The sequence below is a fragment of the Nisaea sp. genome, assembly GCF_034670185.1.
Classification (GTDB): domain Bacteria; phylum Pseudomonadota; class Alphaproteobacteria; order Thalassobaculales; family Thalassobaculaceae; genus Nisaea.
On sequence record NZ_JAXMNY010000002.1, the window covers coordinates 55,744 to 113,126 of the forward strand.

50 protein-coding genes (1 of these 50 running past the window's edge) are annotated in these 57,383 nt (G+C 62.2%); 26 read left to right on the plus strand and 24 right to left on the minus strand.

Features of this window, described 5'->3' with window-relative positions; translation table 11 throughout:
- Positions 1–453 carry the 5' portion of a ferredoxin gene (locus tag VOI22_RS09840; protein ID WP_323796348.1) on the minus strand. 243 nt of this gene lie to the left of the window's left edge, so the window shows 453 of its 696 coding nt (coding positions 1–453); the start codon lies at positions 451–453; its stop codon lies off the left edge, out of view.
- Positions 454–670: 217 nt separating this feature from the next.
- On the opposite strand from VOI22_RS09840, the gene VOI22_RS09845 reads away from it, so the two are divergent.
- From VOI22_RS09845 to VOI22_RS09870, 6 genes are all read left to right on the plus strand, one after another.
- A complete protein-coding gene (locus tag VOI22_RS09845; RefSeq protein ID WP_323796349.1) occupies positions 671–1,672 on the plus strand; it encodes a GlxA family transcriptional regulator in 1,002 nt (333 codons plus the stop codon).
- A gap of 99 nt (positions 1,673–1,771) precedes the next feature.
- Complete coding sequence (locus tag VOI22_RS09850; protein WP_323796350.1) at positions 1,772–2,452, plus strand: AzlC family ABC transporter permease; 681 nt, start codon at positions 1,772–1,774, stop codon at positions 2,450–2,452.
- Positions 2,442–2,771, plus strand: a complete 330-nt coding sequence (locus tag VOI22_RS09855) for an AzlD domain-containing protein (RefSeq protein WP_323796351.1) — start codon at positions 2,442–2,444, stop codon at positions 2,769–2,771. The genes VOI22_RS09850 and VOI22_RS09855 overlap by 11 nt, the downstream gene beginning before the upstream one ends.
- Positions 2,772–2,861: 90 nt before the next feature.
- Positions 2,862–4,028, plus strand: a complete 1,167-nt coding sequence (locus VOI22_RS09860; RefSeq protein WP_323796352.1) for a hypothetical protein — start codon at positions 2,862–2,864, stop codon at positions 4,026–4,028.
- 234 nt (positions 4,029–4,262) lie between these two features.
- Positions 4,263–5,489, plus strand: coding sequence for a hypothetical protein (locus VOI22_RS09865; RefSeq protein WP_323796353.1), 1,227 nt, complete (start codon positions 4,263–4,265; stop codon positions 5,487–5,489).
- Between the two features lie 119 nt (positions 5,490–5,608).
- Positions 5,609–7,501, plus strand: a complete 1,893-nt coding sequence (locus VOI22_RS09870; protein WP_323796354.1) for a propionyl-CoA synthetase — start codon at positions 5,609–5,611, stop codon at positions 7,499–7,501.
- Positions 7,502–7,633: 132 nt separating this feature from the next.
- On the opposite strand, the gene VOI22_RS09875 is transcribed toward VOI22_RS09870, so the two are convergent.
- The 5 genes from VOI22_RS09875 to VOI22_RS09895 all read right to left on the minus strand — a co-directional run bounded on the left by VOI22_RS09875 (position 7,634) and on the right by VOI22_RS09895 (position 13,332).
- Positions 7,634–8,713 (minus strand): ABC transporter ATP-binding protein, encoded by a 1,080-nt coding sequence (locus VOI22_RS09875; protein ID WP_416366247.1) that lies wholly within the window; start codon positions 8,711–8,713, stop codon positions 7,634–7,636.
- A gap of 19 nt (positions 8,714–8,732) precedes the next feature.
- Complete coding sequence (locus VOI22_RS09880; protein ID WP_323796356.1) at positions 8,733–9,713, minus strand: ABC transporter ATP-binding protein; 981 nt, start codon at positions 9,711–9,713, stop codon at positions 8,733–8,735.
- Positions 9,713–10,663 carry an ABC transporter permease gene (locus VOI22_RS09885; RefSeq protein WP_323796357.1) on the minus strand — a complete coding sequence of 317 codons (951 nt, stop codon included), beginning with the start codon at positions 10,661–10,663 and terminating at the stop codon, positions 9,713–9,715. Before VOI22_RS09885 ends, VOI22_RS09880 begins: the two co-directional genes overlap by 1 nt.
- Before the next feature lie 10 nt (positions 10,664–10,673).
- Complete coding sequence (locus VOI22_RS09890; protein ID WP_323796358.1) at positions 10,674–11,660, minus strand: ABC transporter permease; 987 nt, start codon at positions 11,658–11,660, stop codon at positions 10,674–10,676.
- An 88-nt stretch (positions 11,661–11,748) separates the two neighbouring features.
- Positions 11,749–13,332, minus strand: a complete 1,584-nt coding sequence (locus VOI22_RS09895) for an ABC transporter substrate-binding protein (RefSeq protein ID WP_028466857.1) — start codon at positions 13,330–13,332, stop codon at positions 11,749–11,751.
- Between the two features lie 367 nt (positions 13,333–13,699).
- Here VOI22_RS09895 and VOI22_RS09900 point away from each other — a divergent pair, with 367 nt between their 5' ends.
- From VOI22_RS09900 to VOI22_RS09930, 7 genes are all read left to right on the plus strand, one after another.
- On the plus strand, positions 13,700–15,088 hold the full coding sequence (locus tag VOI22_RS09900; protein ID WP_323796359.1) for an aspartate aminotransferase family protein: 1,389 nt from the start codon (positions 13,700–13,702) through the stop codon (positions 15,086–15,088).
- A 269-nt stretch (positions 15,089–15,357) separates the two neighbouring features.
- Positions 15,358–17,298: a hypothetical protein gene (locus VOI22_RS09905; protein WP_323796360.1), complete on the plus strand. Its 1,941-nt coding sequence runs from the start codon at positions 15,358–15,360 to the stop codon at positions 17,296–17,298.
- Positions 17,299–17,312: 14 nt separating this feature from the next.
- Positions 17,313–17,861, plus strand: a complete 549-nt coding sequence (locus tag VOI22_RS09910; RefSeq protein ID WP_323796361.1) for a hypothetical protein — start codon at positions 17,313–17,315, stop codon at positions 17,859–17,861.
- A 163-nt stretch (positions 17,862–18,024) separates the two neighbouring features.
- Entirely contained in the window at positions 18,025–19,296 is a 1,272-nt protein-coding gene (locus VOI22_RS09915) for a sarcosine oxidase subunit beta family protein (RefSeq protein WP_323797016.1), read from the plus strand.
- Positions 19,297–19,307: 11 nt separating this feature from the next.
- Entirely contained in the window at positions 19,308–19,664 is a 357-nt protein-coding gene (locus tag VOI22_RS09920) for a sarcosine oxidase subunit delta (RefSeq protein WP_323796362.1), read from the plus strand.
- Positions 19,661–22,672, plus strand: coding sequence for a sarcosine oxidase subunit alpha (locus tag VOI22_RS09925; RefSeq protein ID WP_323796363.1), 3,012 nt, complete (start codon positions 19,661–19,663; stop codon positions 22,670–22,672). The genes VOI22_RS09920 and VOI22_RS09925 overlap by 4 nt, the downstream gene beginning before the upstream one ends.
- Positions 22,665–23,267, plus strand: a complete 603-nt coding sequence (locus VOI22_RS09930; RefSeq protein WP_323796364.1) for a sarcosine oxidase subunit gamma — start codon at positions 22,665–22,667, stop codon at positions 23,265–23,267. Before VOI22_RS09925 ends, VOI22_RS09930 begins: the two co-directional genes overlap by 8 nt.
- Before the next feature lie 45 nt (positions 23,268–23,312).
- Here the strand turns inward: VOI22_RS09930 and VOI22_RS09935 are convergent, their stop codons facing one another.
- Positions 23,313–24,077, minus strand: a complete 765-nt coding sequence (locus VOI22_RS09935; protein ID WP_323796365.1) for an SDR family NAD(P)-dependent oxidoreductase — start codon at positions 24,075–24,077, stop codon at positions 23,313–23,315.
- A gap of 149 nt (positions 24,078–24,226) precedes the next feature.
- On the opposite strand from VOI22_RS09935, the gene VOI22_RS09940 reads away from it, so the two are divergent.
- Positions 24,227–25,150 (plus strand): AraC family transcriptional regulator, encoded by a 924-nt coding sequence (locus VOI22_RS09940; RefSeq protein ID WP_323796366.1) that lies wholly within the window; start codon positions 24,227–24,229, stop codon positions 25,148–25,150.
- Positions 25,151–25,169: 19 nt separating this feature from the next.
- Positions 25,170–25,940, plus strand: coding sequence for a metallophosphoesterase family protein (locus VOI22_RS09945; protein ID WP_323796367.1), 771 nt, complete (start codon positions 25,170–25,172; stop codon positions 25,938–25,940).
- Here the strand turns inward: VOI22_RS09945 and gstA are convergent, their stop codons facing one another.
- The gene (gstA, locus tag VOI22_RS09950; RefSeq protein WP_323796368.1) at positions 25,941–26,561 is read right to left on the minus strand and encodes a glutathione transferase GstA; all 621 of its coding nucleotides are present in this window, start codon (positions 26,559–26,561) and stop codon (positions 25,941–25,943) included.
- A gap of 93 nt (positions 26,562–26,654) precedes the next feature.
- Positions 26,655–27,731: a nitronate monooxygenase gene (locus tag VOI22_RS09955; RefSeq protein ID WP_323796369.1), complete on the minus strand. Its 1,077-nt coding sequence runs from the start codon at positions 27,729–27,731 to the stop codon at positions 26,655–26,657.
- A 131-nt stretch (positions 27,732–27,862) separates the two neighbouring features.
- On the opposite strand from VOI22_RS09955, the gene VOI22_RS09960 reads away from it, so the two are divergent.
- On the plus strand, positions 27,863–28,222 hold the full coding sequence (locus tag VOI22_RS09960; protein WP_323796370.1) for a helix-turn-helix domain-containing protein: 360 nt from the start codon (positions 27,863–27,865) through the stop codon (positions 28,220–28,222).
- A gap of 55 nt (positions 28,223–28,277) precedes the next feature.
- Here the strand turns inward: VOI22_RS09960 and VOI22_RS09965 are convergent, their stop codons facing one another.
- Positions 28,278–29,057 carry a potassium channel family protein gene (locus VOI22_RS09965; protein ID WP_323796371.1) on the minus strand — a complete coding sequence of 260 codons (780 nt, stop codon included), beginning with the start codon at positions 29,055–29,057 and terminating at the stop codon, positions 28,278–28,280.
- A 214-nt stretch (positions 29,058–29,271) separates the two neighbouring features.
- Here VOI22_RS09965 and VOI22_RS09970 point away from each other — a divergent pair, with 214 nt between their 5' ends.
- Positions 29,272–30,417 carry an alanine racemase gene (locus VOI22_RS09970; protein WP_323796372.1) on the plus strand — a complete coding sequence of 382 codons (1,146 nt, stop codon included), beginning with the start codon at positions 29,272–29,274 and terminating at the stop codon, positions 30,415–30,417.
- A gap of 24 nt (positions 30,418–30,441) precedes the next feature.
- On the opposite strand, the gene VOI22_RS09975 is transcribed toward VOI22_RS09970, so the two are convergent.
- On the minus strand, positions 30,442–32,037 hold the full coding sequence (locus VOI22_RS09975; RefSeq protein WP_323796373.1) for a trimethylamine methyltransferase family protein: 1,596 nt from the start codon (positions 32,035–32,037) through the stop codon (positions 30,442–30,444).
- Positions 32,038–32,335: 298 nt separating this feature from the next.
- Here VOI22_RS09975 and VOI22_RS09980 point away from each other — a divergent pair, with 298 nt between their 5' ends.
- On the plus strand, positions 32,336–33,160 hold the full coding sequence (locus tag VOI22_RS09980; protein WP_323796374.1) for a hypothetical protein: 825 nt from the start codon (positions 32,336–32,338) through the stop codon (positions 33,158–33,160).
- A 74-nt stretch (positions 33,161–33,234) separates the two neighbouring features.
- On the opposite strand, the gene VOI22_RS09985 is transcribed toward VOI22_RS09980, so the two are convergent.
- The 4 genes from VOI22_RS09985 to VOI22_RS10000 form a co-directional block, all read right to left on the minus strand.
- The gene (locus VOI22_RS09985; protein ID WP_323796375.1) at positions 33,235–33,660 is read right to left on the minus strand and encodes a hypothetical protein; all 426 of its coding nucleotides are present in this window, start codon (positions 33,658–33,660) and stop codon (positions 33,235–33,237) included.
- A gap of 166 nt (positions 33,661–33,826) precedes the next feature.
- Positions 33,827–34,333 (minus strand): isoprenylcysteine carboxyl methyltransferase family protein, encoded by a 507-nt coding sequence (locus VOI22_RS09990; RefSeq protein ID WP_323796376.1) that lies wholly within the window; start codon positions 34,331–34,333, stop codon positions 33,827–33,829.
- A gap of 5 nt (positions 34,334–34,338) precedes the next feature.
- Positions 34,339–35,388 (minus strand): type III polyketide synthase, encoded by a 1,050-nt coding sequence (locus VOI22_RS09995; protein WP_323796377.1) that lies wholly within the window; start codon positions 35,386–35,388, stop codon positions 34,339–34,341.
- Between the two features lie 105 nt (positions 35,389–35,493).
- Entirely contained in the window at positions 35,494–36,348 is an 855-nt protein-coding gene (locus tag VOI22_RS10000; RefSeq protein WP_323796378.1) for an NAD(P)H-binding protein, read from the minus strand.
- Between the two features lie 125 nt (positions 36,349–36,473).
- On the opposite strand from VOI22_RS10000, the gene VOI22_RS10005 reads away from it, so the two are divergent.
- Both VOI22_RS10005 and VOI22_RS10010 read left to right on the plus strand, forming a co-directional pair.
- A complete protein-coding gene (locus VOI22_RS10005; protein ID WP_323796379.1) occupies positions 36,474–37,130 on the plus strand; it encodes a TetR/AcrR family transcriptional regulator in 657 nt (218 codons plus the stop codon).
- Positions 37,131–37,805: 675 nt separating this feature from the next.
- A complete protein-coding gene (locus tag VOI22_RS10010) occupies positions 37,806–40,397 on the plus strand; it encodes an SBBP repeat-containing protein (RefSeq protein ID WP_323796380.1) in 2,592 nt (863 codons plus the stop codon).
- A 195-nt stretch (positions 40,398–40,592) separates the two neighbouring features.
- Here VOI22_RS10010 and VOI22_RS10015 read toward each other — a convergent pair whose 3' ends face one another.
- The 4 genes from VOI22_RS10015 to VOI22_RS10030 all read right to left on the minus strand — a co-directional run bounded on the left by VOI22_RS10015 (position 40,593) and on the right by VOI22_RS10030 (position 43,679).
- Positions 40,593–41,396 carry an SDR family NAD(P)-dependent oxidoreductase gene (locus tag VOI22_RS10015; RefSeq protein WP_323796381.1) on the minus strand — a complete coding sequence of 268 codons (804 nt, stop codon included), beginning with the start codon at positions 41,394–41,396 and terminating at the stop codon, positions 40,593–40,595.
- A 102-nt stretch (positions 41,397–41,498) separates the two neighbouring features.
- Positions 41,499–42,152: an RraA family protein gene (locus tag VOI22_RS10020; RefSeq protein WP_323796382.1), complete on the minus strand. Its 654-nt coding sequence runs from the start codon at positions 42,150–42,152 to the stop codon at positions 41,499–41,501.
- Between the two features lie 31 nt (positions 42,153–42,183).
- On the minus strand, positions 42,184–43,386 hold the full coding sequence (locus VOI22_RS10025) for a UxaA family hydrolase (protein WP_323796383.1): 1,203 nt from the start codon (positions 43,384–43,386) through the stop codon (positions 42,184–42,186).
- The gene (locus VOI22_RS10030) at positions 43,383–43,679 is read right to left on the minus strand and encodes a UxaA family hydrolase (protein WP_323796384.1); all 297 of its coding nucleotides are present in this window, start codon (positions 43,677–43,679) and stop codon (positions 43,383–43,385) included. Before VOI22_RS10030 ends, VOI22_RS10025 begins: the two co-directional genes overlap by 4 nt.
- 354 nt (positions 43,680–44,033) lie before the next feature.
- Between VOI22_RS10030 and VOI22_RS10035 the strand changes: the two genes are divergently transcribed.
- Complete coding sequence (locus tag VOI22_RS10035) at positions 44,034–46,721, plus strand: DUF4347 domain-containing protein (protein ID WP_323796385.1); 2,688 nt, start codon at positions 44,034–44,036, stop codon at positions 46,719–46,721.
- 12 nt (positions 46,722–46,733) lie between these two features.
- Here the strand turns inward: VOI22_RS10035 and VOI22_RS10040 are convergent, their stop codons facing one another.
- Positions 46,734–49,148 (minus strand): FAD-dependent oxidoreductase, encoded by a 2,415-nt coding sequence (locus tag VOI22_RS10040; protein WP_323796386.1) that lies wholly within the window; start codon positions 49,146–49,148, stop codon positions 46,734–46,736.
- 292 nt (positions 49,149–49,440) lie between these two features.
- Here VOI22_RS10040 and VOI22_RS10045 point away from each other — a divergent pair, with 292 nt between their 5' ends.
- From VOI22_RS10045 to VOI22_RS10065, 5 genes are all read left to right on the plus strand, one after another.
- A complete protein-coding gene (locus VOI22_RS10045) occupies positions 49,441–50,487 on the plus strand; it encodes an iron-siderophore ABC transporter substrate-binding protein (protein ID WP_323796387.1) in 1,047 nt (348 codons plus the stop codon).
- On the plus strand, positions 50,484–51,467 hold the full coding sequence (locus VOI22_RS10050) for an iron ABC transporter permease (protein ID WP_323796388.1): 984 nt from the start codon (positions 50,484–50,486) through the stop codon (positions 51,465–51,467). The genes VOI22_RS10045 and VOI22_RS10050 overlap by 4 nt, the downstream gene beginning before the upstream one ends.
- The gene (locus tag VOI22_RS10055; protein ID WP_323796389.1) at positions 51,464–52,441 is read left to right on the plus strand and encodes an iron ABC transporter permease; all 978 of its coding nucleotides are present in this window, start codon (positions 51,464–51,466) and stop codon (positions 52,439–52,441) included. Before VOI22_RS10050 ends, VOI22_RS10055 begins: the two co-directional genes overlap by 4 nt.
- Positions 52,438–53,217, plus strand: a complete 780-nt coding sequence (locus VOI22_RS10060) for an ABC transporter ATP-binding protein (protein ID WP_323796390.1) — start codon at positions 52,438–52,440, stop codon at positions 53,215–53,217. The genes VOI22_RS10055 and VOI22_RS10060 overlap by 4 nt, the downstream gene beginning before the upstream one ends.
- A gap of 82 nt (positions 53,218–53,299) precedes the next feature.
- A complete protein-coding gene (locus tag VOI22_RS10065) occupies positions 53,300–53,716 on the plus strand; it encodes an SRPBCC family protein (RefSeq protein WP_323796391.1) in 417 nt (138 codons plus the stop codon).
- Here VOI22_RS10065 and VOI22_RS10070 read toward each other — a convergent pair.
- The 4 genes from VOI22_RS10070 to ispH are packed head-to-tail and all read right to left on the minus strand — an operon-like array spanning position 53,713 to position 57,283.
- Entirely contained in the window at positions 53,713–54,933 is a 1,221-nt protein-coding gene (locus VOI22_RS10070) for an MFS transporter (protein WP_323796392.1), read from the minus strand. The genes VOI22_RS10065 and VOI22_RS10070 overlap by 4 nt on opposite strands.
- Before the next feature lie 10 nt (positions 54,934–54,943).
- Positions 54,944–55,375: a ribonuclease HI gene (gene rnhA, locus VOI22_RS10075; protein ID WP_028466830.1), complete on the minus strand. Its 432-nt coding sequence runs from the start codon at positions 55,373–55,375 to the stop codon at positions 54,944–54,946.
- The gene (locus tag VOI22_RS10080; protein ID WP_323796393.1) at positions 55,375–56,334 is read right to left on the minus strand and encodes a homoserine kinase; all 960 of its coding nucleotides are present in this window, start codon (positions 56,332–56,334) and stop codon (positions 55,375–55,377) included. The genes rnhA and VOI22_RS10080 overlap by 1 nt, the downstream gene beginning before the upstream one ends.
- 4 nt (positions 56,335–56,338) lie before the next feature.
- Positions 56,339–57,283, minus strand: coding sequence for a 4-hydroxy-3-methylbut-2-enyl diphosphate reductase (gene ispH, locus VOI22_RS10085; RefSeq protein WP_323796394.1), 945 nt, complete (start codon positions 57,281–57,283; stop codon positions 56,339–56,341).
- Positions 57,284–57,383: the final 100 nt, after the last annotated feature.

Genomic DNA, 57,383 nt, shown 5'->3' on the forward strand with positions numbered 1-57,383 from the left:
GCATGGGTGACAGTCGTCCGCGCCGGGGTCTGCGCTCGCCGGCAACTCCAGAACCGCCGCGAACAACAATGCTCCCCGATATCCGTGCCAGAGACCGTAGACAGGATGGATCAGGATACCGATCGGGGACGGAAAAACCGGCTCGGCCCGCATCGCCCATTGCTGAAACGGCCGGTAGGGCGGGCCGTCGGACGGCAGCGCCACCTCAGCACCGAACTGTCGAGCCACGGCCCCCAGCACATCTCCGCTCCAGCGATCCAGCGGGTCCGCACCCGCAGGCTTTTGTGCAGAAAAAGCCTCCCACATTCCCGGCCCCGCATTTCCGACGAGCAGAACGGTCCCGGCTGATTCGCCCCCCGCGAGCACTGTTTCCCTCGCATCTGGATGAAATCCGCCGCGCAACAACAGTCCATGGTGCGCAAGGGCGGCCGCGATCCTGTCACAGTCGGTCATCGGATCCTCCTTCGCCCCCTCAAAGCCCCGCTGGAAATCGCCTATTCCCGACCCAGTGTCCCGCTGCCGACATAGCTAGAGCCAGAGCCACTCGAAAACATATACCTACACCTTATTTTCGTTGCTCCGGGGCACCGACTTGGCTTTATCCTTTTCACGACAGAATCACGGGACTGGAAAAAAACCAAAACCCGTTCGGTGGAGAGTATGGCCAAATATGTTCGACGACCCAAATGACGTCCCGCTCACTGTCGACTTCTTTCTTACGCCGAACTTTTCGCTGCTTCCCTTTACTGCGGCCGTAGAGCCCCTGCGCTCGGCCAACCGCATGGCGGGAAAGACGCTGTATCACTGGCGCGTACTGAGCGAGGACGGCAAGCCCGTGCAGGCCAGCAACGGTGTCGAGGTGAATACCGTCGGAACCCTCTATGACCTGACCAGTTCGGACGCCGTCATCGTCGCCGCCGGCATCGATGCCCAGCACTACAAGAACGACCGGGTGTTCGGCGCCCTGCGCCGGCTGTCCCGTCAGGGCGCGGCTATCGGTTCGGTCTGCACTGGTGCCCATGTTCTGGCCCGGGCCGGCCTGCTGGAAGACCGGCGCTGTACCATTCACTGGGAAAATCTCGGCGGCTTCACAGAAGAATTCCCCGAGATCGAGGTCACATCGGACCTGTTCGAAATCGACAGGGATCGTTTCACCTGCTCCGGCGGAACCGCCGCCCTCGACATGATGCTGCATCTGATTGCCAAGCAGCACGGCTTCAAGCTGGCAAACGAGGTCTCTGAGCAATTCATCCACGACCGCATCCGCGAGCCGCATGATCATCAACGGATGGAGCTGCGTGCCCGCCTTGGTGTCAGCCATCCAAAACTGATCAACGTGATCGCCGAGATGGAAGCCAATCTCGAAGAGCCGCTGAGCCAGACCGCGCTGGCGGACAAGGCTGGGCTCTCAACCCGGCAGCTCGAACGGCTGTTCCGGAAATACCTATCGAGCACGCCGACACGCTATTACCTCAATCTCCGCCTGCAGCGCGCCCGCCAGCTGCTGGCCCAGACCAGCATGTCGATCCTGTCGGTCGCCCTCGCCTGCGGTTTCGTCTCCGCCAGCCACTTCTCGAAATGCTATCGGGAGTGTTTCGGACGGACACCCCGTGCGGAACGCGCGGTCCGGCATGATGCGCCGACACTGGTGATGCAGAAGCTCGCAGGCTGACCTCCACACGTTACCGCGCCTAATTGCATCGCAACAAAATCTCGTTTGACCTCGTCCGCTGCCGGACGCACATCTAGCCGGCACCTGACGGGATTTACGATGACGACGTTTACTTCGACCGGCATGCGCAAGGGCGCATTTATGATCTGGCCTATTGCTGTCAGCGGCTTCTTCTTTGCCGTCGCGGTCGGCGTGATCAGCCGCAATGTGGGAATGAGCTGGCTGGAAGCCGTCACCATGAGCGGCTTCGTGTTCGCCGGTGCATCCCAGGTTGCTATCGTCAACCTCTGGCAGGACCCACTGCCGCTTCTGATCATCGCCATCACCACACTCGGCATCAATTCCCGCATGCTGCTGATGGGTGCCTCGATCAGGGAATGGTTCGAGCCGCTCCCCCGGCACCTCACCTGGATCAGCCTCTTCTTCCTGACCGATGCGAACTGGGCCGTCGCCATCTCAGAGCGCCGAAAAGGCGCGACCGATGCCGGAATTCTGCTCGGCTCCGGCATCGTGCTCTGGTTCAGCTGGGTGTTCGGCACCGGGCTCGGCCATGCTCTCGGCGCCGCGCTGGACCCGAAGGCCCTCGCCTTTGACGTGCTGCTACCAGCCTTTTTCGTCATCATGATCAAGCCCATCTGGACCGGTCGAAAACAGATCCTTCCCTGGGCCGTGGCCGCCGCCGGCGCCATTCTCGCCAATGAGTACGTCCCGGGCGAAGCCCATGTGGTGATCGGCGGTATTGCCGGATCTCTGGTTGGAGGACTGCTCCGTGAACGCTGAGTTCCTCGCCCCCTATCTTGCGTTCGACTGGACCGCGATGCTCGCCATCCTGCTGATGGGCCTGGTGACCTATTTCACCCGGATCGGCGGCTTCCTGATGATGCGCTGGGTTCCGGAAGGCGGGTTCGTATCCCGCTGGCTTGCCGCCATACCCGGCGCCGTTCTGGTGGCAATCCTGGCGCCGACGATCTGGCATACAGGCTGGCTCGAGCGCGCAGCGCTCGTCATCGTCGCCGCCCTCTCGCTCCTCGGCGCCAACCCGCTCGTCGCCGTTGTCGTCGGCACTGCGAGCGTCGCCGCGGGCCGCGCCCTGTTCTGAGCACTCGCTTTCCAATTGGCACAACGTTTTCAGGATGATTTACTGACTGCAATCAAAAGATAAAAAAATGAGCATCAACACATGTGGAAAATGAACAAAAGTTTCCTGCGTGCCGTCGGCTTGGCCCTGTTTCTAATTGCCACTTCCTGCCCGACAGGGGCCCAAACATACCTGCTCTTCGCGCCCAAAAACCTTGCGCAGGCAAAGCTGTTGGACCAGCTGACCTACTATTATACCGTCCCCAAACAGCCTTCAATATCCGCACTTCTAGCGAACATAGAAGACTCGCAGATCCTGGAGACGGATTGGGAGAACGCCCAGTATCCAGTCGTCGGCTTTCTAAGCCAGGTCCTTGCGGCGAAACCTGAGCTCCTCGCAAAGGAAATCAGCTCTCGATACAGCCCAAGACTGAAAAAAGTTATCCTCTTGGCGCTAATGACAGAGTTCCTCGACATCTATGCTCCGCCCGCCTACCAGCGGATCATCAACAAGATGCCGCTCGGCAAACGACCGCCACCTATCACCGCCATGGCCGTCAAGCACCCCAAACAGCTAGACATGCTTTGGGGCGCCCTGTTCGCAACCGGCGATCCGAAATTTTTCGGCGCTATATTTAAGGTTTATGAAGCCCCGAACGGGCCAACTGGCAATTCCAAGCTGAATGCAGCCCTCAAGAGAGTCATCGAATGGGCGACGTGGAGCAACATGCAGCAACACACCATGGTCGAACGTCTGATTCGGGAGCGTATGGCTTCCGCAGCGCCCAATGTCGCCAAACGTTTACAGACCATAGTCTCCCGTTTCGAAACCAGCCTGGAATCGCTAAATCTCGGCACGCGGGATGGTTTTTTCTCGGCGTCGGTCGCGCTAACGGATGCGTCGATTATCGACGAACTGAAGAAGCCGTCCAGCAGCGGTATCCGCGTCGTGAGAAAGAGCCGATTCTCGCGCCGTGAAAGCATCTTCGTCCACATCGCCTTCAACGGCATGGAGGTCTCCGAGGATTATAAAGCAAACGTGACGTTCTCCGCCATCCTCCGACAGCCGGACGGACATGAGCAGACGCTTTACGAGAACCGCACGGCGATCATCGGACCGGCGCCGGCGCGCTACAGCATCCTCTCGGCCCGAGACCTGAACCAATTCCGCCTCCCGGAAGATGCGCCGACTGGCGATTACCTGCTACGAGTCAGTCTGAGCGATAATCTCTCCGGTAAAGACCTCGAACTTACGGCGAACTTCAAGCTCGTCGAATGACTCGTATATGAAGAGCGGATCGGACCAATGCACTGGTTGCCCCAGGCGGCTTCGTGTCGCCCTGGTCATCGTCACCGCCCTCTCGCTCCTCGGCGCCAACCCGCTCGTCGCCGTTGTCGTCGGCACTGCGAGCGTCGCCGCGGGCCGCGCCCTGTTCTAAGCGAACAGCCAAGATTGCCTTGCACCACATTGATCGGGCAAACTCCCGGTAACACGAATTGGATGGACGCCCGCATGCAGACCGAAGAAGCGGAGCTGCTGGCTCTGACAGAAGACGCCACGGCCGGTGACACTGATCGCACGGCGATTCTGATCGACCTGTCCTCAATCCCCCATATCAACGATCCGATTTTCTTCCGGACGCTGATTGCCCGCATCGATGTTGTGCCGAAGGACGGGAAATCCCAAATGTTCCGGCTCGCGCATCATATCGTCGCCATCGTCACCCCGAGTGACCAGACGCATCTGGCGGTCTACGCAGTCGACCGGCTCGACGCCTTTCTGAAACGCAGCGGACGCGGCGCCGCGCGACATCAGGAACTCAGCCTCAAGACGGAAGCAGGCAAGCTTGCAAAGATCTGCCGCAAGCTCATGGCTGAAGTCGACAACACACGGCAACCCAACCGCGATAGTGGCGAGCTGCAGAGTTTCATGCGGCTGTTCGAATCGCTCAGGAATGCCGATATTTCCAATCTGGTGCGCGAGCAAACCATCTGGGATCTTACCGACCTGCATCAGCCAACTTCCCTTGCAAGTGCGCTCACCGTCTCCATCGACGCACTCGACGACATGTTCGGGCAGGACATCCGCGCCAACCCCTGGCTTTTCGAAAAAGTGATCGAAGTCGTCGATATCCGCATGCTCGACCATCTGGTGGAAGATCGACTGAAAGCGGGCAAAACCTACACAGTGAACGTTAACAGCACAGTGGTTATCGAGAGGGAACTGGACGAGGCCTTCGCCGCCATTCCGATAAGCACCCGCAAGCGCATCATTCTTGAAGTACCCTATGTCGAGGCCCTGCATGAGCGGACCGAGTTCGACCGCATGGTGAGCGATCTAGAACACGAGAAATTCCCCATCGCACTGGATGGTGTCCGCTGGACGTCCTTGCCGAAACTCGAAGTGCCGCCGGAGCGTTTTACCTATTTGAAAATCATGTGGGACCGGCACCTGACGCCCGGCAGTGAAGCCGAATGGACTGCGTTCTCGGAGTGCGTTGCCAGGCTCGGGCCCGAACGCTTTATCCTCTATAATTGCGTCGACGAAACGGCCATCCCGGATCTCGCTGCACTTGGCATAACCCTGTTCCAGGGCCGCGGTGTCGAGAGCTTCATCCGCCACGACCGGGTCGAGCTCCTGCATCCTCGTGATGATGACGAGCAGGAAGAACGGCTCGCCGACGAAACCAGCCGGACCGGCAGCAAAAAAGGGATTCTCGGGAAAATCCTCGGCGGCTGAGATGCCATTGCCAGCACAGCTTCAACTGCGGCAATCTGGGGCTTGATTTGCATCCCACGCCCGCCGACCATGCCGGTGGACAGCAAGTAAAAAGAACACCATCAAGGGAGGCTCTGAATATGGGCCAGTTTGACGACGTCTATCGGCATTCTCTCGACGACCGGGAAGCATTCTGGGGCGCGGCGGCCGAAGACATTTTCTGGTTCAAGCGCTGGGACAAGGTGCTCGACGACAGCAAGCCGCCCTTCTATCGCTGGTTTTCTGGCGGCACGACGAACACCTGCTACAACGCGCTCGACCGGCATGTCAAAGAAGGCCGCGGCGACCAGGCGGCTCTGATCTATGACAGCCCGGTCACCGACACCAAGCAGAGCTTCAGCTACAGCGAGTTGACCGACAAGGTGGCCGCCTTTGCCGGTGTGCTCGCGAAATATGGTCTCGGCTACGGCGACCGGGTCATCATCTACATGCCGATGATCCCAGAAGCCGTAATAGCCATGCTGGCCGCGACAAGGATCGGCGCAGTGCACTCCGTCGTCTTCGGCGGCTTCGCCTCGAACGAGCTGGCAAAGCGGATCGACGATTGCAAACCGAAGCTGATCGTCAGCGCTTCCTGCGGCATTGAGCCCGGTCGCACAGTCGCCTACATGCCGCTGCTCGACGGCGCCATCGAGATGGCGGCACACAAGCCGGATCATTGCATCGTCCACCAACGCCCGATGGCCGAAGCCGTGCTGACCCCCGGCCGGGACATCGAATGGAACGCCGCCCATGACGGCGTGGAGCCAGCGCCCTGCGCCGAAGTGCTTGCGACCGACCCCGCCTACATTCTCTACACTTCCGGAACCACTGGTGTACCGAAGGGAGTGGTGCGCGACACAGGCGGGCATCTCGTCGCCCTCAAGTGGTCGATGAAAAACATATATGGCGTCGATCCGGGCGAAGTCTTCTGGGCAGCGTCGGACGTCGGCTGGGTGGTCGGCCATTCCTATATCGTCTACGCACCGCTATTCCATGGCTGCACCACCATGCTCTATGAAGGCAAACCGGTCGGCACGCCGGATGCGGGTGCCTTCTGGAGGGTCATCTCGGAGCACAAGGTGAGCACCATGTTCACCGCGCCAACCGCCATCCGGGCGATCAAGAAAGAAGATCCGGACGGCAAGCTGCTCGCGGATTACGACCTCAGCCACTACAAGGCCCAGTTCCTTGCGGGCGAGCGCTGCGATCCGGACACACTGCACTGGTGCGAGGAAAAGCTGAAAGTCCCAGTGGTGGATCATTGGTGGCAGACCGAAACCGGCTGGCCGATCGCCTCCAACTGCCTCGGCATCGAGGAGCTTCCGGTCAAGGCTGGCTCGCCCACACGTGCCGTGCCCGGCTGGGACGTGCAGATCCTCGATGAGGCGAACAAGGAAATGAAGCGCGGCGATATCGGCGCCATCTCGATCAAGCTGCCCATGCCGCCAGGCTCCCTGCCGACTCTCTGGCAGAATGACGACCGCTTCGTTGAAAGCTACCTCGCCGACTATCCCGGCTACTACAAGACCGGGGACGCGGGCTACATGGACGAGGATGGCTACCTCTATGTGATGAGCCGGACAGACGACATCATCAACGTCGCCGGACACCGGCTCTCCACCGGCGGCATGGAAGAGGTGCTGGCGGCACATCCGGCCGTCGCCGAATGCGCTGTCATCGGCGTCGCCGACCAGCTCAAGGGTCAGGTCCCGCTCGGCTTCGTGGTGCTGAAGGATGGCGTGAACACGCCGGACGAGCAGATCCTGAAAGAACTGGTGCAGATGGTCCGCGACCGGATCGGGCCGGTGGCTGCCTTCAAGCAGGCCACCATCGTCCATCGCCTGCCGAAAACCCGCTCCGGCAAGATTCTGCGCGGCACCATGCAGAAAATCGCGGACGGGCAAGACTATCCGATGCCGGCCACCATCGACGATGCGTCGATCCTGCCGGAGATCAAGGAAGCGCTCACGGAAATCGGGTACGCGAAGTAGTTCCACGCCGACCCTTCACCGGTAGCGGACATTCACCATTGCTTGAAATCAAAAAGGCCCCGGGGAACGCACCCCGGGGCCTTTATTCTTCAAAGCACAGTATCTGTGCCTCTTGGTCTGTGTGATTGAGCTCTAAGCTTCCAACCCTTCCGGGATCGCCGGCTTGCTGATGATCGGTGCGTCCGGAATGCGGCCTTCCTCGATGCCGTGACAGGCGACGAGTGCACCGTCTCCGGTCGGCCTCGGATCCGGGCGTTCGCTTCTGCAACGATCATTCGCGAAGGGGCAACGCGGATGAAAGGCGCAACCGTCCGGCGGATTGATCGGGTTCGGGACTTCGCCAGCCACCGGCATCCGCTCACGACCGGACATTTCAAGATCCGGGATCGTATCCAGCAGCAACCGCGTATAGGGATGGCGTGGTTTGCTGAACAGGAGGTCAGTCGGCGCAACCTCGGCCAGACGGCCAAGATACATGACGCCGACGCGGTCGGAGACATGACAGACCACCGCGAGGTTGTGGCTGATGAACAGATAGGTCAGCCCCAGTTCCTTCTGCAGATCCCGCATCAGGTTCAGGATCTGGGCCTGCACAGACACGTCGAGCGCCGAGGTCGGCTCGTCGCAGACCAGGAAATCCGGCTCGCTCGCGAGGGCGCGTGCAATCGAGAGCCTCTGGCGCTGACCGCCGGAGAACTCATGCGGATATTTGTCACCATCCGCCGGCGCCAGGCCGACCTGTGTCAACAACCGCCCGACCCGCTCCAGCACCTCGTCCGGACTGTCCGCCAGATCGAAAGCGCGGATCGGCTCGGCAATGATATCCCTGACTTTCCAGCGCGGATTGAGGCTGGCATAGGGATCCTGGAAAATCATCTGCAGGCGGCGGCGGATCGGCGCCATCTCCTTGCGGGAGCGACCTGCGATATCCATGCCCTCGAACTCGATGGAACCGCTGCTCGGCCCATGCAGGCCAACGATCAGTTTCGCCACCGTGGACTTGCCGCAGCCGGATTCTCCGACAAGGCTGAAGGTCTCACCCGGTTTGATAGCGAAATCAATGCCATCCACGGCCTTCAGGATCTGCTTCGGTGCCCCTTCGAGGACACGGTTCAGCCATGGAGCTGAAACGTCGAAGTAACGCTTCAGGCCCTTCACCTCGAGGATCGTTTCGAAAGGCACCTTCGCCTCGGCCTTTTCCCTGGCGATCATCTTATCAGACGTCATCGCATCAGACATGGGCCGCCTCCTTGTCATAGAGCCAGCAAGCCACCTCGGTTCCGTCCACATCAATCGTGTTCGGCCGCTCCTTGAAGCAGCGATCGAACGACTTCGGGCAACGCGGATTGAAAGCACAGCCGGTCGGAATGTTAGTCAGACGCGGCATGGAGCCTTCGATCTGCTGCAGTTTTTCGCCGGTATGGCCGATCATCGGAATCGAGCCCATCAGACCTTCGGTATAGGGATGCTTGGCCTGCTTCACAACCTGACGCACAGGACCGACCTCGGCGATGCGACCGGCATACATGACGGCCACGCGGTCGGCGGTTTCGGCGATAACGCCCATATCGTGGGTCACCAACATGACCGCTGTGCCATGATCCCGGCACAGCTTCTTCAAGAGCGCGATGATCTGCGCCTGGATCGAGACGTCGAGCGCCGTTGTCGGCTCATCCGCCACCACCAGCTTCGGATTGACGCACAGGGCGAGCGCGATGACGACGCGCTGGCGCATACCGCCGGAGAACTGGTGCGGATACTGATCGACCCGCTTCTCCGGTGCCGGGATGCCGACCTCCGTCAGCAATTCGATGGCACGTTCCCGGGCTTTCGTCGGCGTCATGTCCGTATGGGTCATGATCGTCTCGGTAAGCTGGCGACCAACCGTGTAGAGCGGGTTGAGGCTGGTCAGTGGATCCTGGAAAATCGCACCGATTTCGCGGCCGCGGATCTTCCGCATTTCCTCGTATCCGAGGTTGTCGATCCGGCGACCGTTCATGATGATCTCGCCACCGGCGACGCGCCCTGGCGGCTCCAGCAGGCCGATGATGGCCGCTCCGGTGAGGGATTTACCGGCGCCGGATTCCCCGACCACGCCGAGCACTTCGCCTTCGTCAATGTGGAAAGACACATCGTCGATGGCCGTCAGCAAGCCTCTCCGCGTCGGAAACTCGATACGGAGGTTTTTGACTTCAAGAAGATGTTTCGACATCAGCGCAGCTTCGGGTTGAGGGCGTCACGGAGCCAATCCCCGAGGAGATTGACGGCGAGCACGAGGACCGCCAGCGTCATTCCCGGGAAGATCGAGATCCACCAGAGGCCAGAGAACAGGAAATCGTTACCGATCTGGATCAGGGTGCCAAGCGACGGCTCGGTCGGCGGCATGCCGACGCCGAGGAAGGACAGGGTCGCTTCTGTCAGGATGGCGAAGGCAAGACCCAGCGTTGCAATAACCAGCACCGGCCCCATCACGTTCGGCAGCACGTGCCTGATCATGATCAGGATCGGATGCAGGCCGATAATCCGCGCCGCCTGAACATATTCCTTGTTCCGCTCGACCAGGGTCGAGCCGCGCACCGTACGGGCATACTGCACCCAGTTGGAAATGCCGATGGAGAGCACCAGCACCGGAATGATCATCGCGTCATGCTGTTCCCGGTCCAGAATGCCACGCATGATGCCGTCGATCAGCAAGGCGATCAGGATGGTCGGGAAGGAAAGCTGGATATCCGCGATCCGCATGATGACGGCATCGACCTTGCCGCCGATATAGCCGGCAACGAGACCAGCCGAAATCCCGATGACCGCTGACAGCACGACACTGGCGAAACCGACCAGCAGCGAGATCCGCATGCCGTACAGGATGGTCGAGTAGATATCGCGGCCGAGATTGTCCGTTCCGAGAAGGAACCGGGCCTCGCCATCTTCGGTCCAGGCCGGTGGCAACTCTGAATCCATCAGGTCGATGGAGGCCAGATCGAAGGGATTGTGCGGCGCTATGACCCCGGCGAACACCGCCGACAGGATCATCAGCAGTGTGACCACCGCCGCCGCCACGGTAAGAGGAGAATTCCGGAAGCTGTAGCAGAGCTCGTGATCCCAGATCCGGTAGAGCAGACTTGGCTTCGCGGAGGCGAGTTTGGGTGAGGTTGTATCAGTCATCTGCCGGCCCTCAGTGTCCGCCGCCGTGGCCTTCGACGCGCAAGCGCGGATCCACGACGTAATAGAGAATATCGACGACCAGGTTCAAAACGACAAAGAGGAACGAAATCATCACCAGGTAGGCGGACATGACGGGCAGATCCACTTCCTGGATCGACTGCAGGAACAGACGTCCCATCCCCGGCCACTGGAACACGCTCTCAGTGATGATCGCGAAGGCGATCAGGTTGCCGAGCAGCAGGCCGGTCACTGTAATCACCGGCACCAGCGTGTTTTTCAGGGCATGGCCGAAATTGACAGCCCGGTTGGTCAGCCCCCGGGCGCGTGCGAACTTGATGTAGTCCGTGCGCAGCACTTCCAGCATCTCGGCCCGTATCAGGCGCATGATCAGGGTCAGGGTGAACAGGCCGAGCGTCAGGGCCGGCAGGATGATCGCCTTGAGGCCGCTGGCCGTCAGCAAGCCGGTGGTCCAGCCGCCCGGCAGCGTTACGACATCGCCTCGCCCAAAGGACGGCAGCCAGCCGAGCACCACCGCGAAGAGATAGATGAACAGAATACCGATCAGGAAGGTCGGTACCGAAATCCCGATCAGTGACAGGGTCAGCATCGCCTTGCTGCTCCATCGATTCCGGTAGAGCCCAGTATAGACACCCGCTGGAAGCGCCAGTGCGAAGGCGATTACGGCGGAAACCATGCTGAGCTCGATGGTAGCGGGCATCCGCTCCAGCAGCAGGTCTGTCACAGGCGACTTGTGCTGGTATGACAAACCAAATTCGAGCTGCGCCGCGTTCACGACGAACTTCCCGAAACGAATGATCAACGGATCATTCAGGCCGAGCCGTTCGCGCAGGGCTTCGCGCTCAGCGACCGGAGTGTCGACCCCGACCATCTGGTTCACGGGATCCCCGAGGAACTGGAACATGAAAAAGGCAACGAGGCCGACCACGAGCATCACAATGATGGACTGGGCCAGCCGACGAAGAATGAATGCGGCCATGAACGGTCACGCTTTCCGGCAGGTTAGCAAATCTCTCAAAAAGGCAAGGGCCGGTCACAAGACCGGCCCACACCCATTCGCCCGTGAATTACTTCACGTTGACGTAGTAGAAGCGGAACTGGTTGTCAGCACGCTGCTTCAGCTCGATGTTGTCGCGCTTACCCCAGGCGAGAGCCTGCTGGTGAAGCGGGATCGTGGCAACTTCAGACGTGGAGATCTTGAAAGCTTCCTCGATCATCGCGTCGCGCTTTGCCTTGTCCGTTTCGACACCGATCATGTCGGTCAACTCGTCGACACGTGCATTGCTGTAGCCAGAATAGTTATACGGGCCACGGCCTTCCGCCGGTGTCGGCGTGTTCAGAAGATTGAACAGCACGTTCCAGGAATCGAAGCTGCCCGGGGTCCAGCCGAGGAGGCCGAACGCGTAGTCGCTGCCGCCCTTCGGGTTGATCGCAGCGAAATACTTCGCTTTCGGCTGCGCAACCAGAGAGGACTTGATGCCGACCTTGGCAAGCATCGAGACGATGGCCTGACAGATCTGCTCGTCGTTGACATAGCGATCGTTCGGGCAATCCATCCGGGTTTCGAACCCGTCCGGATAACCGGCCTCGGCCAGCAGAGCCTTGGCTTTGTTCCGATCGTACGGCAGACGCTGGAAGCCTTCGGACTTATCGAACAGCTTCGGAGAAATCATGATCGCGGACGGATCGGACAGACCGCGCATGATCTTCTTCTTGATCGCCTCGATATCGATCGCGTGATACATCGCCTGACGGACCTTGAGGTCCTTGAACGGGTTCTTGCCCTTGACGTTGGAATAGAGCAGTTCGTCACGGAACATATCGAAGAACAGGAAGATCGTCCGCAGTTCCGGACCGACGAGCACGCTGGTGCCGTCGTTGCTGTTCACCCGCTTGATGTCCTGCACCGGCACCGGATAGACCATGTCAACTTCGCCGGACAGCAGAGCCGCGACGCGGGTCGCGTCCTGGCCGATCGGCGTCATGATGACTTCGGTCAGGTTGTGCTGCGGCTTGTCCCACCAGTCCTTGAACGGAACCAGAACCGTCTTCACGTCGGTCTGGCGCTCGGTGATCATGAAAGCGCCTGTGCCGTTTTCGTGGTGAGCGGCATAGCTCTCGACACCCGTAGAGGTGTTGGTCGGGGTCGTGGCGCCCTTCTCTTCGGACCACTCCTTGTCCATGATGAACCAGGTATCCCACTCATAATAAATGATGGGATTCGGTTTCTCGGTGATGAAGTCGACCGTGTAATCGTCAACCTTGACGACTTCCTTGATGCCGACGACGCGGCCGCGCAGGTTGGCGTCCTCGTTGTTCGTCCGCTCATAGGAGAAGAGTACGTCGTCCGCGTTGAAGTCGTTCCCGTTGTGGAACTTGACGCCTTTGCGGAGATGGAACCGCCAGCGGGTCGGCTCAAGGTTTTCCCACTTGGTCGCAAGACCCGGCTCGAACTTCAGATCCGCGTCACGACGGACCAGACCCTCATAGATGTTTCCGAGGAAACCGAGGGTGAAGGTCACGTTGTGGGCGTGCGGATCGAGAGATGTAGTGTCTGTCTGGAAACCCCACTTCAAGGTCTTCGCCTCGGCGAGACCTCCGGAAGCGGCAACGACGGCCGCTACCGCAAGGGCGGTGAATGCTTTGCGCATGAAAAGCTCCCCAATGATGCCTCTGTCGCGCCCGATGCAGACCCTTCTATGACTTTCGGAATCTCGATCTGGGCGCGGCCCGGCAGAAACGACTGGCCGGGATTAATGCATAAAACCCCCTCGTCCTGGTGGCGTCAATGACATTGATGTCTGCGGAAGCCTTGGAAAAACAGCGCAGAAACGCACAACGCGAAATAGCACGCCACGCACATTACCTATGCTTCAGTGCAGTGCAACATAGGCAATACAGTTCGCCGATCCTTTTTCTTTCGGGGATCGCGCTCTGGCTTTTCAAGCCCAAATGACGTGATATGTTTGCGGTCAGTCCCCACGGCCTGTTCTGCGCCGTTCCCAAAGGAGAATCGCAATGCCTTTCCAGCCGAATTCACCGGCGGCGCGTGACGTCGCTTATGTGCTGCATCCCTACACGAACTTTGAGGCTCATGAGGAAAAGGGCCCAATGATCATCGAGCGTGGGGAAGGCGTCTATGTCTATGATGATTCCGGAAAGAAATATATCGAGGGCATGGCCGGCCTCTGGTCGACCTCCCTCGGCTTCAATTCAGAGCGCCTGAAACAGGCAGCAATGAAGCAGTTCGATACCCTGCCCTACTATCATACCTTCGCGCACAAGGCGCATCTGCCGAGCATCGATCTGGCCGAGAAGCTCATTTCCAAGATGCCGGTGCCGATGTCCAAGGTGTTCTTCAACAATTCCGGCTCGGAAGCGAACGACACCGCGATCAAGATCATCTGGTATTACAACAACGCCCTCGGCCGGCATCACAAGAAGAAGATCGTCGGTCGTATGAACGGCTATCACGGCATCACTCTCGCCGCGTCGAGCCTGACCGGCCGGGCGATGAACCATCGCGGCTTCGACGTGCCGCTCGCCAACTTCATTCACACGGACGAGCCGCACTACTATTCCAAGTGCAATCCCGGTGAGAGCGAAGAGGATTTCGCCACTCGCTTGGCCGAAAATCTCGAGAACCTGATCATCGAAGAAGGCCCGGACACGGTTGCCGCCTTCTTCGCCGAGCCCGTGATGGGTGCCGGCGGCGTGATTGTTCCGCCAAAGACTTATTTCGAGAAGATCCAGAAGGTCCTCAACAAGTACGACATCCTGCTGGTTGCCGACGAAGTGATCTGCGGTTTTGGCCGAACGGGCAATTACTGGGGCTCCCAGACCTTCGGCATGAAGCCGGACATTCTGGTTTGTGCGAAGGCCCTGTCTTCCAGCTATCTGCCGATCTCCGCGACCGTCATCAACGAGAAGGTCTATGAGCCGGTGAAGAAAGCCAGCGCCGAGCTCGGCGCCTTCGGCCATGGCTACACTTATTCCGGCCACCCGGTCTGCGCCGCCGTTGCCCTTGAGACATTGAAGATCTACGACGAAGAAAACATCATGGAGAAGGCGCAGGGCGTTGCCCCGCACTTCCAGAAGGGGATCCGCTCCTTCTCAGACCATCCTCTGGTTGGCGAAGCCCGCGGCGTCGGTCTGGTCGGCGCCATCCAGGTGATGCAGAACAAGGCCACAAAGAAGCCGTTCGAAGCCTCCGCCGGCGTCGGCCCGATGATCGCCGACCTGGCGACCGAGGAAGGCCTGATGCTGCGCGCCATCGGCGACAGCATCGCCTTCTGCCCGCCATTGGTCATCACCGAGGCTGAGGTCGACGAGATGTTTGACTGCTTCCGGCGCGGCCTCGACCGCGGGCTGGAACATCTGCGCAAGGAAGGTCAGGCCGTCGCCTGATCTGACGCTAGCGTGTAAAAGAAAAGGGTCGGCATGTTTGCCGGCCCTTTTTCTTGTGCGCTTCTTTGAGCTTTCACGCCTCGAGATCCCCCCGGAACCGGCATCTGGTGGCCACGTCATCAACGGTTGAACTCAGGGTCATTAGCGCGGAATGACAGCGCCCCGCCGCGCTTAGCTCGTGGACGCCGTCATCAGCATGCCAACAAGTTGGTATTTCCTGCTGTTTTCGCTTATCTTTTCACCACGCGTTATGCAGTTGGAGTTTCGATATGTCGGCACCGGACAATCCCGACGAGAAGAACGATCCGAAAAAGACTCCGAACGATCAAAAGCCGGAAACCTCCGCCTCCGATAAAAAGGATGCCGCAGAATCCAGTGTAGTGGCGTCCGATGCGAAGGATCCGGCCTCCTCTAAAAAAGATCCGGCCTCCCCGAAAAAAGACAGCGCGACGAACGCCAAAAGCGCCTCGGCTCAATCTGGCAAAAAACCTGATCTTTCCGCCAAGAGAGATACTGAAGCCAATCAGGCTGAAACGGCCGCCAAACCGCCGCACCGGCGCAGGCGCCTGGGCATGGCGATTGCCGCTGGTCTCGCAATTATCCTGCTCGGCGGCCCGGCTCTGTTCGCATTTTGCCTGTCGCAATCGTCACAGACCTTCGAAGCCGCTATCGCACCGACCGGCGGCCCGGTCGCCTGCCCGGTGGTCGCCGGACATTTCGATGACTGCTATCTCTCTGAAGAAATCACGGTATCCGCTCCCGCTGCGGCGGCTAAGTCGGGCATGGAGGCATTCTGCTGCGACTTTGCCGTCGAGCGATCTTTGATAATCAAGGCCGAGTACACTGATGCGTCCGGCACCCTGCCAAAGACCCTGAATGCGGACGGAAACAGCCTGTCTCTCGACGATGGCGCCCGTATCACAGGAAACCCCGTTCTGCTGAGCGGCACCTCACCCCCGCAGCGTTCCCTTCATCTATCCGCCGTGCCGGAGTTTTCCGTGCCGCTGCTGGAGCAGGCCGAAACATTCCTTGGCCGCCCCACCGGCGTTCCCATTGAGCGGCTGATCGCCGCTATCGCCCCGAGCGCAGTGGAAAAACATGTCATCCAGAAAGACGTTCCTCTGACCGAGGGCGGAACCATGGTGCGCATTTCCACCGGCACGCCCGAATTTCAACAGATCAGCATCCGCGCACGGACATCCGGCACCCTGCTTTTCAGCGATACGCTTTCCGGTGGCACAAGCGCGGCGGAGATCCTGACTGCCCCAAGCGGACTTCAGCGGGCCGATGACGGATGGCTGATGCGCAGGATCGCATCGGCCGGTCCAAGCGGCTTAGCCGGTATCGGCGCAACCTACGACACCCTGCAACGGCAATCGGTATCGCGCATCACGGCCAGCGACGAGGCGCCGGACGAACTACAGACCGCCGGACGTGCCTGTGTCGCATTCTACAGCGCCATGCGTGAGGATTTCAGTCGCTTCGACGCGGCTGTCGCCACCTATCTGGCGGCTAGGCCGACCGGTCTTCTTACCGCGCTCTCACCGGCTGATCCGCATGGCTGCACCGATAACGGCAACTCCGGGCGGTCCTCAGAGTTGGCGGCGGACTGGCTGGCTCTGAATGCGCCAATGGTCGAACTTGTCATGGTGTCTGCAAGCGAGACGGAAAAAGCATCCGACGCCGGTGAAGCCGGCCAGGAGCTTGTCAAGAAGCTGCTGCTCGACTTTGCTTCCGCGGCCAAGAGCGGCGCCCGTCTTCAGGACATCAAGGCAGCCATCAATGACCCGGTCGCCATCCGCTTTGGCCGCAAGGGAGAAACAACGCCTGGAGCCCGCGATTCCGTATTACGCATGCTGCATCAGCAATGGGCCCATGTCGGGTGCTGGATCTACGCGCCGTCTAATGGTGCAGGCGGGATGGCGATGATGCTGGCGGAGGCGCAATATCCTTATCTTAACCGCATCGTTCTTGGGTTCGACGCCGGGGGACAGGTTGAAAAGGTCGAGGTGGCCGGCGTCACCTTCGACGACATCCTGCGTTTCAAGGCAGCCAATCGCGGCAGAGGATGCCAGGAATTCCTGAACCCCGTCCGGCTTGCCGATTATCGGGACTGGTATGCGGACAATCCAGCTGGTACAGCGACCCCGTCCGACCATGCAGAGCGGCTTTTCCACGAAGGCCTGAAGCGGAAGTTTCGTCTCAACTAACCCTCCGATGACACATGCCAGATGAAGACCACCTCGTCCCGAACCTCGACGGCACGAGACGGGGCGGACTGATCTCCGCCGTCGAGCTTTCGCGCGACGCACCAGCGGTGCGGCCTTCCCTTCACATGCTGGAGCGCTGGGAAAGTTGGACCGGGCCTGGCCTGCCGCCGCGTTCCCATTTTCCGCCCGAGAGCTTCGGTAAACTGATGGGCCGCATTTCCCTGCTGGAACCCGTCAAAGACGGCGCAGACTTCATCTACCGGCTCTACTCAGTCATTGCCGCCAACAAGGGCGGCATGGATTTTACCAACATGCATGTCAGCGACATGCCCTATCCGGACTATGCCGCCGCCCTCATCCGGCAGAACCGGCAATGCCTCTCATCAGGCCGCCCGACCATTCACGAAAACCGCTTCATATGGCGCAATCAGACATACGGCATTTGCTGTGTCCGGCTGCCGATCCGCGACAAAATCGACGGGCATGACATGCTGATGGCGATCGACCTGCACGCCAACCCGGACAAACGACCGGACGCGGCGGATTACATTCCGAATCTCTAAACTCCCGCGCTTGCGGTAAAAGAACCCATCCGGCCTGTTCCAGCGGCGTCACCGCAGGTCGGGCCGGAACAACAGGGGCTGGACAGCTCCGATTACGGTCCGGATCATTCTGGCTATTCTTAGGTTCTATGGGAGCATGGCGATGAAGGGTTCCGCGAACGGCATGCGGGCACTGAGGGGCGGGTCTTCCCGCTACTCGATCTTCGCACTGGCGCGCAACGCGCTGAGCTATCACGAGAACTGGCAAAAGGCCTGGCGTTCGCCGGAGCCGAAGCCCGAGTACGACGTAATCATTGTCGGCGGCGGCGGCCATGGGCTGGCCACGGCCTACTATCTCGCCTCCGTGCACGGCATCAAGAATATCGCTGTGGTCGAAAAGGGCTGGATCGGCGGCGGCAATACCGGCCGGAACACCACTATCATCCGCTCCAACTATCTCTGGGACGAAAGCGCCGGCATCTACGAGCATGCGCTGAAGCTCTGGGAAGGCATGAGCCAGGAGCTGAATTTCAACGTCATGTTCTCCCAGCGCGGCGTGCTGACGCTGGCGCATTCAGAGCATGAGCTGAAGGAAATGCGCCGCCGGGTCGAGGCGATCCGCCTGAACGGCATCGACAGCGAGGTGATGAGCCCGGCCCAGATCAAGCAGCTGGTGCCGATCATCGATACCAATCCCGGCATTCGCTACCCGGTCATGGGCGGCTTCATCCAGCGCCGTGGCGGCACCGCCCGGCACGATGCGGTGGCCTGGGGCTATGCCCGCGCGGCCGACGATCTCGGCGTCGACATCATCCAGAATTGCGAGGTCACCGATATCCTGCGCGACGGCGGCAAGGTTATCGGCATCGCAACAAACCGCGGAACGATCAAGGCGAAGAAGGTCGGCGTTGTCACCGCCGGTCATTCCGGCGTCGTCGCGTCCATGGCCGGTCTGAACCTGCCGATCGACTCCCGCCCGCTACAGGCGCTCGTCTCCGAGCCGATCAAGCCCTGCATCGACACGGTCGTGATGTCGAACGCGGTGCATATGTATATCAGCCAGTCCGACAAGGGCGAGTTGGTCTTCGGCGCCGGTGTCGATGCCTACAATTCCTACAGCCAGCGCGGCAGCTTGCCCACGGTCGAGGGGCTGCTGGCGGCGGCGGTCGAGCTTTACCCCATCGTCTCACGCCTGCGCGTGCTGCGGACCTGGGGCGGTATCGTCGATACCTGCCCGGACGCCTCGCCGATCATCTCGAAAACACCGGTCGATGGGCTCTATTTCAATTGCGGCTGGGGCACCGGCGGCTTCAAGGCGACACCGGGCTCCGGCCATGTCTTTGCCGACCTGATCGCCAAGGACGAGCCGAACGCCATCGCCGCGCCGTTCAGCCTGAAACGGTTCGAAACCGGCTATCTGATCGACGAGCACGGCGCCGCCGGCGTCGCGCACTAGGGAGACGAGACATGCTGCAAATCACCTGCCCCTGGTGCGGCCCGCGTGACGACAATGAGTTCCATTATGGCGGCGAGGCTCACATCCTGCGCCCGCTGACACCAGAAAATCTGAGCGACGGAGAATGGGCCGAATACCTGTTCCTGAAGCAGAACGCCAAGGGTCCGTTCCTGGAGCGCTGGTCGCACAGCGCCGGCTGCCGGCAGTGGTTCAACGTCGTGCGCAACACCGCCACCGACGAGATCATCGAGATCTATCCGATGGGCGCATTGCCGAAGAGTGCTGAGGGCATCAAGGCCTATGAAGGCAACTGGCGGCGCCAGAGCGCGGCCGAGAAGAACGCGAAAGCGGGAGTGTCGGGCACATGAGCGGGCAGTCTTTCCGGATCCGCGACAAGGGGCGCATCGACCGTTCCAAGCCGGTCCGCTTCACCTTCGACGGCAAAAGCTACGAGGGCTATGAGGGCGACACGCTTGCCTCCGCCCTGATCGCCAATGGCGTTCACCTGATCGGCCGCAGCTTCAAGTATCACCGTCCGCGCGGCATCCTCGCCGCCGGCTCGGAAGAGCCGAACGCCCTGATCCAGCTCGGCAGCGGCAACAAGTCGGAGCCGAACCTGCGGGCAACGCAGATCGAGGTCTTCGATGGCATGGAAGCCGCCAGCCAGAATCGCTGGCCGAACCTGAAGTTCGATGTCGGCGCCATCAACTCCGTCTTCCACCGGCTGTTCCCGGCAGGCTTCTACTACAAGACCTTCATGTGGCCGGCTTCTCTGTGGCTCAAATACGAGCATGTCATCCGGCATGCCGCCGGTCTCGGCAAGGCGCCGCCGGATCGCGATCCGGACCGTTATGAGAAGGTCCATGCCCATGCCGACGTGCTGATTGTCGGCGGCGGCCCGGCCGGTCTCGCGGCAGCACTTGCAGCCGGCAAGACCGGTGCCCGGGTAATCCTGGCGGACGAGACGGCGGACTGGGGCGGCTCACTGCTGTCCGAGAGCGACTGCGAAATCGACGGCAAGGAGCCTGCCCGCTGGGTCGAGGAAACCGTCGCCGAGCTGGAAGCGATGCCGGAGGTCACTCTGGTCAAGCGCTGCACCATAACCGGCTATTACGATCACAATTATCTGACCGGCCTGGAGCGGGTCAGCGACCATCTCGGCGCCGCGCCGGAACATACTCCGCGCCAGCGGCTGTGGAAGATCCGGGCGAAACGCGTGGTGCTGGCGACCGGCGCCCTCGAACGGCCGTTGGTCTTCACGGACAATGACCGTCCGGGCGTCATGCTGTCCTCGGCTGTGCGCACATACGTCAACCGGTACGGCGTACTGCCGGGCCGCAAGGCTGTGATCTTCACCAATAACGACGATGCCTACCGCACCGCCCTCGCCCTTGAAGAGGGGCACGGCCGGGTCGCAGCCATCGTCGATGTCCGCAAATCCGTCACCGGCCCGCTGGCCGACGCGGTTCGGGCCAAGGGCATAACCGTCTACGAGAACCACGGCATCGTCTCGGTGCAGGGATCGCAGAAAGTGTCCGGTGTTGAGGTCATGCAGCTCGACGCGGACGGCACAGGCGTCACCGGCACAGCCAAATCGGTCAATTGCGATCTGATCGCCATGTCCGGCGGCTGGAACCCGACGGTCCACCTGTTCTCCCAGTCCAAGGGAAAACTCACCTGGGATACGGAGATGGCGGCGTTCATCCCCGGCACGGCAAGCCAGGCGCTTGCCAGCGCCGGTGCCTGCAACGGCACAATGACTCTCGCAGACAGCCTGAAGGAAGGCGTCAAACTCGGCGCCGAAGCCGCCCGCGAGGCCGGACACAAGGGCCGAGCGCCAGCCGCCCCGAAAGCCACCGAGCCGGAACAGGGCAGCCTGCGGCCGCTCTGGATCGCGCCGGGCAAGGCCAGGCTCGGCCGCAGGGGCAAGCATTTCGTCGATTTCCAGAACGACGTGACCGCCGCCGATGTGCAGCTCGCCGCCCGCGAGGGCTATCGCTCGGTCGAGCATCTGAAGCGCTACACCACCACCGGCATGGGCACGGATCAGGGCAAGACCTCCAACGTCAACGCGCTGGCCATCCTGTCGGACGTGCTCGCCGCCGAGATCCCCTCGGTCGGCACCACCACGTTCCGTCCGCCCTACACGCCTGCCACCATCGGCGCCTATACGGGCCGGAATGTCGGCAAGCTGTTCGAGCCGATCCGGAAAACCCGGATCGACGAATGGGCCCGGGCCAACGGCGCCACGTTCGAGCATGTCGGCCAGTGGATGCGCGCCTGGTATTTCCCGAAGGCGGGCGAGACCTTCCGTCAGTCCATCGACCGCGAGGTCAAGGCCGTGCGCGACGGCTGCGGTATCCTCGACGCCTCGACCCTCGGCAAGATCGATATCCAGGGCCCGGACGCCGCCGAATTCCTCAACCGCATCTACACGAACGCCTGGCTCAAGCTTGATGTCGGCCGCTGCCGCTACGGGCTGATGCTGAAGGAAGACGGCATGGTGATGGATGACGGTGTGACCACCTGCATCGGCGAAAACCACTATCACATGACCACCACAACCGGCGGCGCGGCGAACGTGCTGTCCTGGCTGGAGGAATGGCACCAGACCGAGTGGCCGGACCTGAAGGTCTTCTTCTCCAGTGTGACCGAGCAATGGTCCGTGGTGGCGATCAACGGCCCGAAAAGCCGCGCGGTCATGCAGAAACTCTGCACCGACATCGACTTCTCCGCCGAGACCTTCGGCTTCATGGATATGAAGGAAGGCACCGTTGCGGGTATCCCGGCACGGCTTTTCCGGATTTCCTTCACCGGTGAGCTGTCCTTCGAGATCAATGTCCCGGCTCGCTACGGCCTGGCCCTCTGGGAAGCCCTGATGGAGGCCGGCAAGGAGTTCGACATCACGCCTTACGGCACGGAGACCATGCACGTGCTGCGGGCCGAGAAAGGTTTCATCATCGTCGGTCAGGAAACCGATGGCACGGTGAACCCTCTCGATCTCGGCATGGACTGGATCGTCTCGAAGAAGAAGCCGGACTTCGTCGGCAAGCGCTCCCTTGAGCGTGAGTCGATGGCCTCGGCGGACCGCAAGCAACTGGTCGGTCTGCTAACGGACGATCCGCAGACAGTGCTGCCGGAAGGCGGCCATGTGGTGGAAAAACTGAAGCCAGAGCCGCCGATGGAAATGCTCGGCCATGTCAGCTCGAGCTATTACAGCCCGAATTGCGGCCGCTCCATCGCCATGGCTCTTATCAAGGGCGGTCATGCCCGGCACGGCCAGACCCTGCATGTCCCGCTTGAGGACAAGGTCGTGAAGGTCAGGGTGACCGAACCCCGGTTCTTTGATCTGGAAGGAGAGCGGATCAATGGCTGATCTGGAAACCCTCACCGCCCGCACCGCGCTCGACCCGCTCGACATCGTCATCGGCGGCCCGTCTGATGCCGGGGTCACGCTGACCGAGATCCCGTTCCAGACCAGACTGGTGCTGCGCGGCCTGACGTCGGACAAGAAGTTCACCGCCGCTGCCAAGAAGGTTCTCGGTGTCGAGCCGCCGGCAAAGCCAGGCACCGTCGCCAGATCGAAGACCGCCCGTGTGCTCTGGACCGGCCCGAACGAATGGATGGTCTATAGTGACGATGTTGGCCTCGCCGCCACGCTGACGAAAGCCGTCGCCGGGCTGCATGCCGCCGTCACGGAGGTGACCGAGCATTACACGCTGATCCGGCTCTCCGGCAGGCATGCCCGCGATGTGATGATCAAGGGCTGCGCCATCGACCTGCATCCCCGCGAGTTCGGCCCCGGCCAGTGCGTGCAAAGCCATCTCGGCCGGATCACCGTGCTGTTCGACCAGACCGACGAGACACCGACCTACGACATTCTCGTCCGCGCCAGCTTCGCCGAGTATCTCTGGATGTATCTGGAAGATGCCGGGCTGGAATTCGGCGTCCGGATCGAGCCTCAAGGTTAAGCCCAAAGCGGGCGGAAGCAGTGCTTCCGCCCGTATTCCAGCCACTTAGATTAGCTGACCACCGGACACTTCGATCCGCTGTGCCGTCATCCAGCCGAAATCGCCTGCCAGATAACTGCTGACGGCACCACCAATATCGTCCGGCAGCCCGACCCGGCCGAGCGCGATGGTCGAGGCCATATGGGCATTCATCTCCGCATTATCGCGCACCATACCGCCTCCGAAATCCGTCTCGATGGCGCCCGGCGCAAGCACGTTCACGGTGATCTGCCGTTCCGCCAGCTCTTTCGCCATATACGTTGTCAGCACATCCATCCCGCCCTTCATCGTCGCATAGGCGGCGAAGCCCGGCACGACGAAGCGGGACAGGCCGGACGAGATGTTCAGGATACGGCCGCCATCCGCGATCATCGGGGCGAGCTTTTGCGTAAGGAAGAAAACACCCTTCAGATGCACGTTCAACATGGCATCGAAATCCGCTTCCGTGGTCTCCGCGAAAGGCTTGAAGACGCCGGAGCCGGCATTGTTCACCAGGAAGTCCAACTGCTCCCGCCCCCATGTCTGTTTCAGCGCCGCCGCGAGACGGGAGGCGAAATCGTCGAAGCCGCCAACCTCCGCCGTGTCGAGCTGCAGGGCAACGGCCGTACCGCCCACCTTCCCGATTTCGGCGACGGTCTCATCCGCCGCCGCTCTGTCCGCGCGGTAGGTCAGGATCGTGTCGATGCCCTTGGCGGCAAGGTGGATTGCGCTATTGCGGCCAAGCCCTCGGCTGCCCCCTGTGATCAGGGCGATTTTTCGTTCGGTCGTCATGCTCTGTCTCCGGAAAGTCTGCGATGACCCGGAGGTGGGAACACGGAAGCGTCGCGGCCTGCCGCTTTCTCCGAATGATCTGCCCGATTCTCCAAATTTAACGGTTAGGCGCATTGATCCCGGCGCCGGACTGGCCCACCCTGTAACCGATGCAGAAAGATGCTTCGAAAGATCTCGCCCCCCTGATCACCGCCGTTACGGATTATGCGGACAGGGAGGGTGCCGGCGCCGGGCCGTGGCCGACCGTGATCGACGGCCTGAGCCTGATCCGCAGCCGCCAGCCGACGATACTGGAGCCCTGTTGCTATCAGCCGATCTTCTGTCTGGTTCTACAGGGCGCGAAAAAAGCCTGCTTCGGTGACGCCGTAGTCACATTCAGCGCTGGGCAATCGCTGATCGTCAGCCATGACGTCGTACTGAACAGCCGGATCGTCGAGGCCAGCCCGGCAGCGCCCTACGCTGCCCTGGCTCTTGCGCTGGATACGGCACTGCTGCGTGAGCTGGTGCGGGAGATCCGCACCGAGCCAACATCATCCGACACCAACGGCAGGACAATCGCGGCCGGCCGGACACCGCCCGAGATCGAAGATGCGATGGCTCGCCTGTTCGCCCTGACGGACAGGCCGGAAGCCACCGCCATTCTGGCGCCTCTGATCAAGCGCGAGATCCACTACTGGCTGCTGACGGCGGAACACGGCAGCATGGTCCGCCTGTTAGCCCGCTCGGAAAGTCACGCCAGCCGGATCGCGAAAGCCATCGCGCTGATCCGCCGGGACATCACCGCCCCGCTGAAAGTCGCCGCACTGGCCGACGCTGCCGGGATGAGCCCGTCGTCCTTCCATGCGCATTTCAAATCCATCACCCAGATGGCCCCGCTGCAATTCCAGAAACAGCTCCGGCTGCTGGAAGCGCGCCGGCTGATCTATGGCGGAAAACTCTCCGTCTCGGAGGTCGCCTTCGCCGTCGGTTATGAAAGTCCGACCCAGTTCAGCCGCGACTACAGCCGACGGTTCGGCGTCAGCCCGAGCCGTGACACGGTCCCCGCCACGTCCGCTACAGTCGCAGCCGCATAGATCCGACAGGAGCCCCGCCATGCGTTTCGCCGCCATCGCCGACATCCACGGAAACAGCCTCGCTCTGGAAGCCGTCCTCGCCGACATCAAGGCCGAGGGGATTTCCGACATCGTCAATCTCGGTGACTTTTTCAGCAGCCCGCTGGATGCCGAAGGCACCGCGGAACTGCTGCGCGGCATCGACGCCGTCTCGATCCGCGGTAATCACGATCGCTGGCTCATCGAACGCGCCCCCGAGGATATGGGGACGTCCGACCGCCTCGCCTATGACCAGTTGGCGACGGAAACGCTCGACTGGATCCGGGAGCTTCCGGCAACCATGGTCTGGCGCGACGAAGTCTTCCTCTGTCACGGCACGCCGGAAGACGACAACACCTACTGGCTGGAGCAGGTAACCCCGGACGGAAGGGTTCGCAGCGCGGCGCTCACCGACATCGAAGCGCGTGCGCAAGGCATCACGCAACCGTTGATCCTCTGCGCCCATACCCATCTGCCGCGAACGGTGGCCCTCGCAGACGGGCGCCTGATCGTCAATCCCGGCTCTGTCGGCTGCCCGGCCTATATCGACCTCGAGCCCATACCGCACAAGGTGCAGGCCGGAAAGCCCCACGCCAGCTACGCCATTCTGGAAAAACGGCCGGAGGGCTGGTCCGTCACCCACCGCCACGTCCCCTACGCGCATCTGGACATGGCGACACTTGCCATGGAGCGCGGACGTCCTGATTGGGCGGAAGGTCTCGCCACCGGATGGATCAGTAACGAGACCTTCGCCACGATAGCCGGAGCCTGATCAGGCAGCCTTGCCGATCAGACCCTCAGCCTGCATTGCTGCCTGCACCGACGGACGCTCTGCCATCCGGCCCATATAGGCAGCCAGGTTCTGTCGTTCGCCGAGCCCGAGGCCGGTGGGGTTGGTCCAGTTGGTGACGGTGAAGAGATAAGCGTCCGCAATCGAGAAATCCTTGCCGAGGAAGTATGCCCGCCCGTCGGACAGCACCGCTTCCACGTCATCCAGACGCAGGGCCACCTTCTTGCGCGCGGCGGTTTTCTCACCCTCGGTTGAGTCCTTCTTGAACAGCGGGCCGAACGCCTTGTGCAACTCCGCGGAAACGAAGTTGAGCTGCGATTGCAACCGGGCCCGCTCGATACTGCCTTGCGCCGGGGACAACTCTGTCCTGGTGGAGGTGTCCGCGAGATATTGCAGGATGGCTGCACCTTCGGTCAGCACCTCCCCGTCATCGAGCTGCAGAGCGGGAACGTAGCCCTTGCGGTGCACCTGGTAGAAATCGGCACCTGTTTCGGTTTTATGCGTGGCGCCGTCGACCTTCTCGATATCGACGGTGGCTCCAGTCTCGTGCAGGATGATATGAGACGCGAGGGAACAGGCGCCGGGGATATAATAGAGCTTCATTGTCTTGGTCTCCTCTGGATAAAACCGCCGGATCGGCGCCGCACACTGCGGCAATGGATGAGCCGATCCGACAGCAGGGGTGTCCCGCGGCATTCAGGCGACGCGGACGGAGTCGAGATCGCCGGTCAGATCATCCATCAACGCGATGGCCGAGCGGTGTTTCAGGTTCGGCGCTGACTGGCCAGCATAGAGCGAGACCAGATCGTCCCTCCCCTGCCTGAGCGCGGCGGCCTTGATGGCGCCGAAGAACCAGCTCTGCACCGGGAATGGCGGCAGCGCGCTCTCCCGTTCCGCCATCTCGTTGATCCAGCGATTCCGGATGCCCCGGGCCAGTCGGCCGGTATAGGAGCGGGTAAGAGCCGTATCACGGGCAGCATCGGTGAAGAGCATGTCCCGGTGCGCCTGATTGGTGCCGGATTCGGCGCAGGCAAGAAAGGCGGTGCCGATCTGCGCCGCCCCGGCGCCGAGCGTCAGCGCCGCACGGATACCGCGTCCGTCGACAATACCGCCAGCGGCGATCACGGGCGCCTCGACATGAGATGCGGCGACCTGCGTCAGCGAGAAGGTTCCCGTCAGGCTTTCCTCCGCGGATTTCAGGAAGGAGACCCGATGCCCGCCGGCCTCAAGCCCCGTAGCAACGATCAGATCGACGCCGGCCGCATCCAGCGCTTCCGCCTCGGCCAGCGTGGTCGCCGCGCCCATGGTGCGGATACCGAGTCTGCGGCATTCCTCCAGAACCTTCCCGGATGGAATACCGAAAACGAAACTGAACACCGGAGGACGCGCCTCCAGCAATGCTTCAATCTGGTCCTCGAAGCGGTGGTGGAAACGTTCCGGCGGGGTCGGCTTGGCCAGCCCGAGCTCCTCGAAATAGGGCGCGAAGACCGGATAGAGCCGCTCGAAACCGGCATCGCTCAGATGCTCCCCGCCCGGATCGTGATCCGATACCCAGAGATTGAGTGCGAATGGCTTGGCGGTGGCGCTTGCAAGCTCATGCGTGAGCGCGCCAATTTCCTCCGGTGCGGTGATATGGGCTCCGTAGGAACCAAGCCCGCCCCTGTTAGAGACCGTGGCCGCCAACTCGACGGTCGAAAGGCCGCCGCCGAATGGCCCCTGGATGATCGGGTGCCGGATGCCCAGCCGGGCAACGGCGTCTTGGGTGAACGTCATTCTGCGCTCCTCCTGCTGCGATGACGCTCTTCACCTAGGGCCACTGGTTACTATTGTAAATCAAGTTACATTTGGTAATCTTATTATCCTGTTACGGCTTGGTAACCAGCACACCAAAAGGTAATCCCGCCATGGCCCTGAAGATGCGGAAGAACACGGTCACCCCGCCGCCGGAGGAGTGCCCACTCGGAACCTGCCTCAGTATTATCTCCGGCGCCTGGGCGCCGAACGTCATCTGGTATCTGAGCGAGACCCCGCGCCGCTTCAGCGAGTTGAAGTCGGATATCCCCGGAGTCTCGTCGAAAATGCTGACGGCACGGCTGAAGGACCTGCAGCAGCACGGTGTCATCTCCCGCACGGTCAAGCCAACCTCCCCGCCATCGGTTGAATACGCGCTGACGGATCTCGGTCTGGAACTGGTTCCCGCGATCAACGCCATCATTGAAGTCGGGCACAAACTGAAGAAACGCAAGGAAGTGGCCGCTGCCTAGGCTTACTGCGCGACCGGCGCTTTCAGGATCAATGTCGCCGATCCATTGAAACGGACTAATTGCTGCCTTCTGTTTCAATCTTCAGCGGCTCACCGCAATGCTTGCAGTGAACCGCATCTTCCTCATGCCGGTTCAGACCGCATGACGGGCAGGTATAGGACACCTTCCGCGGCCGAAAAATTGCCTGGGCCAGTTGCAGGAACAGAGCCACGCCGACGATCATGATGACAATCGCAAGCAATCGCCCGGTCGTTCCGGTCAGGACGATATCGCCGAACCCCGTCGTCGTGAGCGCGGACACAGTGAAGTAAAGTGCGGCGATGAAATCCTCGATCCCCGGATTGGCGCCGAACTGCAGCACGAACACCAGCGACGTAACGAAGAACACGAACACACCGAGATTGACCGCGCCGAGGATGACGTCCTCGTTTCGGCGGAAAAACGGGGTTTCGGATCGAAGATCACGCAGCACGTGATAGGAATGCAGCAGCCGAAGCGCCCGGAGAATACGCAGGAATGCGAAGCTCTGGCTGAAGATCGGCGCCAGCAGCAGTGACAGGATCACGAAAACATCCGCGATCGTGTAGATTTGCCGGAGCATGCGAACCTTGTTCGGCGCAATCCAGAGCCGGGCCATGAAATCGCCAAAAATCAGTAACCCGACCGCAACATCGATCAGGAATATCTTGGTCGACGGCGCCATGGGGATCGTGACGATAAAGAAGGCAATCGTGAAAATATCAAAAGCAATGAGCGCGTAGCGGAACAGAACCGCCCTACGGCTCCGACCGGTGTAAAGAAGTTCCAGTTTTTCTTTCAGGTTCGTCTCAGCCATGGATTTGAATTATCGCCCTCATCCGCACGCATTTCCCAGACAGCTCCCGCAAGGCCGGACCCGATGCCATACAAGCCCATATCGGTTTGATTGAAAACAAAACTCCGTAAAGTGCAGAAGCATTCGATTAGTCCCTTCCTCGCCGTTTTATTGATTGAACGGCCCGGCGGCACTAGGCTGCTCCTCCCGCCGACACCAACCCCCGCGAGCCACCATGAAACTCTCCGATCTCCAGACCCCCTGCCTGATCCTCGACAAGAGCCGGGTGGAGCGAAACTGTGCCCGCATGAGCGCGCGTGCCGCTACGCTTGGCGTGGCCCTGCGCCCGCATATGAAGACCGGCAAATCTGCGGAGATCGCGAAGATCGCAACGGCGGGGCAGACTGATCAGACGGGCAAGACCGGCGGCGTCACCGTCTCCACGCTGGCGGAAGCGGAATATCTGTTCGAACACGGTTTTGCCGACATCCTCTATGCCGTCAGCATCCCGCCCTCGAAGCTGGACCGCGCCGCCGCGCTGACGGCCCGGGGCGCGGACCTGAAGATCCTGATCGACAGTGTGGAGGTGGCAGAGGCCATTGCCGCCCATCCGGGCACTCACGCGGTCATGATCGAGGTGGATTGTGGCGAGCACCGCACGGGTGTGGATCATGACAATGATCGCCTGATCGCCATCGCCCGCATTCTCGACAATTCCCCGCGCGCGCGTCTCGCCGGTGTGATGACCCATGCCGGCCATTCCTATCGCGGCCGAACGCCGGAAGACATGCAAGCCGTCGCCAGCGTCGAACGGGACGCGGCCGTCGCGGCGGCGGAGCTGATCCGGGCGGACGGCATCGCCTGCCCGATCGTCAGCGTCGGCTCGACCCCGACCGCGCTCTATGCCGATCACCTCGACGGCGTCACCGAAATGCGCCCCGGCGTCTATACGCTCGGCGATCTGTTCCAGGCCGGCATCGGCTCCCACGGCATCGACGATATCGCGTCATCCGTCGTCGCCAGCGTCATCTCACACAACAAGGCGCGCGGCACCCTGATCCTGGATGCGGGCGGCATCGCCCTCTCCAAGGACCGCTCGACCGAAGCCCTCGGCAAGGACGGCGATAAGGGTTTCGGCCTGCTGGCAGACCTCGAAACCGGCAGACCTCTGCATGGCCTCACCATCCGGGGCACGCATCAGGAGCACGGCGAAGTCCACCTGCCCGACCCGGCGCTGTTTGAGACGCTCCCCATCGGCGCCCGCGTCCGCGTCCTGCCGAATCATGTCTGCATGACGGTTGCCGCTCACGAGATTTACGAAGTGTTCGAGGAAGGCTCGGACGAAATCATCGCCCGCTGGGACCGGCGCAACGGCTGGTAGGCCGCCGCGCCGGCCTCAATCAGATCAGACCATCGAGTCCGGGAACGATGCTTTCCGCTTGGTCATGAATTCGACCAGCGCCTCGTCCACCGCCGGATCGATCTCCGGTGCCTGGTATTCCGCCAGCATGGTCTTCACCCGGTCGCCGGTGCGCTGATAGGCATCGCGAGAGCCTTCGGCGGACCATTGCTCGTAGGTATTGTTGTCGGCGACCTTCGAGCGGAAGAAGGCGTTCTCGAAATTCGCCTGGGTATGGGCGCAGCCGAGGAAATGCTTGCCGGGGCCGACCTCGCGGATCGCGTCCATGGCCTGGCCGTTTTCGGTCAGATCGACGCCGCCAAGCAGGGTCGGCATCATGGCGAGCTGGTCCGCATCCATCAGCAGTTTCTCGTAGGAGGCCACCAGACCGCCTTCAAGCCAGCCGGCCGCGTGCAGCACGAAATTGACGCCGCCCATCACCGTCGGGTTCAGGGTTTGCGCGGACTCGTAGGCCGCCTGCGCGTCCGGAGTCTTGGAGCCGCAGAGCGAGCCGCCGGAGCGGAACGGGACGCCGAGGCGCCGGGCGAGCTGGGCGCAGCCATAGAGCACCATGGCAGGCTCCGGCGTGCCGAAGGTCGGGGCGCCGGACTGCATGGAGATGGAGCTGGCAAAGGAGCCGAAGATCACCGGCGCGCCCGGCCGCACGAGTTGGGCGAAGGCGATCCCGGCCATTGCCTCGGCCAGGGTCTGGGCCAGCGTGCCCGCCACCGTCACCGGCGACATGGCGCCCGCGAGGATGAAAGGCGTCGTAATGCAGGCCTGATTGTTGCGGGCATAGGTCTTCAGCGCGCCGAGCATGGTGCCGTCCCAGACCATCGGCGAGTTGGCGTTGATCAGGCTGGTGCAGACCGTGTTGTTCTCGACGAACTCGGCACCAAACAGGATCTTCGCCATGTCCACCGTATCCTGCGCCCGCTCCGGCGCGGTAACGGAGCCCATGAACGGCTTGTCGCTGTATTTCATGTGGGCATAGACCATGTCGAAATGCCGCTTGTTCACGGGCAGATCGACCGGCTCGCAGACCGTGCCGCCGGAATGGTGCAGCGACGGGAGCATATAGGTCAGCTTCACGAAATTCTGGAAGTCCTCGATGGTCGCATAGCGGCGGCCACCATCCACATCGCTGACGAAAGGCGGGCCGTAGACTGGCGCGAAGATCGTGTTCTTGCCGCCGATCTCGACCGACCGGGCCGGGTTGCGGGCATGCTGCGTGAAGGTGGAGGGTGCCGTCGCGCAGAGTGTGCGGGCAAGACCGCGCGGGATATGCACCCGCGTGCCCTGCACGTCCGCACCGGCATCGCGCCACAGGGCGAGGGCTTCCTCGTCATCCTGAAACTCGATGCCGACCTCTTCCATGATGGTCTCGGCATTGGCCTCGATGATTTCGAGACCTTCCTCGCTGAGGATTTCATACACCGGCACGTTGCGGGTGATGTATGGCGCCTGCACCTGCGTCGATCTGGACCGGGAGGCGCGGCGGGCTTCACGTCCGCCGCCGCTGCGGCCGCGACGGCCACGGGCTTCCCCAGAAGCATCAATACCGTTACCGGCTCCTTCGAGATCCCGAGCTTCAGCGGCCATCTCGTATCCTCCAAAAATTCGTTCGCTGAATTGATATGAGCACGATTGGAAGTGTGAACTTTCAAATGCGCGTCATCTGTTGTCGCCCTTGAGCCAGATTTTGATCTGGCGCAATCCCTTGCTGAGCCTGCGACACAGCCTGCCCCGGCAACCGGCACGGGCTTCCCATCCGCGTGAGCGGTCAAATCGGCAATTGAACCGATGCGCGCCGAGTGAGATGCTTTCCTCAACGCATAAAGCCGGATGTCCCGGCCTTCATGGTTGCGGGACCGACCGGCCAGCTCCGGAGGAAACAGCCATGTTCCGACACATTGCGTCTTTCGCCCTCTGTCTGGGCCTTGCCGCCGGTATCGCCAGCAGCAAAGCCGAGGCCAGCGCGGCCCAGACCAAATTGCCCCAGGTGCTCGGCCTCATCGCCACCAAGCTCCCCGTCCCGCTCAATTGCACGGACGGCACCTGCACCGGATTCTTCTCTGCCTTCTGCCTGCAGGAGCACCGTCCGAAACCGGATGCCGGCCATGTCTATGACGTCGCCGGAGAAGGCGATATCACCATGGTGGTCGTGAAGAAGGACGGCAGCACCGCCGAATTCTCCGCCGCCGGCCTGCTGCATTTCGAAAGCACCGGCGCCTATACCTCGGTCCGGATCTCCATGGGTGCTGAGCGGCTCGCCGCTCTGGATGCGGCCTCGATCTCCCTCAGTGTGCCGCGCCGGGTCTCCCTGCTGCCACGCTCCGAGCCGACCGTCGCCGCCCGTCCCAGCAAAGAGGACCTGGAAACAGCGCTCGGCGAAAAGCGGGTACTGGCGGAAGGCTATTTCGAGAATGGCTCCCCCCGTGCCGACAGCGGCGCGCTGATCTCCCGGATGATCAACCTGCTGCCGGCGGACGGGTATGCAGGGAAAGCCCTCCGGGGCGGCATCTGGGACAAGGCGACTACGCCCGCCAATCTGCGGCAGTTCGCGCCGCAGGGCATCGAGGCCGCCCGTGACGCTTACGCGCGCTGCAAGGCCTATGGCGATCAGGGCTACAACGTCCGCCTGCGCGGCTGCTTGGAAAAGAGCCACGACAAACTGATGCGCAATCTGAACGACAAATACTGGGAAGGCGATGCCGGGTTCTGAGCCCGCTTTCCATACGTCGAAACAGACCACCGCCGCTCCGGGTGGAGGAGCGGCGGTGGTCCTATCACTACGCCTTATTCCGCATCGTCGGAAACGTAGATCACTCCGCGAACGGTCTGACCGCCTTGCGGCAACTGTGCCTTCACAAAACCAACGGACTGGACGGTTCCGCACGAGCCTGAGGACACACGCAACGTCCCCTCGCTCACACTATTTGACGGATCGATCAGCTGTATATTGAAGCTCACCTGCGTGCCGTTGCCCTGACAGAGGCAAACCGTCGCCGTATGCCGGTTTTGTTGAAAATCCGAGAACAGCTCGCGGGTTGCCTCCGCCGATGTCGCCTCGGAAGCCGGGATCACAAACTGCAGTCCCTGGCCCACTCCCTCCGACCCCGAGCATAGAAGCTGTTGCGCATATGCCGTCCGGGGCAATCCACTCACTGCAGCGGCACAAACAGCAGCTACGCCGAACACGTTTGATATGAGTTTTAACGTCATCTCACCCTCCTCTTAATGAGAGGCACAACTATAGCGCGATTATGAATAAGTTTATACTCAAATTTAAGTAACTTCAGGATAAGGGAGATTCTTCAGTAGTGAATCACTCTGCAATTCACCGATCGTCATCCCGGCCGGAAAGCGGGGTGAGGGATTTGGGAATTGCCTACAGCGTGCGCCGTTCTTCAAGAACCGCTTCCTCAACCTTTATCCGATAGGCCAGCAGGGCCAGGTTGGTGGCACCGAACAACACGGCGATGTCCCAGGCGCCGAAGGCGAACGGCAGCAGCGGGATTTCCACCGCGACAAGCAGGTAGTTCGGGTGCCGGAGAAAGCGGTACGGCCCGCGCCGGACCAGTGGCGCGTCCGGCAGGGTGACGATCCGCGTGGTCCAGTATGGCCCGAGGCTGGCGATGATCCAGACGCGGACAACCTGCAGGGCGGCGAAAACAGCGAGCAATGACAGGCTTGGCGCCTTTGCCTCATGCACCAGAAAGAACAGGGCAAGCAGCCAGCTTCCATGCAGCAGGACGAACAGCGGGTAATGCCCGGCACCATGCTCTTGCCCGCCCCGCGCGATCAGACGCGCGAAGTTGCGCCGGGCGTAGACCAGTTCAGCCAGGCGCAACCCCGCCACAACCAGCGCCGTCCATTGCGCCCATCCCAATTCCATCCCGCTCACCCTTCCAGCACGGCAAAACCGGCAGTGAAACCGGGGCCGAGCGCCTGCACCAGCACCCGTTGGCCATCTATTCCATCCGCCCGCATACGCTCCAATACAAAGAACACGGTCGCCGCCGACATATTTCCATAGTCCCGCAGCACTGACCGGGAATCCTCAAGCCCGCCCTCAGGCAAATCGAAGGCTTCCTCCAGAGCGGCCGCAACCTTCGCGCCGCCCGGGTGGCAGGCGAACAGGTCAATGTCGGACAAGCTCAGTTTGTGAAGGGCCAGAAACCGGTCCACTTCGCTCCGCATTCCGGTCCGGACGATCTCCGGAATACGCGGGCTGAAGATCACGCCGAAACCGTCCTCCTCTACCGACCAGCCCATGACGTCGAGGGAGTCCGGCCAGGTATGCTCACCCCAGGCCGTGACAGCCGCGCCATCCTCGTCGCGCGCGCCGCGCAGCACCGCCGCCGCTGCACCATCGCCGAAGAGCGCGGTCGCGACCTGATTGGATTTACCGGTGTCGGACCAGCGGAAGGTCAGGCTGCACAGCTCGACCACCAGCAATAGGACCGTCTCCCCGTCCCCACTCGCAGCGAACTGCGCCGCCCGGCCAAGGCCGAGGACACCACCGGCGCAGCCAAGCCCGAACAGCGGCACCCGTTTCACATCGTCCCGGAAAACCAGCCTCCGCAGCATCCGCGCGTCCAGGCTCGGTGTCGCAATGCCCGTGCTGGAGACAACAATCAGCGTGTCCACGTCCGACGCGGCGAGACCGGCCTGCTCCAGTGCCCGGCCTGCGGCCTCGGCCAGAAGGTCCTCGGCGACCTCGAGATAGATCCGGTTCGCCTCGGACCAGCTGCGCGGCCTGGCGAACCAGTCGAGCGGTACGGACAGGTAGCGCGTCTCGACCCCGGCATTGCCATAGACCGGCGCCAAGCGGGCAAAGGCCGGCACCCGCTCTTCGAAGATCTGGCGGGCATGGGCAAGGGCATCGGCTTGCGACAGGCGGTGACGGGGCACGGCGGTCGCGACGCTGAGAAGCTTCGGATTAACCATGCTGTCAATGTGCGCCTGATCCTTCACACGACAAATGAAAAACCCGCGACGCATTTTGTCGCGGGGTTTTCATTCAGGCGCGGGACGGTTTTGGCAATCCAGCCCTCAGGCCAGTGCAGCCGTTTGAGCACCCCAGATGCCGGTCAGTGAGGTCCGCTTCGCATAATCTGTAAAACGACGAGGCGGACGGCCAAGCGCCTGGCTTACACCATCGGTCACATTGGCATTGCGACCGTCCAGGACGTTGGTGAAGAGGTAAAGGACGAGTGAAATCATATCTTCCGGCACGCCAGCCTGTTCCATCGCGGCCTTGTAATCTGCCGCCGGGATCTGCCGGTATCGAATCGGCCTCCCCGATGCAGCTGCGATACTGGCAACGGCTTCGGAAAAGTTCAGCAGCTCCGGGCCGGTGACCTCATAGAGTTTGCCTATATGTGCGGGATCGGTGAGGGCCGCCGCCGCCACATCGGCGATATCCTCGACGTCTATGAACGGCTCCTTCACATCGCCGATCGGCAGCGCGACCTCGCCCGTATTGATGGCATCGGCCAGGAAGGTCTCGCTGAAATTCTGGAAGAACCAGCTCGCCCGGACGATGGTCCAGTCGGCGCCCGAGGAGATCAGCATCTGTTCCGTCTGCTCGGCCTCTTCCTCGCCCCGGCCGGACAGAAGAACCATGCGCTTCACACCTGCGCGGAGCGCCGTCTCGACAAAGTCGCCGACCGTTTTCAGAGCGCCAGGAACAGCAAGATCCGGATGATAGGCGATGTAGATGGCCCGTGTTCCCTCGACCACAGGCGCCCAGGTTTCCGGCGCGTCCCAGTCGAACGGCAGCGCTGCTTCACGGGAGCCGATGCGAACCGGTTGCCCCTGCTCGATCAGCCGTCTCACCACCCGTTGCCCCGTCTTTCCCGTCCCGCCCAACACCAGGATCGGTGCCGTCTCGTCATATCTGTTCATCACGCTCTCCATAAATGTGAGGAATGCTCATATTTTTAAATCTGATAAACTCTCACATTTACCAAGTCAACGAAATTTGCTCTGATGCGGGCTGAGTTCACGGAGTGGTTATATCGAAAGAACTTATGACGAAAGAACTGCCGGATATGTCGCACGTCGCGCTGGAGCACATCTCGCTCCGGCGCATGCCCAATCAGGAGCGCAGCCGCGCACGTGTCGAGCACATGCTGAACTGCGCCATCAAAGTGATCGCAGAGAAGGGCAGCGAAGCGATGACGATGAGCGAGGTGGCCCGGCTCGCGGGCGTCTCCATCGGCTCGCTCTACCAGTATTTTCCGGACAAAAGCGCGATCATCCGGGCACTCGCAGAGCATTACGGTGCGGAGTGCCTCAAATGCATAAAGGACGGGCTGGCGGAAGCGGAAACGCTCGACGCGCTCTGCGATGCGCTGAACGAGCTGATCGACGTCTATTTCGGCCTGTTCCGGGCGGAACCGGTCATCCGGGACATCAATTCCGCTATGGGCGCGGACAAGACCCTGAGAGACCTGGAGATCGCGGAGAGCCGGAAGAGCGGCGAGGTTCTGACCGAGGCGCTTTGCCGTGTGGCGCCGGACCGCGACAGACAGAGGGCCGCCATGGCATGCTTCCTGATCATGCATCTCGGCGAGTCGACCATGCGGCTCGCGATCTCGATGGGCCCGGATGAAGGCGCGAAACTCGTCGATGTATATAAACACATGGCACTGAACGAGGTGCGCCGGGCCGGAACAGAGCGCTGACACGGCGCCGATGCGCCCGTTCCGACTTTTCGGCTCTATTCCATTATTCCCCTCTCGACAGGACGCCCGATTGACCACAGAAAGGCCCCGCAAACGGGGAGAGACAGATGACCGATACGGCCGGATCAGGGCCAGTTTGTGCTCGTAGGCCGCCTGGTCCCGCCGGCCCGCCAGGCATCCGCCGATATCCCGTCCGCATCGAATCACAGTCACTGTTTTCCCGTCAGCGTGAACGCGCTCACGCCATCGGTCCGGCGCGCCAAAAATCGATCAGGAATTGATCGCCATTCGAATGAATTGAATAATTTTTATTTATTCATATATGTGAATATAAAGTGCCCATTCGATTCGAATGTTCGACAACCTTGTTCGGGAAATGGGTGGCCTTCTCAACCGACTTTTCCACCCAAACCACTGACAACATACCGGTAACAGCAATCGGGAGACCTGAGATGAGAGCCAAGAGGAGTTTCCCGCTCATCGCCCCACCGGTGCATCTCAGGGGGGGTTCCCGTGTCCACGCCGCGGTGTGAAGCCCGTTTGGTCATTTCACCCTGATCCGGCGATCCACTCGCGGAAGCGGCGAAGATCCGTGCTGCAGAGACGGCCCCGGACCGTCGCGCCGCCCGAACGCAGCGAACTGATTGAACAATCGTACGACTGGATTGAGTTCCCATGGTGCAATTCGCGAACGGAGTGGGCGGAACAGGTGGTGACCAAGGCCGTTCAATCACGGTCGACAGCGGCGGCAACAGCTACGTCACGGGACGCTTTCAGGGAACGGTGGATTTCGACCCCCGCGCCGGGACTGCGAACCTGGCCAGCGCGGGCAACGACGATGTTTTCATTGCCAAGTACGACAGCAGCGGCGACCTGCTCTGGGCAAAAAACGTCGGCGGAACAAGCATTGATCGAGGCGAGTCGATCCAGGTCGACAGCAGCGGCAATAGCTATGTCACGGGATACTTCAGCGGCACGGCGGATTTCGATCCCGGCGCCGGGACCGCCAACCTGACAAGCGCGGGTTTCGACGCAGTTTTCATTGCCAAGTACGACAGCAGCGGCGACCTGCTCTGGGCAAAAAATGTCGGCGGTACATCTATTGACACAGGACAGTCGATCGCCATCGACAGTAGCGGCAACAGCTATGTCACGGGGGATTTCGGTGGCACGGCGGATTTCGACCCCGGCGCCGGGACCGCGAACCTGACCAGTGCCGGCGGGCAAGATGTATTCATTGCCAGGTACGACGCCAGCGGCGACCTGCTCTGGGCAAAAAACGTCGGCGGGACGAATGCCGACCTGGGCCATTCAATCACGGTCGACAGCAGCGGCAACAGCTATGTCACCGGACGCTTTCAGGGAACGGCGGATTTCGATCCCGGCGCCGGAACCGCCAACCTGACAAGCGCCGGATCGGAAGATGTATTCATTGCCAAATACGACAGCAGCGGCGATCTGGCCTGGGCAAAAAACGTTGGCGGGACAAACACCGATCGAGGTCATTCGATCCAGGTCGACAGCAGCGGCAACAGCTATGTCACGGGATACTTCAACGGCACGGCGGATTTCGACCCCGGCGCCGGGACCGCGAACCTGACCAGCGCCGGGTCGAGCGACGTCTTCATTGCCAAGTATGACAACGGCGGCGACCTGCTCTGGGCAAAGAATGTCGGCGGCACACTCAGTGACTATGGCCGATCGATTCAGGTCGATAGCAGCGGCAACAGTTACGTCACGGGGAGTTTCTCCGGCACGGCGGATTTCGATCCCGGCGCCGGGACCGTGAACCTGACAGCCGCCGGGCTTGAGGATGTTTTCATTGCCAAATACGGCAGCAACGGCGATCTGGTCTGGGCCAAAAGCGTCGGCGGAGCATCAGAGGACGTAGGCGAATCGATCAAGGTCGACAGCAGCGGCAACAGCTATGTCACGGGATATTTCCGTGACATAGCTGATTTTGACCCCGGATCCGGGACCGAGAACCTGACAAGCGCCGGGTCGACCGATGTTTTCCTGCTCAAGCTCGACAGCGACGGCAACTTCGTCTCGGTATCATCGGAAACACCGGACAGCGGCAGCGGTCTCACCGTAACCAACCGGTCGTCGGAAGACCTCGCCGGTTCGGCCACCGGACGCACGCTGGTGAACAATTCCGGCGAGGCCGCCAGCGGGACGCTGATCGAGAATACCGGCAACGGCAACGTCGTGACCGTCGTCCTTCCGGACAACATGTCGCTGACCATCTCCGGCCCGGCCAGCGCCGAGGTCAGTTCCCTCGCCCGGAGCACGCTGGCCGGGCAGATCCAGGACAGCGGCGCCGACCCGGCGAGCAAGAGCCTGCTCGACGGCCACGGCCAGAGTTTCTTCGACCATTACACCGACGCCATGTCCGTGGATGTGCGCTCGATCAGCTTCGCAACCACCGAAACCGGGGCGCAGACGGTCCAGTTCATCGGCTCGACGGGTGAATCCATCTACACAGAGGCTTTCGTCATCGATACTTCGGGTCTGCCTTCCGGCTCGACCCTGCAGCTCGACAATATCGAGTTCGCGGCCATCGTCGGAAATGCCTCGGTCACCGGTGGGGCCGGGCAGAACTACGTCGTTGGCGACGATGCGGTGCAGTTCATCTCGCTCGGCGCCGAGGACGATACGCTGGCCGGCGGCGGCGGCAACGACACCGTCGGCTCCAGCTGGGGCGAGGATGTCGTCTACGGCAACCAGGGCCAGGACTCGCTCTTCGGCGGCGGCGGCATGGACACACTCTATGGCGGCCAGGACGCCGATACGGTCCGGGGCGACAACGACGCGGACGTGCTCTACGGCAACAAGGGCGGCGACACTCTCTCGGGCGGAGAGAACGAGGACACGCTCTTTGGCGGCCGGAACAGCGATATCGTCTACGGCAACCAGGGCGCAGACCTGGTTGCCGGCAATACCGGCAACGACCAGCTCTATGGCGGTCAGGACAATGACTCCCTGTCTGGCGGTGCCGGCGACGACCTGCTGGCCGGCAACAAGGGCGACGACACGCTCAACGGTGGCGACGGTGCGGACACCTTCGTCTACGACTTTGGGGGTGGCGACGACGTGGTGACGGATTACGAGGTTGGAGCCGATGCGCTAAGCTTCACGGACGGGCTCAGCTACACGGCCACGGAGAGCGGTGGCAGCACCGTGTTGACCCTCTCCGACGGAGGAACGCTGATCCTGATCGGCGTCCAGCAGTCCCAGCTCGCTGCGGCAAGCGGGTGGGAGTTTTAGGTCCAACATCGCATTTCGCCGTCTTCTCGGGCCTGACCCAGGATCTCCCGGAAGACCGGGATCGATGTTCGAAAAGGTCCCGGCTCTTCGGCCTGGATGACACTGCCGGGTTCGAGATCGAGGAACGCTGGCAGCCGGGACCGGCAAAGGCGCTCTTCGTAAATCTCCCGCGAGCGCTAACGGCGCGATTTCCCCTCAGAGCCCGACCGGCGTTCCGCCGCTGATCGGCATGGCGATCCCGGTGATATATTCCGCCCGGGGCCCGGCCAGAAACGCAACGGCTTCAGCCACCTCTTCCGGCTCCCCGGCCCGGCGCATCGCTACCGTTTTGTAGCGCTCCAGCTTCACATCATCGATCGGGCGGCTGCTTTCACGGGCCAAACGTTCATTCGCCGCCGCATGCATGTCCGTTGCGATGAAGCCGGGGCAGACCACGTTGCAGCGAATGCCATCGACGCCGAACTCCGCCGCGACCGTCTTGGTCAGACCGACCAGCCCGTGTTTCATGGTGGTATAGGCGCCGAATCCGGCATCGGCACCGAGACTGCCGGTGGAGCCGATATTGACGATGCTGCCGCCACCGGACGCTTGCATCTCCGGGATCACCGCCTGGGTGAACATGGCCGGGCCTAGCAGGTTCACGGCAAAGCTCGCTTCCCATTCGTCCGGCTTTGTTTCCAGGAAAGGCGCCGACCCGCTCAGGGAGCCCGCATTGTTCACCAAAATGTCGATGCGGCCGAAATGCTCCCTCGCCAGCTTCACCGCGGTCTCGATATCTGATTTCCGGGTAACGTCGACCGCGACAGCCAGTGCCGCCCCCCCGGTAGCCGCGATCTCCGAGACGATATCCGCGAGCCGGTTCGATGTTTCAGGTATCCCGATGTCGCTGACGATGACAGAAGCCCCCTCCGCCGCCAGACGCAGGGCAACAGCCCGCCCAATCCCGCGCGGAGCGGACGCCCCGGTCACGATCGCAACCTTCCCGTCGAGTTCAGCCATGATCCATCCCGATTGATCGCCCCAAGAAGCAGCAGACGTGGGTGTGGCGAAGGCAACTGTCAATTGACGGGTGGATTTGCCTGAGAGGAAAGCCGTCGCGGCTTAGAACTTTCCGTATTTGAGGTAAGCTTCCTGTGGATCGGTTCCATTCAGGATCGCGGTGCGGACCTTGTTCTCGGTCGTGATCGCAGCCTCGGCCTTCTCCACAACCTCCTCGACGATTCCAGACGGCACGCGGATAAGCCCGTCGCGGTCTCCCAGCATGTAGTCGCCCGGTTCGATCACCACATCGCCGATCCGAACATCGACATCGGTCGCCGCCGGCAACCACCAGCCGACGATGTCCCGCGGGGTGAAGCCGCGCGACCAGGACTGGAAGCCGATATCGAGCAGGAAATTGACATCCCGGACGAACCCGTCGGCAACACAGCCGCGCACGCCCTTGTCCTTGAGTGTCTCGGCCGACAATTCTCCCATATGGGCGACCACCCGGTCGTTCGGCTGGCTGACCCAGACGGAACCGGCCGGCGCTTTCGACAACAGCCCGGTCCAGGCGAGCAGCGTCTCGTGCGCGTCGACCGTCGGGTCGACCTTGCCGAGAATTGTGAAGGCGGGGCCGGCCATCGCCTTTTCCGGCATGATCGGGCGCAGTTCAGGCGGCAGGGTGAAGTCCTTCAGGCCCATTGCCCGCATGACGTCGTGAACGACACCCGTATAGCAATTCTCCAACCGCTCCGTGATCGACGTGGCAGACATGTATTCTCCCCGGATTTTCCGTTTCTTGTTCTTATTCCGCCGCCGGCAGACAGGCCGGTCCGATCGGCTCGAATGACTTGTAGGTCAGGATGAACTCCTGATGCCCGAGTTCCTCCGACCGGGTCCGCGCGCCATCCGCAACGGCCAGCACCAGATCCCGGATTTCAGCTCCGACATCGTCCAGCTCCGCCGCCCCCTCCAGAATGCGCCCGGCATCCACGTCCATGTCATCCGCCATGCGCCGGTAAGTCTCCGGGTTGGCGCAAATCTTGATGACCGGAGAAATGGCGGAGCCGACAACCGACCCGCGCCCGGTGACGAACAGATTGATGTGGGCACCGCAGGCCATCAGCTCTGCGATTTCGGCATTGTCGTTGATATTCGGAAACCCGAACCGGACCTCCCCGTCCGGTACCACGTCGAGCAGATAAAGCCCGCCAGTCGGCGGGACGTCGCCCGGCTTCAGCAAGCCGACAATCGGCGAGGCGCCCGACTTGGCATAGGCGCCCATCGACTTTTCCTCGATGGTCGTCAGCCCGCCCGTGGCATTGCCCGCCGCGAAGGACCCGTATCCGAGGGTCGCGTAGTAACGTGCTGCCTTGGCCACGCTTTCTTCCAGCGCGACAGCGAGCGCCGGCGTCGCGGCACGGGCAGCCATGATATGCTCGCAGCCGATTAACTCACCGGTTTCCTCGAAGATGCAGGCGGCACCATCGCCGATCAGCATGTCGAATGCCCGGCCCGCCGCCGGGTTCCCGGTGATGCCGGACGTCCCATCGGAGCCGCCACAGATCGTGCCGATCACGAGTTCGTCCACACCCATGGGGACACGTTCGGCGTCTTCCAGTGCAGGCAGATGTTCGGCGATGAAGGAGGTCCCCTCCGCTATCGCCGACCGTGTGCCGCCGACCTGCTGGATGGTGATCGACTTCACCGGACGCCCAGTCGCCTCGATCTGCTCGCGCAACAGCCGGTTGTTGAAGGACTCGCAGCCGAGCGATATTAGAAGCGCCCCGCCAATATTCGGATGCGTGCAGAGCGCCTGCATCATCCGCTGCGCATACGCGTTCGGATAACAGCCGGGAAATCCGATCAGATGGACGTCGTGATTTCGGAACCCAAGCACGATCTCGCGCGCGACGTGATGAGCGCACTCGACCAGATACGCCACGACGAAGACATTCCGGATACCCTTGCGCCTGTCGCTCCTTGGATATCCGGTAAAGCCGCTCATCGCGTCTCCTCCGGCAGGCTATATGTCGGCGTGTAGTTGCTGCGGACATTGTGCACATGGACGTGTCCGCCTGCTTCAATGGGCATGGTTGCAACGCCGATCACGGCGCCGTATTTCAGGATTTCCTCGCCTTCGGAAATAGCCCGGCGGGCGACCTTGTGGCCGAGATTGAGGCTGCGGTCGGTTTTCACATGGCCCGGCTCGATATCGAACCGTTCACCCGCGGCAATGCCCTGGCGCAACACCAGAACATTGTCATCCTCATTCAGGAGCAGCAAGCGACGGTCGGTCATCGGTCGGCCTCAAATAGTAAACCCGGAAGCCTGTGCCCAGCCGAAAGATCGAGTCAACATCCCTACCGGGGTTTTCCACGGATGGCGCGATACATCCAGCTCGACGGATCGCATTTTCCAGAGGCCGACCGGCGTTTCGCCGCTGATCGGCACGGCGCATCGCCACCGTTTTGAAATGCTCCCGCTTCATCGCCACTCCACACCCAATTTCCAATTTTTCCAAAACGTTTTCCAATTTTTCCAAAGCGTTTTCCAAAAATTCCCATAATTCCAATATCTTGATACTCCCCACACCAGCATTGTGCGCTTCCCGAACTATCGCTTCATCTTTCAGAGCCAGCGGGTACGTGAAGTATGAACCAGAACACGCGCTATATCTTTATCGACCCTGCAGTCCGTGACGCCGGTCTCCTGACTGCCAGCCTGCGGACCGGAACCGAGATACACCGGCTCGCCGCTTCGGGCGATCCGCTGGCGGAAATCGCGGCGCTGCTGTCCGGCACGTCGGACGTCAGCCATCTCTCGATCCTGGCGCACGGCGCCCCCGGCGCCGTCGAACTCTCGGGACAGCGCATCGACAGCGCGGAGCTGAAGGCCAACCGGCACAATCTTGACCGCATCCGGGACGCGCTTGCGCCCGGTGCTGAACTGGCGCTGATCTCCTGCGAGACCGGTGCCGGACACGCCGGATCGGAACTGGTCGAAACCTTCGAGCAGGCGCTAGGCATCACCGTGCACGCCTCCACGAGACCGCTTGGCGGCGATGCCGGATGGACGGGTCTACCGGTCGCGGTCGCACTTTTCACAGCCGATGCACTGCATGCCTATCCCGAACGGCTTGCCGTGACAGGGACGCCCTCCACCGGTGACGACACACTGACCAGCGATGGCGACGCGGACGATATCGACGCGCTGGCCGGCAACGACCTCATCATCGGCAATGGTGGCAACGATACGATCACCGGTGGCGACGGCAACGATACGATCTCTGGCGGCCTGGGTGACGACCTCGTCTACGGCAATGCCGACAACGACGCTCTTAGCGGCGATGGTGGCAACGACACGCTCTATGGCGGCGAGGGCAATGACTCGCTCCGGGCCGGGACCGGCAGCGACGTGCTTTTCGGCGGCGACGGCAACGATACGCTCGGGTCTTCGCTCGAGTCCGACACCAGTGCCGACACCTATTACGGCGGGGCCGGGGACGATTTCAGCTCGGGCTTCATCTTCAATACCGGCGCGGTGTTCTATGGCGGCGATGGCAACGACACCGTCCAGGGCCCGGGCGGCTCCGGCACCGGAACCACCACCGGGGCGGTGCTATACGGCGATGCCGGCGACGATTGGATCCACTCGGACGACGGCCCGGACACGATATATGGCGGCACCGGCAACGACACGCTCTACGGCGACGACGGCGGAGGCAAGGCTCTCAACCTGCTCTATGGCGACGAAGGCAACGACGTTATCTATGCCGGAGCGAAAGCCGACGACGGCGGCGGGGGAGCTGGGAACACGCTCTATGGCGGCGTGGGCGACGACACCCTCTACGGGGGCAGTGACAGAGACATTCTCGTCGGCGGATCCGGCGCAGACCTCTTCGCGGGCGCGTCCTTTGGCGCAGTCTCAAACCTGAACGGCGACACCATCTACGGCCTCGAGATCGGCGACTCGATCTATGTGAAAAGCACGGATCTGAGCTCCCTCAACGGGTCTATCGTCGGCAGCTCGATCAGCCTCGGCGGCTCGAACGCGGTGAATATCGCGAACGCGTCCGGCAGCCTGCAGATCTCCGTCTCTTATGACGGCACGAACTCCACCCTGACCTTCTCCAACGCGCCGCAATCCTCCGGCAACAGCGGGTTGACGAAAACCGGCCAGAGCTCCGGCGACAGCTCCGGCACGGAGACCAGCCATACGCTGACAAACAATACCGGGTCGGCCGCGAGCGGCGTGCTGATCTCGGACACCGGTAGCGGCAATACCGTCACCGTCACCCTACCGGCCGGACTCTCCCTGACGAACAGCGGCACCGGCACGGCGGTCAGCGGCGATGCGGCGGGAATCACATTCACAAGCCAGATCCAGGGATCCGGCACTTCAACCACGAACCAGACCTTCATCGACAGCCACGGCCAGGCCTTCGTGAACAGCCTTGGCGGAGCCCCGGTTGATATCCGGACCATCACCTTTTCAGACAGCAGCGGATCGCAGCAGACAATCCAGTTCACCGGTACTTCCTCGGGCAGCGGCGAGGCCTTCATCATCGACACCTCCGGCCTTGCACCCGGCTCGACCCTGCAGCTCGACCATATCGACTTCGCCGCCATCCTTGGCAACGCCACCGTCATCGGCGGCGACGGCACGAACTATGTCGTCGGCGACGATGCCGTCCAATTCGTCTCGCTCGGCAACGGGAACGACACAATCGCCGGAGGCGGCGGCAACGACACGCTCGGCTCCAGCTTCGGCGAGGACCTGATCTACGGCAACCAGGGGGCGGATTCGATCTTCGGTGGTGGCGGCATGGACACGCTCTATGGCGGACAGGGCGCGGACATCGTGAACGGCGGCAACGACGCGGACATGCTCTACGGCAACAAGGGCGCGGACACGCTGTCCGGCGGCGGCGGCCTGGACCTGCTCTATGGCGGCCAGGGCAACGACATGGTCTACGGCAATGCCGGCGCCGACACGCTGTTCGGCAATCTCGGCGACGACGCGCTCTATGGCGGACAAGGCAACGACGCGCTTGCCGGCGGGGAGGGCAATGATCTGATCTGCGGCAATGCGGGCGACGACACGCTCTCCGGCGGGGCCGGCGCAGACACCTTCGTCTTCAGCTTCGGCGGCGGCAACGAGACGGTGACGGATTTCCAGGCCGGCACCGACACGCTGGCGCTTGAGGCCGGGCTCGATGTCAACGGCGGAGTGGAGAGCGGCGGCAACACCACCGTCACCTTCTCCGACGGCGGCACCGTGACCGTCATCGGGGTCAACAAGACCGACCTCGCCGCCGCAACCGGCTGGGAGCTTGGGTAGCACTCCTCGCCGTCACCCCCGCATCAGCTTGCCAATCGGGTCGTGCAGCGGCGAGTCCACCCGGTGCGCCTTCAGGATCCTGCCGAGGATTTCGACCTCGAAGCCTTCCGTCTTGTCGGCGAACGCCTTCGGCACGTAACCGATGGCGATGCTCTTGCCTGTCGAGTGGCCATAGCCTCCCGATGTCACCCAGCCGATGGCTTTGCCGTCATGGAAGATCGGCTCGTCGGCGATCGGATCGATCTCCTCGACATCGATGGTCAGCGTGATCAGCCGGTAGGTGCCGCCTGTCTCTTTCTCCGCGACCAGCGCATCGCGGCCGATAAAGCTGTTCTTCGACATGTCGACGAAGCGGTCCAGCCCGGCCTCGAAGGGTGAATAATCCGGCGTGAATTCCGCCCGGAAACCGCCAAAGCTCTTTTCCAGACGTAGGGAATTGAGCGCCCTGCCGCCGAAATGCTTCAGCCCGAATTCCGCACCCGCCGAGACCAGCATGTCATAGAGCGTGATCAGATAATCCGGCTTCACCCAGATCTCGTAGCCGCGCTCGCCGGTGAAGGAAACCCGGCCGACCATGGCATTCAGCATGCCGAGATTCATCTCCCGGAAAGACATGAACGGCATTGCCTTGGTGGAAACATCCTCATGCGTCAGTTTCGCCATCAGGTCAGCCGATTTCGGCCCGGCGATTGAGAGGCCGACCAGTTCCTGACAGCGGCTCCGGATGGCAACGCCGGTCTCCGGCAGGTGATCCCAGAACCAGCGCAGGTGGAACATTTCCGCGATGCCGGAGCCGAAGATCATGAACCGGTCGTCGGCCAGCTTGGCGACGGTGAAATCGCCGATGATCTTGCCCTGGCGATTGAGCATCGGGGTCAGCGCCATGCGGCCGGTGCGCGGCATCTTGTTTGCCATCAGCTCCGATAGCCAGGCTTCCGCGCCCTCGCCCATGACCTCGTATTTGGCGAAGCTGGAAATCTCGATCATGCCAACGCCGGTGCGCACAGCCTTGCATTCCTCCGCCACCGGGCCGAAAGCGTTGGAGCGGCCGAAGGTCACATTCTCCACCGGCTCCATGCCTTCCGGCGCGAACCAGAGAGCATGTTCCAACCCGTAGGACGCGCCGAACACGGCATTCTGCGCTGCCAGCCGGTCATAGATCGCCGTTTTGCGCAGCGGACGGCCCGCCGGCAGTTCCTCGTTCGGGAAAGTGATGGAGAAGCGGCGGGAGTAGTTTTCCTTCACCTTCTCGTAGGTATAGCCCTTTGTCGCGTAGGAGCCGAAGCGGGCGCAATCCATGGCGTAGATATCCATGTCCGGCTCGCCCTCGATCATCCACTGGGCGAGCGCGAGACCGACGCCGCCACCCTGGCTGAACCCGGCCATGACACCGCAGGCGAGATACATGTTCTTGAGGCCCGGCACCGGGCCGACCAGCGGGTTGCCGTCCGGCGCGAAGGTGAACGGCCCGTTGATCATCGACTTCACCCCTGCATTGGCCAGGAACGGGAAATGCTGGTAGGCGATATCGAGAGACGGCGCGATCCGGTCGAGATCCGGTTGCAGCAGCTCATGCCCGAAATCCCACGGTGTCTGGTGCGGCGACCATGGCACGCAAGCTTTCTCGTAGGTGCCAAGCAGGAAGCCCTGGCCTTCCTGACGGGTATAAAGCTCGGCTTCAAAATCGATCAGGTGCGGCAGCTCGGCATCCAGCGCCTTAATTTCATCCAGCGCCTCGGTGATCAGGTAATGGTGCTCCATCGCCAGCACGGGCAGCTCAAGCCCGACCATGCGGCCGATCTCGCGGGCCCAGAGGCCGCCCGCATTCACCACTTTCTCGCAGCGGATCGTGCCCTTGTCGGTAACCACCGACCAGCCGCCATCCTTTTCCGCCACGAGTTCCTCGACCTTGGTGTGGCGGTAGATCTCCGCACCGCCCTTGCGGGCCGAGATGGCATAGGCGTTGGTCACGCCGGAAGGATCGACATGGCCCTCGTTCGGGTCGTAGACGGCGCCGGTGAAGTGACTGGCATCGACCAGCGGATGCAGGCGCTGCGCCTCGTCGAGGGAGATGAAGTCAATATCGAGGCCCATATATTTGCCCTTGGCGACCATCGTCTTCAGATAGTCGAGGCGCTCGGGCGTCCCCGCCGCCATGATCCCGCCGGACAGATGCACGCCGGTCGCCTGGCCGGAAATCTCCTCGATCTCCTTGTACAGATCGATGGTGTATTTCTGCAGCTTGGTGACGTTCGGGTCGCTGTTCAGCGTGTGCATGCCGCCCGCCGCATGCCAGGTCGAGCCCGATGTCAGCTCGCTGCGCTCCACCAGGACCACGTCTTTCCAGCCCAGTTTGGTCAGGTGATAGAGAACGCTGCAGCCAACGACGCCCCCGCCGATAACAACGACTTGCGCATGCGATTTCATCGATTATCTCCCCTCGGCACCGGCGCGCCCGGCGACCTTGACTCTGACACTAGTGCATCAGGCTCAACGACGCGAAGCGCGCCGGGCGGCGACATTGAGCACGGAGGTTTCGTCGGAAATTGAGCATTGGGCGGAGAGAGGGGCGCGTTGCCCAGTCGCGATTGACTTGCATTCGCATTTTCCATAGACCTACGCGCATTATCGAACGAATTCAGCCGTATATCTTTGGCAATGCCAGTGCCTGCCTACCTTTGGCAATGCCACTGCCCGAAGGGCCTGCAGGAGACGAGACGTGGACGACGCGGGAAAGAACAGCAGGACGGCGTCGCCTTCCTTTATCCAGCCGAGCCGCCGTGCCCTGCTGGCCGGCTGCGGGCTGCTCCTCTCAAGCCTCGCCGCACCGCCCGTCTTCGCGTCAGAACAGGAACTCCGCTTCAAACATGCGTTCGGCAAAACCGTTCTGCCTAAACCGGCCAAACGGGTGGTCTCACTCGGCTACACGACACACGATCCCCTACTCGCGCTCGGCACCGTCCCGGTTGGAATCCGCGAATGGTACGGAAACCTGCCCTATGGCGTCTGGCCCTGGGCAACACCGTTCCTCGGCGATGGAAAGCCAACACTGATATCCGGCGAGGTCTCAGTGGAAATCGTCGCCTCGCTCGCACCCGACCTGATCGTCGGCATTGGCTCCGGTATCTCCCGGGCGGAATACGATCTGCTCTCGCAAATAGCGCCGGTGCTCATGCAACCGGACGGCAATGACGCATACGGCACGCCGTGGGATGTGGTGACGCGCATTCTCGGCCGGGCCACCGGCAAGGCCGAGCAGGCGGAGCACTTGATCGCCGAGACCAGAGGCGCCTTTGCCGGCGCCCGGCAAGCCCACCCGGAATGGGAAGGAAAGACGGCTGTTTGCGCCTATCATTATAGCGGCGAGACCGGCGCGTTCGTCGGTACCGACACGCGGGCGACCTTCCTGAAGGAGCTGGGCTTTACCGCGCCCGATGCGATCGCCAGCCTGTCGGCGCCGGACTCGTTCTTTGCCCGGCTCTCGCCGGAAGATCTGTCCCCGCTCGATGCCGATTTGCTGATCTGGATATCCTCTCAGGAAAAGGCACCGGACATTGTCGCCCTGCCCATGCGCAAGACCCTGAACGCCCATTGGCAGGGACGCGAGGTCTTCGCGGGGCCGCTCATCGCCGGCGCCCTGTCATTCGGCAGCGTTCTGTCCCTGCCTTTTGCCCTGACGGCGCTTGAAGGCTATATCGCCCTTGCCCTCGACGGCAGCACAGAGACGCCCGTGCCTTCAAGCGTCAAGGCCGGGCTGACACGGTGAGATTTGCCCTTCCCGTCCTGCTGCTGGTTTGCGCCGTCATCGCGACTCTCGCCGCCGGTGTGCGCTCTGTTCCCGTGCCGGAGATCTGGCACGCCCTGATCGCGTTCGACCCGATGAACCCTCTGCATATCGTGGTCCGGGATATCCGCCTGCCGCGCCTGATCGCCGGACTGGCGGCGGGTGCGAGCCTGGGGGTGGCCGGGTCCGTCATGCAATCGCTCACCCGCAACCCGCTGGCGGACCCCGGCCTGATGGGCGTCAATGCGGGCGCCGCCTTCACCATCGTTCTGGGCGCTTTCCTGCTTGGCCGGGCGGATGGCGGTTTCATCGCCGCCCTGTCCTTTCCCGGCGCCGCCCTGGCATCGCTCGGCGTGTTCGCCATCGGCGGGGGCTTGCGCGGCGAGACAGGCCCGGTCCGGTTGACGCTCGCCGGGATCGCCCTCAATGCACTGCTGATGTCGCTGGTCTCCGCCATCGTGCTGACGCGGACCGAAGCGCTGGAAGTCTTCCGCTTCTGGGCCGCCGGATCGCTCGCCCAGGCCAATGTGCGTCCGCTGCTGGAAATGAGCGCCATTGCCGCCCTCGGCGCCGGGTTTGCCTTGCTGCTGGCACCGAGGCTGGAAGCCCTCGCCCTCGGCACCGGACTTGCCAAGGGTCTCGGTACAAAGCCGGGCCGTATTCAGCTCGGCGCGCTGGCTGTCCTGACCCTGCTGACGGGCGCCGCCGTTTCGATCGCCGGTCCGATTGCCTTCCTCGGCCTGATGGTGCCGCCGCTCGCCCGCCGCATCAGCGGCCACAACCTGCGCATGGAGCTCCTCGTCTCCGCCCTCTTCGGCGCCACCATCCTGCTCTTGGCCGATACCGCCGGGCGCCTGCTGGTCGCCCCGACTGAAATCCGCGTCGGCATCATGACTGCCCTGATCGGTGCGCCGGTCTTTATCTGGATCGCCCGGCGCCTGCGGCCGGGGGCGCTGACATGAAGGGCACATTCCTCATCATCGTGCTGCTGCTGCTCGCGGTCCTGCTCGGCCTTTCCATAGGCCAGGTCATGATCGGCCCGGCCGCGCTCTGGGACGGGCTCTGGCACGGCTCCGGGCCCGGCGCGCTGTTCCTCCGGGTACTGCGCGGCCCCGGCGTCGGAACGGCGCTCGGCGCTGGCGCGGTGCTCGGCATGTCCGGTGCGATCTTCCAGATTTTGCTGCGCAACCCGCTGGCCTCGCCGGACGTCATGGGTTTCACCTCCGGTGCCGGGCTGGCCGCGATCTGGGGCGTGTCCGCCGGAATCGCCCTGCCCATCCCGCTGTTCTCCGCCATCGGCGGGCTGGCTGCCGCCGGCGCCGTCATCTTCCTCGCCTCGGGCCGGAGCGGGGCGCATGCGGCCCTGACGCTGATCCTTGTCGGTCTCGGGGTCGGCTTCTTCGCCGCCGCCGCCAGCAGTTTCATCATGACCCGCCTGCCGCATCATGAAGCCACCGAGGCGCAGCGCTGGCTGACTGGATCGCTTGCCGCCAGAAACTGGGACCACGTGTGGCAGGTCTTCGGTCTCGGCGCGGCCCTGACCCTTGCCCTCGCCTTACAGACACGCTCCCTCGCCCTGCTGGAGCTGGGGGACGATCTCGCCGCCGGGCTGGGCATACGGATCTCCCTGTCGCGCGGACTGCTGGCCGTGACCGGCGTGTTGCTGGCCGCAACCGGCGTCGCCGTCGCCGGGCCGCTGCCCTTCATCGCCCTGATGGCCGCCCCCCTGGGCGCGAGACTGACCGGCGCACGGCATCCGGCGGGCAAACTGGCTTCGGCCGCCGTCGCGGGTGCCATCATCACGGTGCTGGCCGATCTGGCCTCAAGGGCAGCCATACCCGGCCTGCAACTGCCGGTCGGGGTGATGACGGGCATCTTGGGGGCGCCCTATCTGATTTGGCTTCTGCTACGAGAAATGGAGACGGGGGACCTGTGACGCACACCGTTCTGAAAACCGAAGACCTGACCCTCGGCTATGGCGACAAAGCCGTGATCGCGGATCTGTCTCTTGCCTTCCCGGACAGGCAGGCAACCTCCATTCTGGGCCCGAACGGCTGCGGAAAATCCACCCTGCTCCGCGCCCTTGCCAGATTGCTCCGCCCATCCCGAGGGACCGTCACCCTGGATGGAGAGGATGTGTTCTCGCTCGACACACGGGCGCTGGCCCGGCGATTGGCGATCCTGCCGCAAGCGCCAAACGCACCGGACGGCATCACCGTCATGGAGCTGATCAAGCGCGGCCGGACGCCGTGGCGCGGGTTGCTTGCGGCCTGGAGCGCGCAGGATCTGGAAAAATGCACCGCCGCCCTGCGTCATGTCGGTCTGGAAGACCAGATAGACCGTCCGCTGAACACGCTGTCCGGCGGGCAGCGACAGCGGGCCTGGATCGCGCTGGTGCTGGCACAGGACACGCCCTACCTGCTGCTGGACGAGCCGACAACATGGCTCGATCTGCGCCACCAGCTTGAAGTCCTTAAGCTATTGCAGGAGCGTAACCGACACCACAGCACCACGGTCATCACTGTGCTGCATGACCTCAATCTCGCGGCCCGCTATTCGGATCATCTGGTCCTGCTCGGCCCCGACGGGCTGGTTGCCACCGGCACGCCGGATGCTGTTCTGAGCGAAGAGAACCTGCACCGGGCCTTCGGGCTCGACGCATTGGTCACACCCGATCCCGTCACCGGCACACCAATTGTGGTCCCGCGTTGATGAGCCCCGATTGATATCTGGGACTTTGCCTTATCTTCTTCAGGGTTTACCCTGCCATATCTTGAGTCGAGGGAGGACGATGATGGCGACTGTGGACATGAGCGTGAAGCTGGCGGCATCGGCCGCCGAAGTCTGGGAAGTCATCGGCGACTTCCTTAACCTCGACAAATGGCACCCGGCCGTCGAAAAAAGCGAGACTATCGGCGAGGGCGGCATCCGGCGCCTGACCTCCGGCGGTGGCGGGCCAACCTTTGACGAAGTACAGCTTGAGCGCGACGAGGACGGCCGCAGGATGCGCTATGCCATCCTCGGCAAGCCGTTTCCGCTGGAAAATTACTCCTCCTGGATGTCGGTCGAAGATACCGACGGCGGCTGCGTAGTGCGCTGGCGCTCGGCTTTCGCCCCGGACGAAGGCAGCGAGACCAAAGCGAACGGCATCGTCTCGTTCATCTACAAGAGCGGTTTCGACGCACTGGTGGCGCGGTTCGGCGCCGGCTAGCCGGCCTTGTCCACCAGCTTGATCCAGAACACCAGCGCGAGGCCCGCCAAACCAAGCCCGATCATCGGCAAATGCCCGTTCGACCAGCCGCCGAAATAGGTCACCACCGTGGCAAAGATCGGCGCCGCCAGCAGGTTGCCGAGGTTGGAGCCATGCACGACCACGCTGCTGCAGGTCGCGACCTCTGAGGCAGTCCGGGCATGTGAAGGCGCACCCGCGAGACAGGCTGCCGGCAACACCCCGCTGATGCACGACATGGCGATCGCGGCGGGCACCCGAAGACCGTCCGGTGCCCCGCCTGCAAAGACGAACCAGGCTGTCCCCATGATACCGATGAAGCTGATGGCGATGATGAGCCAGCGCGGCATCTGGCGGTGCATCAGCCAGGCCGCGCCAAGGTTTCCAACAATGTTGACCAGCACCACCGCCGCGCCGATCAGGGCCGCCCCTTCGAGAGAATATCCCAACCGCTCGATTAGGAAGGTCGGCATCCAGGTCATCAACGCAAAGATCGCGCAGGCATAGAGAAAGAACGCCGTCGAGAAAAGATAGGGGGCCGGCAGGCGCAATGTCCCGAGCACCTGTTTGAAACCGCGCTCCCGGCTGGGACGCGGCACACCAGGCCAGCGTGACGGTGTCGTCAGAAAAACAAGAACACCGGCGAAGAGAACACAGATAACCGCATCCGCAAGCCAGAGCCCGCGCCATCCGGCGGCGGCCATCAGCATCGGCGCGGCAACCATCGCAATCGCGGCGCCAATGGGGAAATAGGCGGACCAGAACCCAAGCGCCAGAGAGCGATGCATGGGTCTGGCGGCGGCAACGATCAGGGTCGGCGCGGCGATCGAGGTGGCAACAAAGCCGAGACTTTCGAGCGCCCGCCCGGCGAACAAGGCGAACATGGAGCTGGATGTTGCCCCAAGCGCGGAGCCAACCGCGATGACAAGCATCGCCGCAACCAACAGGCGGGCGGGTCCGATCCGGTCCGTGGCCATGCTGATGAGAATGGCGAACAGGGCCGCGAAAAGATGCAGCAGCGAGGCGAGCCAGCCACCGCCGACCAAGGAAAGGTCCAGATCTGCCCGCAGGGCCGGAAGGGCCGGCGGGACTTTACCGACCTGAAGGGCTGCGACCACGCCCGCGCCGACGGCGAGCGCGACAATGTCCCAGCGGGTTCGCTCCGTCCCCCATACCGGCGCCTCGGCGCCGACACTCACGGGCGGGCACTCACGGAATTGCCAGCCGCGCCAGCTCGTCCGCTCGCTCGTTCTCCGGATGGCCGGCATGGCCCTTGACCCAGTGCCATTCGATCTCGTGCCGCTCGACGGCGGCCTCAAGGCGCTGCCACAGCTCCATGTTCTTCACCGGCTTCTTGTCGGCGGTGCGCCAGCCACGCTTCTTCCAGCCATGAATCCACTTTGTGATGCCGTCACGGACGTAGGTGCTGTCCGTATAAAGATCCACATGCATTGGCCGGGTCAGGGTTTCCAGAGACGTGATCGCCGCCATCATTTCCATGCGGTTATTGGTGGTCTCTTTATCGCCGCCGGAGAGTTCTTTCTCGGTATCGCCATAGCGCAGGATCGCCCCCCAGCCGCCAGGGCCGGGATTGCCGCTGCAGGCACCGTCTGTATAAATCTCGACCCGTTTCTTCATCATCAGATGCCGTAACCCGCACTGGAGGTGACGCTCTGGTGGAAGCTGAGCTTGCGGTGATACTCCATCGGATCCTTCGGCTTCACAAACGCGCCTTCCGGGTGGTTTAGCCAGTCGTAGAGGCGGGTAAGCAGAAAGCGCGTGGCGGAACCCCGGGCGAGCACCGGCAAGGCGGCAAGCTCGGCGTCGGAGAGTTTGCGAACACTCTCATAGGCCGTGATCATCAGCCGCGCCTTGGTGATGTTGAAACTGCCGTCACTCTCGAAACACCAGGCGTTCAGACAGATGGCGAGGTCATAGACCAGCATGTCGGTGCAGGCGAAATAGAAATCGATGAAGCCGGACAGCTCGTCTCCGAGAAAGAAGACGTTGTCCTGGAACAGATCCGCATGGACAACACCGCGCGGCAGGTCCGCCGGCCAGTTCTTTTCCAGGAAATCGATTTCGGCTTCGAGGAAGGCATAGAGACCGGGTTTCACGCTGTCCGCCTGCGGCCCGCAGGATTCCAGCAATGGCCGCCAGGACTGCACGGAGAGGCTGTTCTCCCGGACCATCGGGAAATCCGCCCCCATCGCGTGCATTCTCGCCAGCTCCGTGCCGAGCGCCCGGCAATGCACCGGCATGACCTTGCGATGCCAGACCCCGTCGAGGAAGGTCACGATCGCCGCCGGTCGGCCGTTCAGTGTGCCGAGCGCCTCACCCGACTTCGCCAGAACCGGTCGCGGGCAGGACAATCCCTTGTCAGCCAAATGGCTCATCAGGTTCAGGAAAAACGGCAGATCGTCCGGGTTCACCCGTTTTTCATAGAGCGTCAGAATGTAGGTGCCGGTCGTGGTCCGGACCATGAAATTCGTATTCTCGACCCCTTCGGCGATGCCGGAGAAGGACAGCGGATCGCCGATGTCATAGTCAGCGAGAAAAGACGCAAGGTCCTCATCGGAAATAGCAGTGTAAACGGCCACGGATTCAGCTCGCCAGTTCGCGGGGCAACTTGAAATGAACGTCCTCGCGAGCGACCGTCACCTCTTCGATGGTGACGGTGCGATGGGCCCGGCAGGCCTCGATCACCTCGTCGACAAGGATTTCAGGCGCGGAGGCCCCGGCGGTAATGCCGAGAACCGTCACGTCGGCCATCCAGTCCCAGTCGATATCGACAGCACGCTGGATCAGCAACGCCTTGTCGCAGCCGCGCCCCCTGGCGACCTCCACCAGACGCTTGGAGTTCGAGGAGTTCGGCGCACCGATGACGACCATGCCGTCGCAGCGCTCCGAAATGGCTTTCACCGCTTCCTGACGATTGGTCGTGGCGTAGCAGATATCTTCCTTGGCCGGCCCGACCATCTCCGGGAACCGGCTCTGCAGGACCGAGACGATCTCCGCCGTATCGTCCACCGAAAGCGTGGTCTGGGTGATGAAGGCAAGATCCGGATCGCCGTCGAAACTGACCGTCTCGGCATCCGCCCGGGTTTCCACCAGGGTGATGGCACCGTCCGGGACCTGCCCCATGGTACCGATCACTTCGGGATGGCCCTCATGCCCGATCAGGACGATGTGCCGGCCTTGCTTCAAATGCCGTTCGGCTTCGAGATGCACCTTGCTGACCAGCGGGCAGGTGGCGTCGAGATAGACCATGTTGCGCCGCGCGGCCTCGGCCGGAACCGATTTCGGCACGCCATGGGCGCTGAATACGACGGGCGCGTCGAGCGGCACCTGGTCCAGTTCCTCGACAAAGATCGCCCCCTTGCGTTCCAGCCCCTCGACCACATAGCGGTTATGCACGATCTCGTGCCGGACATAGACCGGCGCGCCGTACTTCTCGAGACTGCGCTCGACGATCTGGATGGCACGGTCCACCCCGGCGCAAAACCCGCGCGGTGTGGCCAGCAGAATTGTGAGATCGGCTTTATTCATGCCCGCGATGTAGTCCCTCGGTAAAAACTTGTCCATAGAAGACGGCAGCAGGCCATGCCCATTTGCGGGTCTGCTGCACCATTCAACACGGGCCCCCTCG

What these genes read in the sequence shown, in the direction of transcription:
- VOI22_RS09845 (WP_323796349.1), top strand. Translation starts at nt 671, where the DNA reads ATGTTCGACGACCCAAATGACGTCCCGCTCACTGTCGACTTCTTTCTT.
- VOI22_RS09850 (WP_323796350.1), top strand. Translation starts at nt 1,772, where the DNA reads ATGACGACGTTTACTTCGACCGGCATGCGCAAGGGCGCATTTATGATC.
- VOI22_RS09860 (WP_323796352.1), top strand. Translation starts at nt 2,862, where the DNA reads ATGAACAAAAGTTTCCTGCGTGCCGTCGGCTTGGCCCTGTTTCTAATT.
- VOI22_RS09865 (WP_323796353.1), top strand. Translation starts at nt 4,263, where the DNA reads ATGCAGACCGAAGAAGCGGAGCTGCTGGCTCTGACAGAAGACGCCACG.
- VOI22_RS09870 (WP_323796354.1), top strand. Translation starts at nt 5,609, where the DNA reads ATGGGCCAGTTTGACGACGTCTATCGGCATTCTCTCGACGACCGGGAA.
- VOI22_RS09875 (WP_416366247.1), bottom strand. Translation starts at nt 8,713, where the DNA reads ATGATCGCCAGGGAAAAGGCCGAGGCGAAGGTGCCTTTCGAAACGATC.
- VOI22_RS09880 (WP_323796356.1), bottom strand. Translation starts at nt 9,713, where the DNA reads ATGTCGAAACATCTTCTTGAAGTCAAAAACCTCCGTATCGAGTTTCCG.
- VOI22_RS09885 (WP_323796357.1), bottom strand. Translation starts at nt 10,663, where the DNA reads ATGACTGATACAACCTCACCCAAACTCGCCTCCGCGAAGCCAAGTCTG.
- VOI22_RS09890 (WP_323796358.1), bottom strand. Translation starts at nt 11,660, where the DNA reads ATGGCCGCATTCATTCTTCGTCGGCTGGCCCAGTCCATCATTGTGATG.
- VOI22_RS09895 (WP_028466857.1), bottom strand. Translation starts at nt 13,332, where the DNA reads ATGCGCAAAGCATTCACCGCCCTTGCGGTAGCGGCCGTCGTTGCCGCT.
- VOI22_RS09900 (WP_323796359.1), top strand. Translation starts at nt 13,700, where the DNA reads ATGCCTTTCCAGCCGAATTCACCGGCGGCGCGTGACGTCGCTTATGTG.
- VOI22_RS09905 (WP_323796360.1), top strand. Translation starts at nt 15,358, where the DNA reads ATGTCGGCACCGGACAATCCCGACGAGAAGAACGATCCGAAAAAGACT.
- VOI22_RS09910 (WP_323796361.1), top strand. Translation starts at nt 17,313, where the DNA reads ATGCCAGATGAAGACCACCTCGTCCCGAACCTCGACGGCACGAGACGG.
- VOI22_RS09915 (WP_323797016.1), top strand. Translation starts at nt 18,025, where the DNA reads ATGCGGGCACTGAGGGGCGGGTCTTCCCGCTACTCGATCTTCGCACTG.
- VOI22_RS09920 (WP_323796362.1), top strand. Translation starts at nt 19,308, where the DNA reads ATGCTGCAAATCACCTGCCCCTGGTGCGGCCCGCGTGACGACAATGAG.
- VOI22_RS09925 (WP_323796363.1), top strand. Translation starts at nt 19,661, where the DNA reads ATGAGCGGGCAGTCTTTCCGGATCCGCGACAAGGGGCGCATCGACCGT.
- VOI22_RS09930 (WP_323796364.1), top strand. Translation starts at nt 22,665, where the DNA reads ATGGCTGATCTGGAAACCCTCACCGCCCGCACCGCGCTCGACCCGCTC.
- VOI22_RS09935 (WP_323796365.1), bottom strand. Translation starts at nt 24,077, where the DNA reads ATGACGACCGAACGAAAAATCGCCCTGATCACAGGGGGCAGCCGAGGG.
- VOI22_RS09940 (WP_323796366.1), top strand. Translation starts at nt 24,227, where the DNA reads ATGCAGAAAGATGCTTCGAAAGATCTCGCCCCCCTGATCACCGCCGTT.
- VOI22_RS09945 (WP_323796367.1), top strand. Translation starts at nt 25,170, where the DNA reads ATGCGTTTCGCCGCCATCGCCGACATCCACGGAAACAGCCTCGCTCTG.
- gstA (WP_323796368.1), bottom strand. Translation starts at nt 26,561, where the DNA reads ATGAAGCTCTATTATATCCCCGGCGCCTGTTCCCTCGCGTCTCATATC.
- VOI22_RS09955 (WP_323796369.1), bottom strand. Translation starts at nt 27,731, where the DNA reads ATGACGTTCACCCAAGACGCCGTTGCCCGGCTGGGCATCCGGCACCCG.
- VOI22_RS09960 (WP_323796370.1), top strand. Translation starts at nt 27,863, where the DNA reads ATGGCCCTGAAGATGCGGAAGAACACGGTCACCCCGCCGCCGGAGGAG.
- VOI22_RS09965 (WP_323796371.1), bottom strand. Translation starts at nt 29,057, where the DNA reads ATGGCTGAGACGAACCTGAAAGAAAAACTGGAACTTCTTTACACCGGT.
- VOI22_RS09970 (WP_323796372.1), top strand. Translation starts at nt 29,272, where the DNA reads ATGAAACTCTCCGATCTCCAGACCCCCTGCCTGATCCTCGACAAGAGC.
- VOI22_RS09975 (WP_323796373.1), bottom strand. Translation starts at nt 32,037, where the DNA reads ATGGCCGCTGAAGCTCGGGATCTCGAAGGAGCCGGTAACGGTATTGAT.
- VOI22_RS09980 (WP_323796374.1), top strand. Translation starts at nt 32,336, where the DNA reads ATGTTCCGACACATTGCGTCTTTCGCCCTCTGTCTGGGCCTTGCCGCC.
- VOI22_RS09985 (WP_323796375.1), bottom strand. Translation starts at nt 33,660, where the DNA reads ATGACGTTAAAACTCATATCAAACGTGTTCGGCGTAGCTGCTGTTTGT.
- VOI22_RS09990 (WP_323796376.1), bottom strand. Translation starts at nt 34,333, where the DNA reads ATGGAATTGGGATGGGCGCAATGGACGGCGCTGGTTGTGGCGGGGTTG.
- VOI22_RS09995 (WP_323796377.1), bottom strand. Translation starts at nt 35,388, where the DNA reads ATGGTTAATCCGAAGCTTCTCAGCGTCGCGACCGCCGTGCCCCGTCAC.
- VOI22_RS10000 (WP_323796378.1), bottom strand. Translation starts at nt 36,348, where the DNA reads ATGAACAGATATGACGAGACGGCACCGATCCTGGTGTTGGGCGGGACG.
- VOI22_RS10005 (WP_323796379.1), top strand. Translation starts at nt 36,474, where the DNA reads ATGACGAAAGAACTGCCGGATATGTCGCACGTCGCGCTGGAGCACATC.
- VOI22_RS10010 (WP_323796380.1), top strand. Translation starts at nt 37,806, where the DNA reads ATGGTGCAATTCGCGAACGGAGTGGGCGGAACAGGTGGTGACCAAGGC.
- VOI22_RS10015 (WP_323796381.1), bottom strand. Translation starts at nt 41,396, where the DNA reads ATGGCTGAACTCGACGGGAAGGTTGCGATCGTGACCGGGGCGTCCGCT.
- VOI22_RS10020 (WP_323796382.1), bottom strand. Translation starts at nt 42,152, where the DNA reads ATGTCTGCCACGTCGATCACGGAGCGGTTGGAGAATTGCTATACGGGT.
- VOI22_RS10025 (WP_323796383.1), bottom strand. Translation starts at nt 43,386, where the DNA reads ATGAGCGGCTTTACCGGATATCCAAGGAGCGACAGGCGCAAGGGTATC.
- VOI22_RS10030 (WP_323796384.1), bottom strand. Translation starts at nt 43,679, where the DNA reads ATGACCGACCGTCGCTTGCTGCTCCTGAATGAGGATGACAATGTTCTG.
- VOI22_RS10035 (WP_323796385.1), top strand. Translation starts at nt 44,034, where the DNA reads ATGAACCAGAACACGCGCTATATCTTTATCGACCCTGCAGTCCGTGAC.
- VOI22_RS10040 (WP_323796386.1), bottom strand. Translation starts at nt 49,148, where the DNA reads ATGAAATCGCATGCGCAAGTCGTTGTTATCGGCGGGGGCGTCGTTGGC.
- VOI22_RS10055 (WP_323796389.1), top strand. Translation starts at nt 51,464, where the DNA reads ATGAAGGGCACATTCCTCATCATCGTGCTGCTGCTGCTCGCGGTCCTG.
- VOI22_RS10065 (WP_323796391.1), top strand. Translation starts at nt 53,300, where the DNA reads ATGGCGACTGTGGACATGAGCGTGAAGCTGGCGGCATCGGCCGCCGAA.
- rnhA (WP_028466830.1), bottom strand. Translation starts at nt 55,375, where the DNA reads ATGATGAAGAAACGGGTCGAGATTTATACAGACGGTGCCTGCAGCGGC.
- ispH (WP_323796394.1), bottom strand. Translation starts at nt 57,283, where the DNA reads ATGAATAAAGCCGATCTCACAATTCTGCTGGCCACACCGCGCGGGTTT.